The organism is Nocardia bovistercoris, assembly GCF_015674855.1.
Taxonomy (GTDB): Bacteria; Actinomycetota; Actinomycetes; order Mycobacteriales; family Mycobacteriaceae; genus Nocardia; species Nocardia bovistercoris.
Genome location: NZ_JADMLG010000002.1, coordinates 229,910 through 287,580 on the forward strand (window position 1 = coordinate 229,910; position 57,671 = coordinate 287,580).

Annotated in this window: 44 protein-coding genes and 1 tRNA gene (2 of these 45 running past the window's edge); 22 read left to right on the forward strand and 23 right to left on the reverse strand. The window is 69.0% G+C overall.

The genetic code is table 11. The features are described 5' to 3' along the window. On the forward strand, positions 1-55 hold the end of the coding sequence (locus tag IT779_RS05095; RefSeq protein WP_196148010.1) for a gamma-glutamylcyclotransferase family protein. 215 nt of this gene lie to the left of the window's left edge; the window shows 55 of its 270 coding nt (coding positions 216-270); the start codon falls outside the window, past its left edge; it ends in the stop codon at positions 53-55. Between the two features lie 108 nt (positions 56-163). On the opposite strand, the gene IT779_RS05100 is transcribed toward IT779_RS05095, so the two are convergent. Beyond that, complete coding sequence (locus IT779_RS05100) at positions 164-1,357, reverse strand: molybdopterin-binding protein (protein ID WP_332838664.1); 1,194 nt, start codon at positions 1,355-1,357, stop codon at positions 164-166. Between the two features lie 279 nt (positions 1,358-1,636). Beyond that, positions 1,637-1,710, reverse strand: a tRNA-Met gene (locus tag IT779_RS05105). Between the two features lie 594 nt (positions 1,711-2,304). Between IT779_RS05105 and IT779_RS05110 the strand changes: the two genes are divergently transcribed. Then, positions 2,305-2,844, forward strand: a complete 540-nt coding sequence (locus IT779_RS05110; protein WP_196148011.1) for a transglycosylase family protein — start codon at positions 2,305-2,307, stop codon at positions 2,842-2,844. Positions 2,845-3,026: 182 nt separating this feature from the next. Here the strand turns inward: IT779_RS05110 and IT779_RS05115 are convergent, their stop codons facing one another. Beyond that, the gene (locus tag IT779_RS05115) at positions 3,027-6,023 is read right to left on the reverse strand and encodes a UPF0182 family protein (RefSeq protein WP_196148012.1); all 2,997 of its coding nucleotides are present in this window, start codon (positions 6,021-6,023) and stop codon (positions 3,027-3,029) included. 215 nt (positions 6,024-6,238) lie between these two features. Here IT779_RS05115 and IT779_RS05120 point away from each other — a divergent pair, with 215 nt between their 5' ends. After that, positions 6,239-6,817 carry a PPA1309 family protein gene (locus IT779_RS05120; protein WP_196148013.1) on the forward strand — a complete coding sequence of 193 codons (579 nt, stop codon included), beginning with the start codon at positions 6,239-6,241 and terminating at the stop codon, positions 6,815-6,817. Between the two features lies 1 nt (position 6,818). On the opposite strand, the gene IT779_RS05125 is transcribed toward IT779_RS05120, so the two are convergent. After that, positions 6,819-7,841, reverse strand: a complete 1,023-nt coding sequence (locus tag IT779_RS05125; protein WP_196148014.1) for a YlbL family protein — start codon at positions 7,839-7,841, stop codon at positions 6,819-6,821. A 159-nt stretch (positions 7,842-8,000) separates the two neighbouring features. On the opposite strand from IT779_RS05125, the gene IT779_RS05130 reads away from it, so the two are divergent. The 3 genes from IT779_RS05130 (at position 8,001) to IT779_RS05140 (ending at position 11,748) form a co-directional block, all read left to right on the forward strand. Further along, positions 8,001-9,383, forward strand: a complete 1,383-nt coding sequence (locus tag IT779_RS05130; RefSeq protein WP_196148015.1) for a zinc-dependent metalloprotease — start codon at positions 8,001-8,003, stop codon at positions 9,381-9,383. Positions 9,384-9,467: 84 nt separating this feature from the next. Then, positions 9,468-10,328: a hypothetical protein gene (locus tag IT779_RS05135; RefSeq protein WP_196148016.1), complete on the forward strand. Its 861-nt coding sequence runs from the start codon at positions 9,468-9,470 to the stop codon at positions 10,326-10,328. A 76-nt stretch (positions 10,329-10,404) separates the two neighbouring features. Continuing rightward, complete coding sequence (locus IT779_RS05140; RefSeq protein WP_196148017.1) at positions 10,405-11,748, forward strand: ABC1 kinase family protein; 1,344 nt, start codon at positions 10,405-10,407, stop codon at positions 11,746-11,748. Between the two features lie 339 nt (positions 11,749-12,087). On the opposite strand, the gene IT779_RS05145 is transcribed toward IT779_RS05140, so the two are convergent. The 3 genes from IT779_RS05145 to IT779_RS05155 all read right to left on the reverse strand — a co-directional run bounded on the left by IT779_RS05145 (position 12,088) and on the right by IT779_RS05155 (position 15,224). Then, entirely contained in the window at positions 12,088-12,411 is a 324-nt protein-coding gene (locus IT779_RS05145; RefSeq protein ID WP_408637723.1) for a WhiB family transcriptional regulator, read from the reverse strand. A 142-nt stretch (positions 12,412-12,553) separates the two neighbouring features. Further along, a complete protein-coding gene (locus IT779_RS05150; RefSeq protein ID WP_196148018.1) occupies positions 12,554-12,964 on the reverse strand; it encodes a hypothetical protein in 411 nt (136 codons plus the stop codon). Positions 12,965-13,076: 112 nt separating this feature from the next. After that, positions 13,077-15,224 carry an ATP-dependent DNA helicase UvrD2 gene (locus IT779_RS05155; RefSeq protein ID WP_196148019.1) on the reverse strand — a complete coding sequence of 716 codons (2,148 nt, stop codon included), beginning with the start codon at positions 15,222-15,224 and terminating at the stop codon, positions 13,077-13,079. Between the two features lie 78 nt (positions 15,225-15,302). Between IT779_RS05155 and IT779_RS05160 the strand changes: the two genes are divergently transcribed. Next, positions 15,303-15,590: a mycoredoxin gene (locus tag IT779_RS05160; protein ID WP_196148020.1), complete on the forward strand. Its 288-nt coding sequence runs from the start codon at positions 15,303-15,305 to the stop codon at positions 15,588-15,590. A gap of 50 nt (positions 15,591-15,640) precedes the next feature. On the opposite strand, the gene nudC is transcribed toward IT779_RS05160, so the two are convergent. After that, a complete protein-coding gene (gene nudC, locus IT779_RS05165) occupies positions 15,641-16,537 on the reverse strand; it encodes an NAD(+) diphosphatase (RefSeq protein ID WP_196148021.1) in 897 nt (298 codons plus the stop codon). Positions 16,538-16,586: 49 nt separating this feature from the next. Beyond that, entirely contained in the window at positions 16,587-17,651 is a 1,065-nt protein-coding gene (locus IT779_RS05170) for a potassium channel family protein (RefSeq protein WP_196148513.1), read from the reverse strand. A 131-nt stretch (positions 17,652-17,782) separates the two neighbouring features. Here IT779_RS05170 and IT779_RS05175 point away from each other — a divergent pair, with 131 nt between their 5' ends. Continuing rightward, entirely contained in the window at positions 17,783-18,172 is a 390-nt protein-coding gene (locus tag IT779_RS05175) for a DoxX family protein (RefSeq protein ID WP_196148022.1), read from the forward strand. 25 nt (positions 18,173-18,197) lie between these two features. On the opposite strand, the gene IT779_RS05180 is transcribed toward IT779_RS05175, so the two are convergent. After that, positions 18,198-22,187 carry a UvrD-helicase domain-containing protein gene (locus IT779_RS05180; RefSeq protein ID WP_232541456.1) on the reverse strand — a complete coding sequence of 1,330 codons (3,990 nt, stop codon included), beginning with the start codon at positions 22,185-22,187 and terminating at the stop codon, positions 18,198-18,200. A gap of 735 nt (positions 22,188-22,922) precedes the next feature. Further along, a complete protein-coding gene (locus tag IT779_RS37465; RefSeq protein WP_232541457.1) occupies positions 22,923-27,116 on the reverse strand; it encodes an ATP-dependent DNA helicase in 4,194 nt (1,397 codons plus the stop codon). A gap of 231 nt (positions 27,117-27,347) precedes the next feature. Here IT779_RS37465 and IT779_RS05195 point away from each other — a divergent pair, with 231 nt between their 5' ends. The 8 genes from IT779_RS05195 (at position 27,348) to mtnC (ending at position 34,719) form a co-directional block, all read left to right on the forward strand. After that, a complete protein-coding gene (locus IT779_RS05195) occupies positions 27,348-28,127 on the forward strand; it encodes an alpha/beta fold hydrolase (RefSeq protein ID WP_332838666.1) in 780 nt (259 codons plus the stop codon). Next, the gene (locus tag IT779_RS05200; RefSeq protein WP_196148023.1) at positions 28,127-28,432 is read left to right on the forward strand and encodes an MGMT family protein; all 306 of its coding nucleotides are present in this window, start codon (positions 28,127-28,129) and stop codon (positions 28,430-28,432) included. The genes IT779_RS05195 and IT779_RS05200 overlap by 1 nt, the downstream gene beginning before the upstream one ends. 45 nt (positions 28,433-28,477) lie before the next feature. Further along, on the forward strand, positions 28,478-29,203 hold the full coding sequence (locus IT779_RS05205; RefSeq protein WP_332838667.1) for a VOC family protein: 726 nt from the start codon (positions 28,478-28,480) through the stop codon (positions 29,201-29,203). Positions 29,204-29,289: 86 nt separating this feature from the next. Continuing rightward, positions 29,290-31,059 carry an NTP transferase domain-containing protein gene (locus tag IT779_RS05210; protein WP_196148025.1) on the forward strand — a complete coding sequence of 590 codons (1,770 nt, stop codon included), beginning with the start codon at positions 29,290-29,292 and terminating at the stop codon, positions 31,057-31,059. Between the two features lie 110 nt (positions 31,060-31,169). Then, positions 31,170-31,340 (forward strand): hypothetical protein, encoded by a 171-nt coding sequence (locus IT779_RS05215; protein WP_196148026.1) that lies wholly within the window; start codon positions 31,170-31,172, stop codon positions 31,338-31,340. A gap of 447 nt (positions 31,341-31,787) precedes the next feature. After that, entirely contained in the window at positions 31,788-33,461 is a 1,674-nt protein-coding gene (mtnA, locus tag IT779_RS05220) for an S-methyl-5-thioribose-1-phosphate isomerase (protein WP_196148027.1), read from the forward strand. Next, entirely contained in the window at positions 33,458-34,033 is a 576-nt protein-coding gene (locus tag IT779_RS05225) for a 1,2-dihydroxy-3-keto-5-methylthiopentene dioxygenase (RefSeq protein WP_196148028.1), read from the forward strand. The genes mtnA and IT779_RS05225 overlap by 4 nt, the downstream gene beginning before the upstream one ends. Beyond that, a complete protein-coding gene (gene mtnC, locus IT779_RS05230; RefSeq protein ID WP_196148029.1) occupies positions 34,030-34,719 on the forward strand; it encodes an acireductone synthase in 690 nt (229 codons plus the stop codon). The genes IT779_RS05225 and mtnC overlap by 4 nt, the downstream gene beginning before the upstream one ends. Before the next feature lie 37 nt (positions 34,720-34,756). On the opposite strand, the gene IT779_RS05235 is transcribed toward mtnC, so the two are convergent. After that, the gene (locus IT779_RS05235; RefSeq protein ID WP_196148030.1) at positions 34,757-35,662 is read right to left on the reverse strand and encodes a hypothetical protein; all 906 of its coding nucleotides are present in this window, start codon (positions 35,660-35,662) and stop codon (positions 34,757-34,759) included. Between the two features lie 191 nt (positions 35,663-35,853). Then, positions 35,854-36,663, reverse strand: a complete 810-nt coding sequence (locus tag IT779_RS05240) for a helix-turn-helix transcriptional regulator (RefSeq protein WP_332838668.1) — start codon at positions 36,661-36,663, stop codon at positions 35,854-35,856. A 648-nt stretch (positions 36,664-37,311) separates the two neighbouring features. On the opposite strand from IT779_RS05240, the gene IT779_RS05245 reads away from it, so the two are divergent. The 4 genes from IT779_RS05245 to narI are packed head-to-tail and all read left to right on the forward strand — an operon-like array spanning position 37,312 to position 44,468. After that, positions 37,312-41,067 (forward strand): nitrate reductase subunit alpha, encoded by a 3,756-nt coding sequence (locus tag IT779_RS05245; protein ID WP_196148031.1) that lies wholly within the window; start codon positions 37,312-37,314, stop codon positions 41,065-41,067. A 10-nt stretch (positions 41,068-41,077) separates the two neighbouring features. After that, positions 41,078-43,036, forward strand: coding sequence for a nitrate reductase subunit beta (gene narH / locus IT779_RS05250; protein ID WP_408637733.1), 1,959 nt, complete (start codon positions 41,078-41,080; stop codon positions 43,034-43,036). Beyond that, positions 43,033-43,713 (forward strand): nitrate reductase molybdenum cofactor assembly chaperone, encoded by a 681-nt coding sequence (gene narJ, locus IT779_RS05255; RefSeq protein ID WP_196148032.1) that lies wholly within the window; start codon positions 43,033-43,035, stop codon positions 43,711-43,713. The genes narH and narJ overlap by 4 nt, the downstream gene beginning before the upstream one ends. Beyond that, positions 43,710-44,468 carry a respiratory nitrate reductase subunit gamma gene (narI, locus tag IT779_RS05260; RefSeq protein WP_196148033.1) on the forward strand — a complete coding sequence of 253 codons (759 nt, stop codon included), beginning with the start codon at positions 43,710-43,712 and terminating at the stop codon, positions 44,466-44,468. Before narJ ends, narI begins: the two co-directional genes overlap by 4 nt. A gap of 83 nt (positions 44,469-44,551) precedes the next feature. Here the strand turns inward: narI and IT779_RS05265 are convergent, their stop codons facing one another. The 4 genes from IT779_RS05265 to IT779_RS05280 all read right to left on the reverse strand — a co-directional run bounded on the left by IT779_RS05265 (position 44,552) and on the right by IT779_RS05280 (position 47,727). Further along, positions 44,552-44,998 carry a cupin domain-containing protein gene (locus IT779_RS05265; RefSeq protein ID WP_196148034.1) on the reverse strand — a complete coding sequence of 149 codons (447 nt, stop codon included), beginning with the start codon at positions 44,996-44,998 and terminating at the stop codon, positions 44,552-44,554. 20 nt (positions 44,999-45,018) lie between these two features. Continuing rightward, positions 45,019-45,366, reverse strand: coding sequence for a TfoX/Sxy family protein (locus tag IT779_RS05270; RefSeq protein ID WP_196148035.1), 348 nt, complete (start codon positions 45,364-45,366; stop codon positions 45,019-45,021). Between the two features lie 287 nt (positions 45,367-45,653). Further along, positions 45,654-46,628, reverse strand: coding sequence for an alpha/beta hydrolase (locus IT779_RS05275; RefSeq protein WP_196148036.1), 975 nt, complete (start codon positions 46,626-46,628; stop codon positions 45,654-45,656). Between the two features lie 187 nt (positions 46,629-46,815). Further along, the gene (locus tag IT779_RS05280; RefSeq protein ID WP_196148037.1) at positions 46,816-47,727 is read right to left on the reverse strand and encodes an NAD-dependent epimerase/dehydratase family protein; all 912 of its coding nucleotides are present in this window, start codon (positions 47,725-47,727) and stop codon (positions 46,816-46,818) included. A 123-nt stretch (positions 47,728-47,850) separates the two neighbouring features. On the opposite strand from IT779_RS05280, the gene IT779_RS05285 reads away from it, so the two are divergent. Further along, the gene (locus IT779_RS05285) at positions 47,851-48,810 is read left to right on the forward strand and encodes a GlxA family transcriptional regulator (RefSeq protein WP_196148038.1); all 960 of its coding nucleotides are present in this window, start codon (positions 47,851-47,853) and stop codon (positions 48,808-48,810) included. 176 nt (positions 48,811-48,986) lie between these two features. Here the strand turns inward: IT779_RS05285 and IT779_RS05290 are convergent, their stop codons facing one another. The 6 genes from IT779_RS05290 to IT779_RS05315 all read right to left on the reverse strand — a co-directional run bounded on the left by IT779_RS05290 (position 48,987) and on the right by IT779_RS05315 (position 57,118). Beyond that, positions 48,987-49,772 (reverse strand): sirohydrochlorin chelatase, encoded by a 786-nt coding sequence (locus IT779_RS05290; RefSeq protein WP_196148039.1) that lies wholly within the window; start codon positions 49,770-49,772, stop codon positions 48,987-48,989. A gap of 2 nt (positions 49,773-49,774) precedes the next feature. After that, positions 49,775-51,016 carry a uroporphyrinogen-III synthase gene (locus IT779_RS05295; protein ID WP_196148040.1) on the reverse strand — a complete coding sequence of 414 codons (1,242 nt, stop codon included), beginning with the start codon at positions 51,014-51,016 and terminating at the stop codon, positions 49,775-49,777. A 6-nt stretch (positions 51,017-51,022) separates the two neighbouring features. Further along, complete coding sequence (nirD, locus tag IT779_RS05300; protein ID WP_196148041.1) at positions 51,023-51,424, reverse strand: nitrite reductase small subunit NirD; 402 nt, start codon at positions 51,422-51,424, stop codon at positions 51,023-51,025. Positions 51,425-51,488: 64 nt separating this feature from the next. Then, on the reverse strand, positions 51,489-54,050 hold the full coding sequence (gene nirB, locus IT779_RS05305) for a nitrite reductase large subunit NirB (protein WP_196148042.1): 2,562 nt from the start codon (positions 54,048-54,050) through the stop codon (positions 51,489-51,491). 25 nt (positions 54,051-54,075) lie between these two features. Continuing rightward, a complete protein-coding gene (locus IT779_RS05310; protein WP_196148043.1) occupies positions 54,076-55,551 on the reverse strand; it encodes a nitrate/nitrite transporter in 1,476 nt (491 codons plus the stop codon). Between the two features lie 289 nt (positions 55,552-55,840). After that, positions 55,841-57,118, reverse strand: a complete 1,278-nt coding sequence (locus IT779_RS05315; protein WP_332838669.1) for an MFS transporter — start codon at positions 57,116-57,118, stop codon at positions 55,841-55,843. Positions 57,119-57,183: 65 nt separating this feature from the next. Between IT779_RS05315 and IT779_RS05320 the strand changes: the two genes are divergently transcribed. Further along, a protein-coding gene (locus IT779_RS05320) for a FadR/GntR family transcriptional regulator (RefSeq protein WP_196148044.1) crosses the window boundary here: on the forward strand, positions 57,184-57,671 show its 5' portion. The gene runs 187 nt beyond the window's last position; 488 of the gene's 675 nt are visible here — the first part of the coding sequence; its start codon is at positions 57,184-57,186; its stop codon lies beyond the right edge, outside the window.

Here is a 57,671-nt window from a genome sequence, read left to right on the forward strand (position 1 = left end):
GGTGTTCACCCTCGACGATGCCGAGATCGCGGCCTCCTCGACGCCCGGTTCGTAGTCGGCGAACCACCGCGAGGAGATCCGTCATCGACCCGTTCGAGGAGGAACAACCCCCGGTCCGGGACTTCTCGGACCGTCCCCCGGCCCGACGGATGTCGGCGCGGTTCTACTGCGGCAGCACCAGCAACTCGGCCAACCCGCCGTCGACGCTCGCGGGCCCGGTCAACGCCAACGCGTGCGCGGTGACGAGATCGCCCAGATGCGGGGTCTGCGGCGAGCCCATGCTCTGCCACACCCCACCCGAGACCTGCCGCACCGGAACGACCCGCGTCCGTCGAGCGTCCACGGCGAAACGCCCGACGATCCGCCCGCGTAGTCGCGCACGCGGAACGCGCGCGGTCAACGCGTCCACGATCGCCGGACCGGTGACCAACAGGGCGACGATCGCGGCGAAAGGATTACCCGGCAGACACAGAACCACGCGCCCGCCCGGCAGCACCGCCAACAGTTGCGAACCGCCGGGACGCATCGCGACACCGTCGAGCACGACCCTGGCGCCGAGTTCGGCCAACACCGCGCGCAGATGATCAGCCGCCCCACGCCCGGTCCCGCCAACCACCACCATCAACGGTGGGGTCCGCGACGCGCTGAACCAGTCACGCAGCGATTCCGGGTCGTCATCGAGGCGCAACACACTCTGACACACGATTCCGCAGGCACGCAGATACTCCGGCAGCACCGGCGAGAGCGAATCACGAGTCTGCCCCATACTCAGCGGCCCGCTCGTGCAGAGCTCGTCACCGGTCACCAGGACATCAGCCGACACCGGTCCACGCACTCCCAGCACCGGGGACTCGGCACTGGCCGCCACCGACATCACCGCCGCCGACACCGCCGTCCCCACGGCCACCAGTTCCGCACCGCCTGCCCAATGCTCACCGCGTCGGCGGGTGTCGTCCTTGACCGGCACGTCCGGAGCCACAGCGATCGCCTCGCGCCCCGCGGCCGTGGTGCGCACGACGTGTTCCTCACGCAGAACCGCGGTCGTCCCCCTCGGTGTCGTCGCACCGGTCGCGATACGGACCGCGCAATCCAGATCCAAGTCTCGTCCACCCGACCGGCCCGCGACCCGAACCTCCGACCGCAACAACCACATCGGGCCGTCACCGTTGACCGCGTAACCATCCATCGCGGCGGTATCCACACGCGGAAACGCGGTCCCCGCGACGATCGGCTCGGCCAAAGTCGCCCCCAGCACACTGCTCAGCAGAGCCAACCGCACCGGCAGCGGCGTGATCTCGGCGCGCACGACACCGTCCAGATCTCGCACCGACACCGGACCGACGACGGAGTCTCCCACGATCGCGGCACCCGTCGTCTCCACCGCACTCACACCGACCTCGCTGACCTCATATGCCGAACTTTCCAGGCTATTGATCCTCGTCCGCGGAGATTGCCGAGGATTATCGCCGCAGTTGCCCAACCGTCACAGAACGCTCACACGACCGAAACCGGACCGGTGCGTTCGGGAAGCACTCGGAGTGCCGTGTTCCGCGCCAATAGGGGAGAATAAAGATCCCCCCACCATGAAAATAGCCCAGGCCAGAGAGACCGTAATCTCTCTGGCCTGGGCCGTTTGTAGCGGGGACAGGATTTGAACCTGCGACCTCTGGGTTATGAGCCCAGCGAGCTACCGAGCTGCTCCACCCCGCGTCGGTGAATACAACATTACACATGCCTGCGCACTAAAGGCAAATCGCCGCGCCGAGGGCAAGCAGGTGCAGGTCAGGGGGCGCGAAGGGGGCGGTCGGCCGTGCGACGAGCGGACAGGTGGGCGCGGAGATGTTGTACGCGTCCGGATTCCGGAGGGCTTCGAGCGATGTGCGCGACAGGGCGAGGACAGGACTCGCCGAGCGGCGTTTTCGGCGCGATCGTGATGCGGACGTGCGCGCGTGCGCCGCCCCGAGGTGACACAAACGTGAAGCAGGTCACTATTTCGGAGTGATATCGAACACATAACCGACCAATAACATTGATGTAAGTATCCATTCCTGGAGCTTCGATTACCTGCACAGATGGGTGCATACAGGTTATTCGATTCACAGAATATCTGCGTTATCAAGATGTGATCCACCGAGATTTCTTCGTTACCGTCGATCCAAGGCCCGGAAGCAATCCGCGGATGGGCTCCGCCTCGCACCGTTGCACACCGGCGACCCTGTCCCGCGGTGTGAGGATCCCCGACCTCCTGGGGACAGGGACCGGCGAATATCCGCCGAATCGGTGGACACAGGGAGGGATCACACCATGTCTGAGAACCGGAAGTTCAGCACCCGCGCCCTCGGCTTAGCGGCCGTCACCAGCGCTCTTGTTGCCGTCCCGTTCGCACTCTCCTCCGCAACCGCCGCAGCGGCGCCCACCCACGACTGGGACGGCGTCGCGCAGTGCGAGAGCGGTGGCAACTGGGGGATCAACACCGGCAACGGCTACTACGGGGGTCTGCAGTTCTCGCAGAGCACCTGGTCGGCCAACGGCGGTCACGGTTCCGCGCACAACGCGAGCAAGGAAGAGCAGATCCGCGTCGCGGAGAACGTGCTGAACACCCAGGGTGCCGGCGCCTGGCCGGTCTGCGGCCAGTATCTGCGCGCCGCGAAGCCCGAACCGGCGCCCGAGCCGCAGCCCGAAACCGTTCCCGCGCTGCCCGCCGAGGTGCCGAGCACCGCGCGCGCCGCGGTCGAGCAGGTCACCGGCGCGGGCGCCGAACTGGCCGAACAGTACGGCTTCGGCCCGCAGTACCGCGATCTGCTCGGGCAGAACAGCGCACTACTCGACTCGCTGGGTCGCTGACGCCCCCCTCCGTCAACGACACGGCATCCCCGGACGCGTAAGTCACAGCGTCCACCGGAACGGCGCCGCTGCACTGGGTGATGCGGCGCCGTTCCGCATACCCGTGGCCGGTCGTGCGGCCGATCGGTCACGGCGAAGGCGCCGCCATCGGACTCCGATGGCGGCGCCTTCGTATGCGCGAACTACTGACCGGCCGCCTGATACGCGCGCACGGCGTTCTCCAGTTCCTCCAGCGCCTTGCCGAAGTCCTGGAAATTGCCCGTGCGCATGGCGGTGCGGACCGCCTCGATCTTGCGTTCCAGCTCCTGCGCCGCCACGTCCTTGGCGGTCGACCCGGTGGCGGGCGGCGTGGCGGTCGGCGGTTGGCCGCCGGTGGCGGGCGGTGTCGAGGTGCCCTGATCGACGGGCGGGGCAGTGCCGGGTTTCGGCCTGCTCACCGAATCGCCGCCGAACGGCGTGGCCAGTGCGCCCGCACCCGGAATCACCTGGTTCAGCGCGTCGGCGAGGGTCGACGCGTAGCCGACCTTCACGCTGCCCGCCGCGTCGCGATAGCTGACCAGCACCCGCAGCAGCTGCGGGAACGTCGCGGTGTTCGGGCCGGTGTTGCGTTCGTTGTAGAACGGTTCCACGTAGAGGATGCCGCCGTCGGCGACCGGCAAGGTCAGCAGGTTGCCGTATCTGATCTTGTTGGAATTGGACAGCAAGGTCTTCTCACGCGAGACCTCGGGCGCGGTCGTCATCCGGTTCTGCGTCTGCTGCGGACCCAATGTCTGGGTGTCGGTGGGCAATTGGAGAATCGTGAATTTGCCGTAGCCGTCCGGGTCGGAGCGCACCGAGATATAGGCCGAGAGGAACTGCCGGTTGTAGCCGACCATCGCGCTGGTGAGGTTGAAGACCGGTTTGTTGGTCTTCGGGTCGCCGATCAGCACGTAGTACGGCGGCTGATTCGCGGCGGGCACCGCGTCCGAGGTCGGATCGCTTGGCACCGACCAGAATGCGTTGTTGGTGAAGAACTCTCGCGGATCGTTGACGTGATATTTGGTGAGCATCTCGCGCTGCACCTTGAACACGTCCTCGGGGTAGCGGAAATGCGCGCGCAGGTCCGGCGAGATCTCGCTCTCGGGCTTCACGGCGTCGGGAAACACGCCGCGCCACGCCTTGAGCACCGGGTCGGTGGAATCCACCTCGTAGAGGTTCACGGTGCCGTCGTAGGCGTCGACCACGGCCTTCACCGAGTTACGGATGTAGCTGACCTCCTTGCGGGGCAGCAAACGGCCGGTCTTGCGGTCGATGCTGTCCTCGACCGCGCCCTCCAGCGAGGTGGACTGGGCGTAGGGGTAGTTGTCCAGCGTGGTGTAGGCGTCCACGATCCACACGACCCGACCGTTGACCACGGCGGGATAGGAATTGCCGTCGGTGGTCAACCAGGGCGCCACCTTCTGCACGCGGTCGCGCGGATCGCGATTGAAGATGATCTTGGAATTGTCGCCGATGGCCGAAGAGAACAGGATGTTCCGCTCGGCGTATTTGGCGGCGAACGCCAAACGGTTGAACCAATTGCTTATCGAGACGCCGCCCTTGCCCGTGTAGGTGTATTGCGCGGTGTCGGAATCGTATTCGCGCGGGCGCTGACCCTCTTCGGTGCCGACGATCGCGTAGTCGGGATCGGCGCTCGCGATCAACTCGCCGAAGTAGATGCGCGGCTGGTCCAGTTTGAACCGTTGCTTGTCGGCGGGGGTGAACAGATCGCTGACCATGAAGATCGGATAGCCGCTGTCGCTGCTGCCCGCGTCGGTGGCGTTGGGATCCTCCGACTGCGGCTTGTTCACCCGGTTCGCGGGCGCGGCGACGAAACCGTTGCCGTGGGTGTAGACGGTGTGGCGGTTGATCCAGTCGGTCTGGTTGCCGCTCAACGCCGTCGGCGACAGTTCGCGCGCGGCGACGATGTAGTCCTGCATATCGCCGTCGATGCTGTATCGGTCGATATCGAGGGACTCGGGGAAGCCGTAGAAGTTCTTCAGCTGCCGCAACTGGGTGAACGTCGGCGAGAGGATGTTCGGGTCGAGCAGGCGCGCGTTCGCGATGGTCGCCGCGTCGACGGGCACCTCGAGCGGACTCTTCGCGCTCTCGCCCTTGTAGTCCTTGTACTCGATCCTGTCCTCGGTGATGCCGAACGCCTGCCTGGTCGCGGCGATATTGCGCTGGATGTACTCGCTCTCCTTGTCCGCGGCGTTCGGACGCACCGAGAACTGCTCGACGATCAGCGGATACACCGCGCCGACCAGGATCGAGGACAGCACGAGCAGCGCGGCGGCCATCGCGGGCACCCGCAGGTCGCGCAGCACGATGCCCGCGAAGAACGCGACGGCGCAGATCACGGCGATCGCGAGCAGGATCAGTTTGCCCGGCAGCACCGCGTTGATATCGGTGAACGAACCGCCGGTGAAGGTGGGCTCTTTGCGGCTGCTCATCAGTAGGTCGTAGCGGTCGAACCAGTAGGCGACCGCCTTGAGCAGCACGAACGTGCCCGCCAGCACGGCCAGCTGGATACGCGCGGGCTTGGTGAGCGTGCCCTCGCGGCCGCTCAGGCGCACGCCGCCGAACACGTAGTGGGTGATCAGGTTCGCGAAGAACGCGATGACCACCGCGACGAAGAACCAGTTCAGGACCATGCGGTAGAACGGCAGGTCGAAGGCGTAGAAGCCGACGTCGAGGTGGAACTGCGGATCCTGCTGACCGAATTCGCCGCCGTTGAGGAACAGCTGCAACGTCACCCAGTTGGACTGGGCGACCAGGCCGGAGAGGATGCCGATCACCGCCGGGATGCCGATGCCGAACAGCCGCAGCCTGCTCATCACCGTGGTCCGGTAGCGCGCGATGGGATCGTTGGGGCCCGCCACCGGCACGAACACCGGACGGGTGCGGTAGGCGAGCAACAGCGCGAGCCACACCACGAGGCCGACGAACAGCGCGACCGCGGCGAACAGGATGAGCCGGCTGCGCACCACCGTCAGGTACACGCTGCGGTAGCCGACCTCGCCGAACCACAGCCAGTTCGTGTACGCGTCGGTCAGGCGCGGTCCGAGCAGCAGCAGCGCCGCGAGGAGGACGGCTGCCACGAGCAGCACGCGGCTGCGGCGGGACAGCGAAGGTAAGCCGGTGGGGGGCCGCATGCCCACGATGCCACTCTCCAGGGTCCGGCGGCGCCCGTGCCGTCGCCGGCGAGCACCGCAGTCCGATGATGCGTGTGGTCCTGACGGACCGTCTCGCGCCCACTCTACGGAAACGGACATCGAGGGGGGTCGGTGACCTTGTTCGCCCCTGGCGAAGGCAGGTCCCGGGCAGTCACCGAGTCCCGCCTCACGCCGCCCGGCGGTGATGCGAGGATGTCTCGGTGAACGCAGACCTGCACGCCGAACTCGTCCTTGCCCGTTCCGTCCGGGAGGTGGCGGAATTCGCCGACGCCGAGGGCTGGGGACGACCCCCGCAGATGTTCGCGCTGGTGCCGACCGCCGACCTGGTCGCCGCCGAACCCGGTCTGCTCGACCAGCTCGACGAGGGCAACGAACTCACCCCGGTCGCGCAGGAGGCGTTCCCCGACGACATCACCGGCGGTTCGATGGCGCTCGACGAATTCCTCGCGACCACAACGTGGCCGCCCGCCGTGCAGGGCTGCGTGCTCGTACAGGAGATCGTGGTGCTGCCGCCGGACGCCGAGTCCACCCTCGACGACGCGCTGGAACCGCTGCTCGCCGACCACGAGGCCGCCGACGCCGCCGCCCGCGCCGCCGCGGCCGCGCATCCCGAGCGTCGCGAGGCCAGGCTGCTCGCCGCCGTACTGCGCGACGGCGCCTCGCTGTGCCTGTTGCAGCTGCGCCCGGAGGACGACGAGGATTTCGGCGACCTCGACCTGCGCACCTACCCCAACCTCGCCCCCAACCTGGTCGAGGCCCTGCACCACACGTTCGAGTAGGTCAGTCGCACCCGACGGTCTCGCGGCCCGCCTCGATGTCCTCGAGCGCGTGCACCGCGCCGGTCAGGTTCTCGACCTTGACCAGGCGCAACCCCTCGGGGGTTCGCTGTTTGGCCTCGTTGCAGTTGGCGGCGGGCACGAGGAAGGTCTCGGCGCCCACGTCGCGCGCGGCGATCATCTTGTACTGGATGCCGCCGATCGGGCCGACCTTGCCGTCCTGGTCGATGGTTCCGGTGCCCGCGACGAATTTGCCGCCGTCGAGTTCGCCGGGTGACAGCTTGTCGACGAGCGCGAGACTGAACATCAACCCCGCCGACGGGCCGCCGATGTCGGCGAGGTTGAAGGTGACCTGCATCGGCGGGCGCGCGCCCTCGCCGGGGGTGATGCCGAGGTAGCCCTTGGTCGGATCATCCGGGCGGGCGGCGAGGACGATGTTCGCGGTCTGCTCGCTCGCGCCGCGCCGGTAGACGACGGTGAGCTGACTGCCCGGCGGCTGCGAGGAGACAGCGGTCACCACATCCTTGGGCGCGGCGACCGGCGCGCCGTTGATGCTGACCAGTTCGTCGCCCGGCTCGAGGATGCCCTTGGCCGGACCGTCACCGACCTTGCGCAGCAGCACCACCGTCGGGAGGTTGAGAAAGTGCAGGGCCGCGACCTCGGCGTTGCCCTCGGAATCCTTGAAGTCCTGTTGATTGGACTTGTCGATCTCCTCGCGCGGCACCCCGGGCGGGTAGACCTCGGCGCGCGGCACGAGTCCGTGCTCGCCGCTGACCCAGAATCCGAACGCCTCGAACAGGTTCAGACCGTCGCGCACCGACACGGTGGTCATGTTCAGATGGCCCGTCGTCGGATCCACCGCCGTGCCCTGCACGTCGACCACCTGTTTGCCGCCGACCTCGCCGAGTGTGTTGAAAGTCGGCCCCGGCCCGAGGGCGACGTAGGGCACGGTGACCACGGTGCCGATCACACCGAGCAACAGGACCGGAAGGATGGCGGCCACCAGGGTCATTATCCGACGATTCACCAGGCCCACCATAGTGACCGGGACACCGCGGGCGCGGTGCAGGCGCGATTGCGGACCCGCGCGCCCCGGCGTTCGCCGCTCGCGAACATCCGACGCGGATCGCCCGATCGTGTGCCGCCGCACATGGCGGGCGTCCGACGCGCGCGTAACGTTGGCACTATGACTGACCTCCCCTTCGGCTTCTCGGGTGACGACGACGAGGCGCGCAAGCGCCGCGATGAGCCGAGCGGCGCCGATCCGAACAACCCGTTCGGGTTCGCGATGGGCGGTGCGGGCGGATTCGATCCGTCGCAGCTGGGTCAGATGCTCACCCAACTCGGTCAGATGCTCAGCGGTTTGGGGCAGCCCGGATCGCAGAGCGGTCCGGTGAACTACGACGTTGCCAAGCGTCTCGCGCGCCAGCAGCTCGGCGCCACGATCGCGCCGGTGTCCTCGGGCACCGCCAAGGCCGTCGCCGACGCGGCGCATCTGGCCGAGCTGTGGCTCGACAGCGCGACCACGCTGCCCGCGGGCGCCAATCGGACGGTCGCCTGGACGCCGAACGACTGGATCGAGGAGACGCTGCCCACCTGGAAGCGCCTGTGCGATCCGGTGGCCGAGCAGATCTCGGGCATGTGGAGTTCGCAGCTTCCCGAGGAGGCGCGCCAGTTCGCCGGGCCGATGGTCGGGATGCTCGGGCAGATGGGCGGGCTCGCCTTCGGTTCGCAGCTCGGTCAGGCGCTCGGTCAGCTGGCCAAGGAGGTGCTGACCTCCACCGATATCGGCCTGCCGCTCGGCCCGAACGCCACCGCCGCGCTGCTGCCCGCCGCCGTCGCCGAATTCAGTCGCGGACTCGAGCAGCCCGAGAGCGAGATCATGGTGTTCCTCGCCGCCCGCGAGGCCGCTCATCAGCGGCTGTTCGCGCACGTGCCGTGGCTGCGGCATCAGGTGCTCGGCGCGGTCGAGGACTACGCGCGAGGGATCAGGATGGATTTCTCCGCGCTGGAGGAGGCGGCGCAGGGCATCGATCCGATGTCGCTGGGTGATCCGTCCAAGATCGAGGAGTTGTTGTCCAAGGGCACCTTCGAACCGCAGACCACCCCGGAGCAGAAGCAGGCGTTGGAACGTCTGGAGACGCTGTTGGCTCTGATCGAGGGCTGGGTGCAGGTCGTGGTCGCCGAGGCGGTCGGCGAACGCCTGCCTGGCGCGGGCGCGCTCGCCGAGACGCTGCGTCGCCGTCGGGCCACCGGTGGTCCGGCCGAGCAGACCTTCGCGACCCTGGTCGGACTCGAATTGCGTCCGCGCAAACTGCGCGAGGCCGCGTCGCTGTGGCAGCGGTTGACCACCGACGCGGGTGTGCAGGCACGCGACGGTGTGTGGGCGCATCCGGATCTGCTGCCCGATTCCGATGACCTCGACTCCCCCGCGGGCTTCATCGACGCGGTGATCGGCGGCGGCGCAACGGCATTCGACGATCCGTTGGCCCAGCTCGCCGAGACCGAGGCGCGCGAGGCCGCCGAACGGGCCGAGAAGGACCGCGACAAGGGCGACGATCCGTCCTGAAAAGCTTGTGAACAGGGCTTATTCCTGTGGATAACCCCGGTTTCCTCGACTCGTTCTGGTCGGCCGTTCGCCCATACTTCCGGTATGACGACCAACGGCGTGCGTGGACCGATGCTGAATCCGAGGGTGACCGTGCTGGTCCGCCCTTCCGGCGTGGTGCAACTGGGTTGGGATCCCGAGCGGGCGCTATTACTCGATCCGCCCGGGCTCGACACCGCGACGGTGCTGGCCTTCGTGCGGTCGCTGGACGGTCTGCACACCCGGCCGCAGGTGCTGTGGCAGGCCGGTGCAGCCGGAATCGGCGCCGACCAGGCGTTGTCGCTGCTCACCGAGATAGACGAGGCCGGGCTGCTCGTACATCCGCAGCGCGGCGGGCAGGTCCGCACGGTGCGATTGCACGGACTCGGGCCGCTCACCGACGCCATGGCCGTCGGGCTGCGTCGCCTCGGCATCCGGCCCGCCCGCTCGCGCGGCTACGCGCCGGATCTGGTGAACGCGCGCTGGCGCGCCGATCTCGTGGTGTTGAGCGACGACATGGTGGTCGATCCGCAGTTGGCGAACGAGCTGGTCATCCACCGCATTCCGCATCTGCTGGTCCGGCTGCGCGACGGCAAAGGCATCGTCGGGCCGCTGGTGCTGCCCGGTGAGACGAGTTGTCTGCGGTGCGCCGATCTCACCCGATCCGATTTCGACGCGGACTGGCCGCATCTGGCAGCACAACTGCTCGGGCGGGTCGGCCACGCCACGCCCGCCGCCGTCGCGGCCACGGCGGCGCTGGCATTGAACGAGGTCGAGGCCGTCATCGCCTGTTCGGCGCTGCGCACCCCGGCGACCTTGGACACCACCCTCGAACTCGATCTCGATTCGCATCTGATCGAGCAACGGCTGTGGGCGCCACACGAAGCGTGTGGCTGTCGCGCGCTCGCCGCACGGGCGGAAGCGTGATCGTACTCACACCGGGGTGCGGAAAGAGATCACCACAGGATGGCGAGCCCGCCGGGTCGTCGGCCATGATGGGTATGTGTCTGAGATTGTGCGCCGCCGCTCATCCCGCAACGCCAAACTGGCCAAGATCCCGTTGGGCATCGCGGGGCGCGCCGCCGTCGGATTCGGTCGCAAGCTCGCGGGCGGCGACAGATCCGAGATCAACGCACAACTCAATCAGAAGGCCGCCGAGCAGCTGTTCACCGTGCTCGGTGAGCTCAAGGGCGGCGCCATGAAGTTCGGGCAGGCGCTCAGCGTGATGGAGGCCGCGGTCCCGGAGGAGTTCGGCGAGCACTACCGCGAAGCACTCACGAAATTGCAGGCGGCGGCGCCGCCCATGCCCGCGGCGACCGTGCACCGGGTCCTCGATCAGCAACTCGGTACGAAATGGCGGGAGCGGTTCCGGTCCTTCGACGACGAACCCGCCGCCTCGGCCAGCATCGGTCAGGTGCACAAGGCGGTGTGGTCCGACGGCCGCACGGTCGCGGTGAAGGTCCAGTACCCCGGCGCCGACGAGGCGCTGCGCGCCGACCTCAAAACCCTCTCGCGCATGACGGGCCTGCTCTCGAGCGTGATCCCAGGCGCCGACGTGAAGCCGATCCTCGCCGAGATCACCGAACGCACCGAGGAGGAACTCGACTACCGCAACGAGGCCGCCAATCAGCGCGCCTTCGCGAAGGCGTTCGACGGGCACGCCGAGATCCGGGTGCCGAAGGTGGTGGCGGGCTCGCCCAAGGTGATCGTCACCGAATGGCTCGACGGCACCGCGGTGTCGAAGATCATCCAGCGCGGCGCGGAGGATCCCGAGGGCACTCGTGAACTGCGGAATCGGGTCGCACTGCTGATGGGGCGGTTCCACTTCTCGTCGCCGGAGACGGTCGGGTTGCTGCACGCCGACCCGCATCCCGGCAATTTCATGATGCTCGACGACGACACCCTCGCCGTCATCGACTTCGGCGCGTGCGCCCCGCTGCCCAACGGATTTCCGGAGGTGCTCGGCCGGATGCTCGCCCTCGCGGTGGCCGACCGGTTCGCCGAACTCACCGAACTGCTGCACGAGAACGGCTGGATCATCCCCGGGCGCACCATCACCGATCAGGAGATCGCCGACTACCTGCGGCCGTTCACCGATCCGATCAGGACCGAATCCTTCCACTTCACGCGCAAATGGATGCAGCGGGTGGCGGGCAAGGCCTCCGACATCTCCAGCCCGGAGATGAAGACCGCGCGCGCACTGCAACTTCCCGCCGAACACGTGATGATCTTCCGGGTGCTCGGCGGCTCGGTGGGCATCCTGGCCCAGCTCGACGCGGAGATACCGTTCATGCAGCTGGCCAATACCTGGCTGCCCGGTCTTCGCGAGGAACGCTCCGCGAGCTGAGCCGACAGCGGAAACCACCGATCGACACGAGACCTGCGTCGAGCGACCGCGAAATACCGCTCGGCACAAGACCTTTCGGCGCGCCCCCGAGCACGCCGAAAGGACCTGCGCCGTGACCGCCGCCCGCCACGACCGAAACCCTTGTCGGAGAACGCAGACCAGCCGCACACCGGATCTCGCGGTGCGCGGCTTGTCTGCTTTCTCGTTCCTGGGCCCGACGAAGGGCGAGCGGGGCCTCAGCGACCGGAGGGAGGGAAGTTCCAGCTCCGGGCCCACGATCGCGCGCCGCGTTGCCGCGCGGGATCATGAGCCCGGCCTGCCGTGCATCGTGGTCGCGGCTCATGCGGAGACCGCGACCTTGCGCGGACGTCCGCGCGGGCGCTTGCGGGCGATCACGACACCCTGGTCGAAGATCTCACCACCCCAAACACCCCAGGGCTCGGCACGATCCAGCGCCGCCGTCAGGCAGCCCTTACGGATCGGGCAGGACTCGCACAGCGCCTTGGCCTGCTCCAGTTGAGCGGGGCTCTCGGCGAACCAGAGGTCCGGGTCACCGGCCCGGCAGGGCAGGACCTTGTTGACCTCCCGAGTACGGGTCGGCCGCGCCACGGTTCGGCATGTCACGTGAGTAGTGGCCTGCGGCCAGCTCTCGGCGGTGAACACGTCGTTCTCCTTCAGCTTTGTTTGCAGCGGTTCGTTTCGTTCTCCACGAAACCGGTGGCTGTCCGGCTGAAGTGCCGTCCGAGAAATCTGGCCACGGGTTTCGCTTCGTGCGATCCGTGGCCAGGAGGTCTGGGAGAGTCCCCTACCTAGATCGACATCTGTGCCGATTCCTGATCACGATCGCTTGGTCTGCGGTGCGCGGGCGGGCCACCTGCATGGCGACCTTGTCCGTCACTGCGCCCTTATCCGTCGCAGGGCCCTCATCCGAGAGTTCGGGGAGGACGAATGCCTGCTCATATCCGGCGTCGAACGCGAAGGCGCCGGCTGCCTCGATGGCCGCCGGGTGCCAGCTACCGCTGGTCTTGTCCTGCCGCAGAACGCGATTCGACCGATGCACGCACACAGCTTTCGCAGTGCCGAGAACATCGCCGAACGCGCCGACGGGTGACAGACCGATCCCCTGCAACGCGAGGATCCCCCGGGAGGCCGACATGGATATGGCCATCGCGCCGTCATGAGCGCCGACGGTGGTGATGTTCACGATGCCGTTCATCTGTCTGCCTCCCTCCTGTACTCGTAATCTGTCGGAACTGTGCGCGCCGAGATTCCCTCCCGGTGCGTGATTCCCACCATATGCAATGCGGGCGAGGCCCACAACCTATTTTCTACCTGCGGTTTTGTGACGTAGATCGAAGCCGCGAGGCGACGATCGCGATAACGTCGGCGCCGTAGTCGACGATCTTCTTCGCCCCGATTCCGGGGATCGCGCCGAGCGCGGCGTCGTCGGCTGGCAGTTGCTCGGCGATTGCGGTGAGGGTGGTGTCGGTGAAGACCACGAATTCGCGCACCCCCATGGCCTCGGCCTTCTCGCGTCGCCACTCCTCGAGCGCCGCGAGCAGGACGGCGTCGAGTTCGGCGGGGCAGCGACGGCAGCGCCCGAGCATGGTGGCGTAGGTGCCGATGAGCGGTTTCGCGCAGACCCGGCAGGTAGGCCGGACGCCATCGGACTTCGCCTTCGGCGCGGCGATCCGGGAGGCGGGCGAGGAATCGGGCACGACGTCGTTCAGGAACCGCGACCTGCGCCTGCTTCGTCTACCGCCCTTGGCACGCGCGAGCGCCCAGGACAGGTGCAGGTGTTCGCGGGCGCGTGTGACGCCGACGTAGAGCAGCCTGCGCTCCTCCTCTAGTCCGGCGGCGTCGGCCACCGAACCGTCGTCGGCGAGCACGTGCGCGATCGGCAGGGTGCCGTCGGACACGCCGACCAGGAACACCGCGTCCCATTCGAGTCCCTTGGCCGCGTGCAGAGACGCCAGGGTGACGCCCTGCACGGTCGGCGGATGCCTGGCCTCGGCGCGCGCGGCCAGTTCGCCCAGCAGGCCGGGCAGGTCCAGATTCGCGTCGAGCGCGGTCAACTCCTCGGTCAGCCGCACGAGCGCGACCAGCGACTCCCAGCGCTGCCTCGCCTGCGCCCCCGCCGGTTCGGCGGCCGTGAGCCCCACCGGAGCCAGCGCCGCCTCGACCACGGTGACCAGCCCTTTCCCGTGCCGAGCCGCCTCGGGCAGATCCTCGCGCCCTGCGGCCTGGCGCAGCACCGAGACGGCCTGCCTGACTTCGGCGCGCTGGAAGAAACCCTCACCGCCGCGCACCTGATAGGGGATGCCGAATTCGGTGAGCGACTGCTCGTACGGCTCGGACTGCGCGTTGATGCGATACAGCACCGCGATCTCCGCCGCCGCGACCCCCGCGCGGATCAGCCGCTTGATCTCGACGGCGACGGCGGTGGCCTCGGCGGGCGTGTCGTCGTATTCGGCGAAGACAGGTTCCGGTCCGTCGCCACGCTGGCCGATCAGCTGCAGTCGGGTGCCCGCGATACGCCCGCGGGCCGCGCCGATCACCCGGTTCGCCAGCGAAACCACCTGCGGCGTCGAACGATAGTCGCGTTCCAGACGCACCACCGTGGCCTCGGGGAACCGTCGCGAGAAGTCGAGCAGGTAGCTGGGACTCGCGCCGGTGAAGGAGTAGATCGTCTGGTTGGCGTCGCCGACCACGGTCAGGTCGTCGCGGTCGCCGAGCCACGCGTCGAGGACCCGTTGCTGCAGCGGGGTGACGTCCTGGTATTCATCGACCACGAAACTGCGGTAGCGCCCGCGGAATTCGTCGGCGACGGCCGGGAAGTCCTCGAGCGCGGCGGCGGTGTGCAGCAGCAGGTCGTCGAAATCCAGCAGCAGACCCTCCGGGGAGGTCTTCAGCGATTCGTAGCCCGCGTAGACCCGCGCCACCCGGACCGCGTCGTAGGGCGGTTCGCGGCGGCGGGCTGCCGCGGCGGCCGGATAGTCCTCGGGCGCGATCAGCGACGCCTTGGCCCATTCGATCTCCGACAGCAGATCGCGCACGCTCTCGGTGGCCGAGGACAGCCCCTCGCCGTGCGCGGCCTTGGCCACGATCGGGAACTTGGCGTCGATCAGCCGCCACGGCACCTCGCCGACGACCTGTGGCCAGAAGTATTTGAGTTGCCGCAGCGCGGCGGCGTGGAAAGTGCGGGCCTGCACCTGGTTCGCCGAACCGCCGAGACCCAGATCACGCAACCTGCCGCGCAGCTCACCGGCCGCGCGCGCGGTGAAGGTGACCGCGAGCACCTGATCGGCCTTGACGTGCCCCGCCGAGACCAGGTGCGCGATGCGGTGGGTGATGGTGCGCGTCTTGCCCGTTCCCGCGCCCGCGAGCACGCAGACCGGGCCGCGCGGCGCCCGCACGGCCGCGGCCTGCTGGGGATCCAGGGCGGACGGTTCGGGTGCGGACACGGGCACCATCATGACAGTCCACCCCGACAGACTCGCGCGCTCACCCCGCGGACAGCACGCCGATCGCGCACGGGACGCCCGGTACGGAACATGATTCGCGGCCGCGGTGTTGCACCGTGCGTGACTGACGCGAATCCCACCCTGACCATGTATTCCACCACCTGGTGTGGTTACTGCCGGAGGCTGAAGAAGCAGCTGGAAGAGTCGGGCATCAGCTACGTGGAGATCGATATCGAACAGGATCCGGCCTCGGCCGAATTCGTCGGTAGCGTGAACAACGGCAACCACGTGGTGCCGACGGTCAAATTCGCCGACGGGTCGACGGCGACCAATCCGTCACTGGCGAAGGTCAAGGAAGTGCTCGCGAACCTGAACTGATCGTCCGCCCGGCCGCGTCCCCGAGCGGACGCGGCTTTTCGCATGTCCGCCTACAGCGCGGCCCAGGACTCGACCATCGTGCGCGCGATGGAGATCGCATTGGGAAGCAGCAGCCGGGCACCCTCCGCGCGGGTCGACCAGTCGCCCACGTCGAGCGCGGCACGCACCTCGGCGCGGGTGAACCAGTGCGCCTCGGCGATCTCGCCGTCGGAGAAGGCCAGCGGCTGTTCGGGATCGGCGACCGCGGCGAAACCGAGCATGAGCGAACGCGGGAACGGCCACGGCTGGCTGCCGAGATAGCGGATCTCGCGCACGTCTAGCCCGACCTCCTCCTTCATCTCGCGTTCCACGCAGCGTTCCAGCGACTCGCCCGCCTCCACGAAGCCGGCCAGGATGGAATACACGGTGGGCGGCCACGCGTGCTGGCGGGCAAGCAGCACGCGGTCGGCGCCGTCGTGGATCAGGCAGATGACGGCCGGATCGATGCGCGGGAACTCTTCGTAACCCTGTTCGGTGACCCGCGACCAACCGCCCTTCGCCGACACCGTCGCGACACCCGCGCCTGCGTCGAAACCGGCCTTGTCGTGCCAGTTCAGCAGGGCCAGTGCGGAGGTGAGCACGCCCGCGGTGAAATCGTCGAGGTCGCTGACGAGGCGGCGCAGATCGGTGAGTTCGCCGGTGAGGTCGGCGTCGCGCACCGCCCACAGGTGCCTGCCCTCGCCGATACCGAGGAAGACCGCGGCCGGACTGGGTTCCGCCGAATACTCGATCGCCTCGTCGAAGATCAACGCGCCGTCGACCATCTTGACCTGACCGCGCGCGTTCACCCGCAACAGGCCCGCGCTCGGCCACCCTTCCTTCAGAGCTCGCTCGTCGGACCGGACGAGTTCGGCCCGATCGACAGCGGAACGTGACAGCAGCGGCACGGCATTCAGATCGAAGGACACCCCCTCGACCCTAGTCGCCGCCCTCCGCACGCTCACTCGCGCCCGGCGTTCACTTCGGCACGCGACGGATGTAGAGCAGTTTGTCGCCCGCCTCGATGGCGTCCACCGCGGGCTCGCCGACCCGGTGCAACTGTCCCGAACGCACGACGCCGAGCACGATATCGCTGAGATGCCGGGGCGACCCGCCGATCTCGGACGGCTCGACATCACGTTCGGTGACCGCGAAACCCTCCTCGGGGGTCAGCAGGTCCTCCATGATCTCGACCACCGTCGGTGTCGTGGTCGCGATGCCGAGCAGCCTGCCCGCCGTCTCCGAGGACACCACCACCGAATCCGCGCCGGACTGGCGAAGCAGATGGATGTTCTCGGCCTCGCGGATCGCCACCACGATCTTCGCGGACTTGTTCAGCTCGCGGGCGGTCAACGTGACCAGCACCGCGGTGTCGTCGCGGTTGGTCGCGACGATCACCGACGCCGCGTTCTGCACACTCGCCAACCGCAGCACATCGGACTGGGTGGCCGAACCGTGCACGGTCACCAGGCCCGCGTTGCCCGCCGCCTCCAAGGCGACGGTGTCGGTGTCGACGACGACGATGTCGGCGGACTGCACGCCATCGGCCAACATGGCGTGAATCGCGGTCCGCCCCTTCGTGCCGTAGCCGACGACCACGGTGTGATTGCGCACGCTGTGCCTCCAACGCTGAATCTTGAATGCCTGCCGGGAACGCTCGGTGAGCACGCTGATGGTCGTACCGACGAGCACGATGAGGAAGAGCACGCGCAACGGCGTGATGATGACGATGTTCACCAGGCGCGCCGACGCGGACGCGGGCGCGATATCGCCGTAGCCGGTGGTCGAGAGGGAGACGGTGGCGTAGTAGAACGCGTCGAGGAACGACAATTCCCCGCCCGAGTTGTCCTTGTAGCCGTCGCGGCCGATGTAGACCACCAGCGCCGCGCCGAACAGCAGGGCGACCGCGAACAGCACCCGGCGCACCAGCGACGCCCACGGACTCGTCTGCGTCTCGGGTATCCGCAGCAGACCGACCAAGGCGAAATCGGGGCGCCCCGAGATGCCGGGCGAGCGCGACCGATCGCCGAATTCACCCAACACCGGTGTCACCACTCCCGCCGCTCATCGAACCGGCCGGCAGCGTGTACCTCCGGCACCGCACGGGAGCCTACCCGCTTGTCCGATCCCCGCCGGGTCTCGACGCGAACACCCGATGAATGTCAGGGTGAGGCATGGTTCACAACGCACCCGAATCCACCGGCCGCACCGCAAAAGGACTTGCCGTCTTCCTGTTCAGCGCGGGCGTCCTGCATTTCGTGACGCCGAAATTCTTCGACTCGATCGTGCCGAAGGCGCTGCCGGGGAAGGCGCGCGACTACACCTACGCCTCCGGGGTCGCCGAGATCGGCGTCGCCGCCGCGCTCGCCGTGCCACGCACCCGCAAGCTGGGCGGACGGCTCGCCGCGCTGCTGTTCATCGCGGTGTTCCCGGCGAACATCCAATTCACCGTCGACTCGCTGTCGAACGAGAAGGCGCCGGTCGGGCTGAAGGTGGGGTCGGTGCTGCGACTACCGCTCCAGATTCCGATGATCACCCGCGCGTTGAAGGTCGCCCGGGGATAGCCGCGTCCATCCGCTGACGCACCGCTCAGCGGCGGTCACCCCGCACGCCACGCGGCGGCGCGGACGAGCGGACGAGTTCGGCGAGTTCGTCCGGACCGGGCAGCTCGCGCGGCGCGACGGTGCGTCCCGAGCGCACATAGTGGAAAGCGGCGCCGATCCGCTCGAGCATCCGCTGCTCCGACTCGCCGGTCCGCGCCGCCATCAGCCGCGCCAAGGCGACCCGGTAGATCGCCAACTGCATGGCGACCGCCGGTTCGTCGTCCTCGCCCGGTTCGGCGCCGGTCTTCCAGTCGACCACGATCCAGCCGCCGTCCGGCTCCGCGAACACCGCGTCCATCCGGCCGCGGACCACGACGCCCGCGATCGAGGTCTCGAAGGCGATCTCCACCTCCTGCGGAGTGCGATGCGCCCACGCCGAATCCAGGAACGCGTCCTGCATTCGAACCAACTCGGTGTCGACGTGGCCGTCCACCGTCTCCCCCGGCAGTTCGTCGAGACCGAGCAGCCTCGGACCCGCGAACCACCGCTGCACCCAGGCGTGGAACGCGGTGCCGCGGCGGGCCAGCGGGTTCGGCGGGAAAGGTAGCGGGCGGCGCAGTCGCCTCGCGAGTTTCGCCGGATCGGCGCGCATCTCCACCAATGCGGTCGCCGGAATCCGACCGGGCAGTTCCACCTCGCGCGCCACCGCACTTTCCGCTTCGAATTCGGCGAGCAGGGCGTCGACGTCGGCGGCCCAGCCGTCGGGATCTTCCGGGTCGGTGGGGAATTCGGCGGGTGCGGTGTCCTCCGGGGGTGGGGCGGGCGAGAAGGTGTCGTCCGGTGGGGGTAGGTAGTCCTCCTCCGGGGGGTAGAAGTCGTCCGGTGGTGGCTCGAAATCGTCTGGTGGCGAGAGGAATTCCTCGAAGACAGGTTCGGAGAACGTGGGCTGTCCGACTGCTGGCGGCGGCGCGGGAGAGGCAGCGGAAGTCGGGGTGGGATCCGATTCGAACGAAGCCGACGTTTCTGTCCGCTCACTTTCAGCCGTCGACCGGCCTGTCGGCTCGACCCCGGAGGACGGCAAGTCCGCGCGCCCACCCGACGACGCCCGCGGATCCGTCAGGCCGCTCATCACCAACGGCGGCGGCGCGGATCCGCCCGACTGCGCAGGCTGGTCCGCGGGCTCATCACTGCCACTCGACGCGGTCGCGGCGAGATCTCGCGACGCGGGCTCGGTGGTTCGGGACGCCGAAGGGGGTGGAGGGTTGCGTAGGGCCGCCAATGCGGCGCGGACCATTGCGGCGCCCGCCTCGACGGAGGGGCGGCGTGGGCCGAGTGGGTCGCGGGGCCATTCGGCGGTTGGCGGGTTGTCGGTGAACGGGTTCGCGGCGTCGGGGGGCGGTGGGTCGTCCCAGCGGGTGATGTCGACGGCGCCGTGCACCGGGCTGTCCGGGGATTCGGCGGCGGCCTTCAGTTCTAGCAGGAAGTCGGAGGGGCCTTTGGGTTTCGCACCGGTCTCGGCCCAGTGGTGCGCCGAAAGCAGCAGTACGCGTTCGGTTCTGGTGACGGCTACGTAGAACAGCCTGCGGTCCTCGTCCATGCGCCTGCGGTCGAGCGCCTGCTTGTGCGACTTGATGGCGCGTTCGAGGTCCGAGCGGTCGGCGAGGTCGGACAGGTCGAGGACGGGCACGCCCTCGGCCGAATCCTCCTGCACGCGATCACCGCGCAGCGCGGTCGGCAGTTCGGCCAGCGCGCCGAGCCAGGAGCCGGACGCGGTCGTCGAGGGGAACACGCCATGCGCCACATGCGGCACCGCGACCACCTCCCACTCCAGTCCCTTCGCCGCGTGCACCGTGAGCACCTGCACGCGGTCGCGCGCCACCTCGACCTCGCCCGGTTCCAGGCCGTTCTCCACGGATTCGGCCGCGGCGAGGAAGGCGAGCAGACCGCTCAGCGACGCGCCGGAATCGGCGGCGTAACCCGCGACGACCTCGGCGAAAGCGTCGAGATGTTCACGACCCGCGCCGGTTCCGGCCATCGCGCGCCGCGCCTGGGTCTCCACGCCGACCCCGATGGTGCGTTCCACATCGGCGACGAGTTCGGTCAACGGTTGACCGCCGCGCTCCCGCAGCGCCGACAGTTCCTCGCCGAGCACCTCGATACGCGCGAACCCGGATTCCGAATAGTTCTGTGCCGGACCCGGATCGGCGATGGCGTCGGCGAGGCCTGCTTGTTCGGCGGGTTCCGGGGCGACCTCGCGCAGCGCCCTGGCGAGGGTGCCCGCGTCGGTGATCCGCTCCGTCTCCGGGTCCGCCGACCGGCTGATCGACAGTTCCCGCGCGCGCTTGGCCAGGGCCGCGATATCGGTGACGCCGATCCGCCAGCGCGCACCGGTGAGGATGCGCATGGCGGCGCTGCCCGCGGCGGGTTCGGCGACGAGTCGCAGGGTGGCGACGATATCGGCGACCTCCGGTGTCGCCAGTAGGCCGCCGAGTCCAACGATCTCCACCGGAAGTCCTTGTTCGCGAAGCGCTTCCGCTAGCGGCGCGGCATCGGCGTTGCGGCGCACCAGAACCGCCGAGGTGGGCGGGGCGGCGCCGTCGGCCTTGCGCGCGGCCCACTCCGCCGCGATCCGTTCGGCCAACCAATCTCGTTCCTGTACAACAGTTTCGGTCAGCGCGAAGGCGACCACCCCCGAATCGGCTCCCGGTTTGGCCCGCAAAGCGTCCACCGTCACGCCGCCGCGATCCAGCGCCCCCCGCCGCAACGGCTCTGCCACCAGGTTCGCCAACGCCAACGCCTCCGGCGGATTACGCCAACTCGTCAACAGCGGCAACGTCGGCGCGGGCACTCCGGGCGCACTCGGGAAATCGGTCGCGAACCGAGGCAGATTCGCCGCCGAGGCACCCCGCCACCCGTAGATCGACTGCATGGGATCCCCCACCGCCGTAACCGCGAGCCGCCCCGCCGCACCGACCGCATCGCGGAACGCCGCATCACGGGACGCCGCATCACGGGACGCCGCATCACGGGACGCCGCATCACGGGACGCCGCATCACGGGACGCCGCATCGACGCGCCGGGACACGGGGTGTCCGGTGGCGTCGATGCTCGAGGGTGCGGTGTCGTGGGTGGCGGCGCCGCCGAATAGGGCGGCCAGGAGGATGCGTTGGGCGTGGCCGGTGTCCTGGTATTCGTCCAGGAGGACCAGGCGGAAGCGGGTGCGTTCGGCGGCGGCGACTTCGGGGTGTTCGGCGGCGAGGCGGGCGGCCAGTGACATCTGGGCGCCGAAGTCGAGGGCGCCGCGGCGGCGCAGGGCGGCGTGTAGTTGGCGGACCAGGGGCAGCAGCGCTACACGTTCGCGCTGGACCTGGACGGGGCCGAGCAGCGCTTGACTCGGTCCGCCGCGCTGGCGTGGGCCGGGCGGCAGGGTGTGCACCAGCTTTTCCAGTTCGATGTGCGCCTCGGCGAGTTGCTCGGGTTCGACCAGGTGTTCGGCGAGCTGGCCGGACAGCGCGAGCACCGCTTCGGTGACCGAGACCGGGGTGCGGTCGGTTTCCAGGTCACCGTCCCAGGTGCGCACCACCTGGTGCGCGACCTGCCAGAGCTGGGTTTCGGTGAGCAGCACCGACGAGGGTTCGACGGGCAGCAGCAGTCCGTGTTGGGTGAGCAACCGACCGGCGTAGGAGTGGTAGGTGCTGATCTCGGGTTCGGCGCCGGACAGCCGGATCCGCAGCTCGCCCGTCGGATCGAGCTCGCGCAACAGCGCCGACCCTGACAACCGCGCCAAGCGGGTGCGAATGCGAGAAGTCAACTGCTGCGCGGCTTTCCGCGTGAACGTGAGTCCGAGCACCTGATCCGGCGCGACCAACCGATTGGCGACCATCCACACCACCCGCGCGGCCATCGTCTCGGTCTTGCCCGCCCCGGCCCCCGCCACCACCAGCGTCGGCCCCGCGGGCGCCGCGATCACCGCCGCCTGCTCCTCGGTAGGCGGCGGCAACCCCAACGCCTCCGCCACCTGATACGGCGTCACCATCGCCGAACCCGGGCCTCTCGGCCCGCCGCATCCCCACGGACATCGCCCCGGGCCCACAGTGCGTCCCGGCCGAGCCGACGCGCGGCACGGAGGAGCGGCCCCCCTGGATACACCGCACCCGTCCACCTATCGAGACCGGCCCGACTATTGCCCTCCACCCCGCGAGTGCGTCCGCGATCAACGCGCGCCGAACAGGCTCCACCGCGCCGAGCCGGATCCGACGTGGCGACCCGACGCGGTACCGCCGGAAGCCCGCGCGCCCGTTCCGGCTCCATCGCCTGCCACCGAACAACCGCCCACGCCGCTGACGAACACCCGAACGGAGTCGTGCAGTGCGCGCCTCGCCTCGCCTGCACGGAAACCGGCCCGCGCACACTACCTCGCACAACGATTCCCGGCCGATTTCCGCCAGCGGGCGTGCGGAGGACGGGGTGATACGTGGCCGTCGAGCGCAGCGGGTCGGCCGCGGGGGTCGAACACCCGAACGGAGTCGTGCAGCGTGCACCTCGCCACGCCTGCACGGAAACCGGCCCGCGCACACTTGCTCGCACAGCGATTCCCGGCCGATTCGCGGCAGCGGGCGTGCGGGGGGCGGAGCGATGCGCGGCCGTCGAGCGCAGCGGGTTGGCTGCGGGCGACGGGGTCGGCATCACTCGATTCATCACCACACTCTCGCAGATGTCCGGCGGGGGGCGGCCGGGACATCGGGAGGTGAGAGGGGGCGCGGCGGTGTGGTCATTCGTCGGTGACCTGTCGGCCGGTGTCCTGCACGGGGCAGCTGCCGGAGACCGCGCAGTGGCGGCAGCCGTCGTTGCGCATGGCGAGGTAGCTGGGGCCTCGAGTGGCGGTGGCGGCGTCGTGGATGGTGGTGCGCCAGGTGTCGAGCGCTTCGGGGTCCAGAGGGTTCTGGGTGCGTTCGGTGGCGCCGTCGCGGCTCGGTTTGGCGACGTAAACCAGGCGCGCGCCGCCCGGCTCGCCGGGGTCGGCGGGGTCGACGGCGGATTCGGGGTCGTCGAGTGCGCCGTAGGCGGCGGCGACCTGGTAGGTGGCGAGTTGCGCGTGGTCGGCGGCGGCCTGTTTGGTGACCGGTGTCTTGCCGGTCTTGACGTCCACGATGACGAAGCGGCCGAATTCGTCGCGTTCGAGCCGATCGATGCGGCCTTTGATGCGCACCGCGGGCTCGTCTTCGGTGCGTCCCGGCAGTTCGCAGTCGACGGCGACTTCGACTCCGGCCTGGGTGAGTTCGCCCCTGGTGTTGCGGACCCAGGCCATGAAGGTCTCCAACATGGTCTCGGTGCGGCGCAGTTCTTGGCGCGAGTACCAGCCCGCGCCGGGATCGATACCGCGCCAGGTGCGTTCGAGGGCGGCGCGCACCTGGGATTCCGGGACCCGCCCCGCGAGCGCCTGCACCAGGGTGTGCACGAGGTTGCCTTTGACCGCGTGCGGGTTGTCGCCGTCGGTGCCGCCGTTGCGTTCCAGCGCCCAACGCAGCGGACAGGTGCGCAGCAGTTCCACGGTCGACGGTGACAGCGCGACGGGATTCCCGTCGTTCTCCCACAGCGGGCGCGGGGAACTGAGTTCGCCTGTGCCGTACCAGTCTTCGGGGTGTGTCCCCGGGACACCGGCCTCGGCCAAGCGCGCGAGCTGGTGCGCGGCCCGCTCCCGACGCGCGGGGTCGGCATCGGAATCGCAGACCACTCCGCGCAATTCGGCGACGAGTGCGTGCATGACCAATGCGCGGCCGGGGTCGACCACGGGCAGCGCACCGGGTTCGCGGTCGTCGTCGTGGCCGAGCATCTCGGCGAGGAACCTCGAAGGCACGAGATCTCTTTCACCGGAGACGGATTCGACGGCTGTGACCAACAGTGACCAGCGTGCGCGACTGCATGCCACCAGCAGCAGCCTGCGTTCCTCCGCCAGGATCGGCGCGGCCCGGCCGACTTGTTCACCGAGCGGTTCGATGCCAGCGGTGAGGTCGACGAGATCTTCTGTGTGCAGCAGGGTTCCGCGTTGGCGCGGATTGGGCCAGATCCCCTCCTGGACCGCGGCGACGGCCACCACATCCCATTCCCGTCCGGCCGCGGCGTGCGCGCTCACCAGCGCGACCGCGTCACCGGGGGCGGTCAAGGGCCGAGAGTCTTGCGGAATCTCCTGTTGTACGAGATATTCCACGAATCCTTCGATACTCGCGCGCGGCAGCCGGTCCACATAGGCCGCGGCGGCGTCGAACAGCGCGACCGCGGCGTCGAGATCCCGATCGGCCTGCATGCCGACCGCGCCGCCGCGTTCGGACCGGTCGACCCAGCGCCGTTCCAGCCGCGAGGCCGTCCACAGCGCCCACAGCACCTCTTCGAGTCCCGCGCCGGATCGCCTGGCCTTGCGCGCCCGCTCCAGCGCGGTCAGCACCCGCCGCAGCGGCGCGGATTCGACCTCGGTGAGCCCTTCGAGCAGGACTTGTTCGCCGGAACCGACGATCAGTTCGCGCAGCAGTTCCGCCGAGGACCGATCGGACAGCGAAATCCCTTCCCCACCTGTCTCGTTCGTTTCCTCGGTCCGCTCCCGCTGCGCGAGTCGGGCGAGCCATGCCGGACGCGCGGATTCGCCACGCTGCCGCACGCTTTCGGACTCGGCGGAATCGTCGACTTCGATCCCCCAGTCGACATCGCTGTCATACCAACCGGATTCCTCTGGCTCGTAGGCAACCCATTCCTCGGACGGCGCGCCCTCCACATCACCCGGGGTGGACTCGCCGATCTCACCACGATCCACAAAGGCGGAATCGTCCACATCATCCGCGGCCCACCCACGCGACTCCCCGTGAGCGGATCGCTGGTGCGACTCCGCGGCATCCGAAGACCGCCCACGCGACGCCGCGGCATCCGAGACCAGGCCACGCTCTCCCGCGGTATCCGAGAACCGGCCATATGACTCCGCCGCATCCGAAGACCGCTCGTATATCTCCACACCATCCGAAGACCGCCCGCGCGCCCCCACACCACGAACGGACCGCCCGGACGACTCGCCGTCGACAGCGAATCCCTCGTTCGACTCCGCGTCATCGACCGACCGCTTCCGCCCACGGCTCTCCGGGCGGCCCGCCTGGATGTCCGGCGCATGGTCGTCCGGTCCCCCGGGTGGATCCTCGGCGAACCCCGAAGTCCTCGGATGCGCATCGGCCGTCGAACCCTTCGACACGTCCGCCGCATGCCCATCGTCACCCGAGTCCGGCACACCGGCACCATGCGTGAGGACCGCTTCGTTCGCACCGCACACATCGGTGGGCGATTCGACCGATGCCCCGCTCTCCCACTCGTCGATATCGGGATCGTGACCGGTCCATCCTCGCGCCCGTTCGAGCTCGAGCACACTGCGCCGGATACCGCGCCGCAGCCGTCGCAGGGTGATCTGGTCGGCGCCGCCGAGCGGACCGCCGAGCAGGTCGAGCGCGTCCTCGGCGGAGAACAGTTCGTCGTTCGCGGCGCGTTCCCCGGCGAGGAGCGCGCGCAGGGCGACCAGCATCCACGCCGCACCACGCCGCCGAGCGAGCGGCACGTCGAGCGCGGGCTGCTGCACGGGCACTCCGGCGGCGAGGAGCGCGCGACGCAAGGGTGCCAGCGACAGCGGCACCGAACGCACGATGACCGCCATTCGCGACCACGGCACCCCCGCGGTGAGGTGGGCACGCCGCAAATGGTCGGCGATCAGCGCGGCCTCCTTGGCGGGCGTGGCAAGCACGCGCACACGTACGGCCGCGCCGCGATCGACCGGTTCGGCGTCGCGCGCAGGCACGGTGAACCGATGCGGCGGCACGCCTGGCAATCGTGCGGCTATGCGAGCGACCGCCGCGCGCACCGGCGGACTCGCGCGGTGACTCTCGGCGAGCACGACACACTGCCCGTCGGGAACGTCCAGATCGGTGAGGAATCCGGAATCCGCGCCGCGGAAGGTGAACACCGCCTGGTCGGGATCGCCCGCGACCACGGCGAGGTGCGCGGCGGCGCCGATCACCCTGACCAGAAGCGCGGCCTGCGGATCGAGGTGCTGCGCGTCGTCCACCAGCAGATATCGGATGCGCGCCCGTTCGGCGGCGAGCAGTTCGGCGTCACCGGCGAGTGCGTCGAGCGCCGCGCCGACCAGTTCGGCCGCGTCCAGCGCGGGAGCTGTCGCCTCGGGCGCCTCGACGCCGACAGACCAGCGCAACAGCATGGACTGCTCGTAACGCATGGCGAACCCACCGGCGGCGACCCACTCCTCCTTGTCGTGCGCGCGCCCCAAGCGCATGAGGTCCTCGGGCCCGAGTCCACGCTCGGTGGCGCGGAGCATGAGATCGCGCAACTGTTCGGCGAAGCCGGCGAGCCCGAGCGCGGGATGCAGGCGCGGCGGCCACAGTCCGGTGGCGCCTTCGGCGATGTCGGTGAGGTCGCCGCGCAGCATTTCGCGCAGCACGGCATCCTGTTCGGCACCGGTCAGCAAACGCGGCGGCGGATTGCCGTGGGCGAGCGCGTGTCTGCGCAGGACCGAGAAGGCGTAGGAGTGCACGGTGCGCACGAGAGGCTCGCGGGTGGCGCCGGGCACGCCGCCTTCGGCGCCGTCGAGTCCGGCCAGGCGCGCGGTGATCGCGTCGCGCACGGTCTCGGCCGCCTGTTTCGAATGGGTCAGGACCAGTAGCGATTCCGGGTCGACACCTTCGGCGATGCGTTCGGCGGCCAGGTCGACCAGCAGTGCGGTCTTGCCGCTGCCCGGCCCGCCGAGCACCTGCCACGGCCGGAATCCCGGACGCACCGGCCCGATCCGGCGGTGCGCCTCGAACAGCGGACGCGCGTGGGCGCCCCAGAGTCGGACTCCGGGCGCCGCCGTGTGCCCGCGAACCAGTCGCACGGCGCTATCCGATCGCACCACGCGGGCTATTGCAACAGACGCGACCGACATCCCCGCGCGCTCCCCCGCCGCCACGTGACGTAGCGGACACCGCCGCACGCCAAGTCGCCCGCGACTCACGGCCCGGCAGCACCCGCGACTCACCACCCAACAACGCCGCAACTCACCGCCCGGCAGCGCACGCGACTCACGGCCCGGCAGCAGCCGCAACTCACCGCCCAACAACACCCGCAAATCTCCGCCGGGCAGCAGCCACAACTCACCGCCTAGCAGAATGGCATCGTGTCGACCCTTCATGTGCACCGTTTCGGCCCCGCTTCGGGACCACTCATCCTCGCCTTGCACGGACTGACCGGCCACGGCCTGCGTTGGGCCGCGCTCTCGCGCGACCATCTGCCCGAGGTCCGCATTCTCGCACCCGACCTGCGCGGACACGGTCGCTCCACCTCGTTGCCGCCGTGGGATTTCGAACGGGTAGTCGCCGATCTGACCGAACTGCTCGAGGCCGAAGCCGACGGACCGGTGCCGGTGGTCGGCCATTCCTTCGGCGGCGCGAGCGCGCTGCACCTGGCGCACCACCATCCCGAACTGGTGCGCGGACTCGTGCTGCTCGACCCGGCGATCGCGCTGGACCCGACGCGGCTCGAGGACATCGCCCGCCGCACCCTCGCCGATCCCGACTACGCGGATGTCGCGGCGGCCCGCGCGGACAAGCTGGCCAGTTCGTGGGACGAGGTGCCCGCCGACCAGCTCGAGGCCGAACTCGCCGAACATCTGGTCCCGACCGGTTCGGGCCGGGTCGGCTGGCGGGTGAGCCTGCCCGCGCTGACCTCCTACTGGGGGCAGCTGGCCCGCGATTTCGTGCTGCCGCCCGCGGATATGCCGACGGTGCTCGTCCGCGCCACCAAGGTCGACCCGCCGTTCGTGACACCGGAATTGCGCGCCGCGCTCGCCGAACGTCTCGGCGACCGGCTCACGGTGCGCGACATGGACTGCGACCACATGGTGCCGCAGGCCAGAGCCGCCGAGGTGGCCGAGCTGGTGCGGGCGGCGCTGCGCTGATGCCGACCTCGGACGCCGATATCGAACTGGTCCGCGACCTGGTCGCGCGGATTCCGCGCGGCTCGGTGAGCACCTACGGCGACATCGCCGCGGCGGCGGGCCTGTCGACCCCGCGCACGGTCGGCTGGATCATGCGCGTCGATTCCGCCGACCTGCCGTGGCACCGCGTGATCGGCGCCTCCGGCAGGCCGACGGCTCATCTCGCCGCCCGGCAACTGCGGCTGCTGGCCGAGGAGGGTGTGCCGATCCGCGACGACCGGGTGGACCTGAAGGCCGCGCGTTTCCGGTTTTCCGAACATCGGTAGCGGCGCGGGTTACCGTTGGTTATGTCCACCCGCTTGGCGTGTGTCGTGTTCGACGCAGACCGGCCCCGGTCGGTGGCGGGTTTCTGGGCGGAGCTACTCGGCTGGCAGGTGGCCGTCGACCGCCCGGACGAGGTCGACATCGCGGCCAACGATCCCGACGGACTCGAGATCGCGCTCACCTTCCTGCCCGCCGAACACGCCAAACGCGGCAAGAACCGCATCCACCTCGATCTGGCCAGCCGCTCGCTGGACCATCAGTGCGTGCAGGTGGACCGGGCGCTGGCGTTGGGCGCGCGACCGATCGACATCGGTCAGGGCGCGGTGCCGTGGGTGGTGCTCGCCGATCCCGAGGGCAACGAATTCTGCGTGCTCGAGCCGCGCGAACAATACGTCGACACCGGCGCGATCGCGGCCATCGTGGTCGACACCACCGATCCGCTGCGCCTGGCCGCGTTCTGGTCGGCGGCCTCGGGCTGGCCGCTGGGTTACGACACCGCCGAGGTCGCCGGGTTGCGGTCGGCCACCGGACTCGGCAGTTGGCTGGAGTTCGTGCGCACCGGCGAGTCGAAATCCGGCCGCAACCGCCTGCGCCTCGACCTGACCTCCTTCCCCGCCGACGATCCGGCTCTCGAGGTGGAACGCTTGCGGGCCGCGGGCGCGATACCGCTGGCCGCAGGCAGTCTCGGGGCCGCGCCTGGCCTTCCGCTCGCCGATCCGGAGACCAACGAGTTCTGTCTGTTGCGGCCCGCACCGCACTTCTCGACGGTGTGAACGCTCGTGACGAGCACCTCGGGTCGAATCCCCGCCCGACGAATTAGCATGTGGCTCATGCGGTACCCGGCCAACGGCCCAGAACTATGACCGCCGTCGACGCCATCGTGCTGGCGGGCGGGCGCGCCACTCGGATGGGCGGCATCGACAAACCCGGCTTGGTCATCGGCGGGCGTTCGCTGCTGTCGACGGCACTTGACGCGGTCGCGAGTTCCTGCGCGCGCACGGTGGTGGTCGGCCCATACCGCCAGGATCTCGACGCCGCCGTGCGCCAGGTGCGGGAGACGCCGCCGGGCGCGGGTCCGGTGGCCGCGCTCGAAGCCGGACTCGCGGCCTGCGCCGATGATCCCGCGCCGCTGGTCGTGGCGCTGGCCGCCGATATGCCGTTCCTGACCGGTTCGGTGGTCGCGGAACTCGTGCGCCATCAGGCCGAATCCGGCGCGGACGCCGTCTTCGCCGCCGACGACACGGGCAGGCCGCAATATCTGCTCGGCGTGTGGCGGCGCGAAGCGCTCACGGGCGCGCTCGCCAAACTGGACACACCGGTCAATCAGCCCATGAAGGCGCTGGTGCCGGTGGATACGGTCGTCGTAGAGATGTCCGGCATCTCGGATGTGGACACCCCCGAACAGGTGCGCGAGGCGCGGGCCGAGGCCGGTGACACCGCCGGGGCCGAGCAGGCCGAGGATCGGGCGCCACTGTCGCTGGAACAGGCCAGGGACGTGCTGCGCACGGGTCTGACGCGGCTGGCTCCCCGTCGCGCGGAGTTGCGCGGCGTGCGGGGCGCGGCGCTGGCGGAGTCACTCACCGCGCGCGGTCCGCTGCCGCGCTTCGACGTGTCCGCGATGGACGGGTACGCGGTCGCGGGCGAGGGACCGTGGCGGTTGCGGGCCGATATCGGTTTCGCGGGCGGTGAGCGCCCGTCCGGGCTGCTGCTCGGCGAGGCGGTGCGCATCGCCACCGGGGCGCACGTCCCGGATGGCGCGAGCGGGGTGCTGCGCGACGAGTTCGCCGAGATCCGACCCGATGCCGTCCTGCACCGGGTGCCGGGAACGCCGGTGCGCGACGACATCCGCCGATGCGGCGAGGATCGCGAAACCGGCGACACGGTCGCGCCGCAGGGCAGTCCGGTGACCTCGGCGCTCATCTCCGCGGCCGCGAGCGTCGAAGTCACCGATGGCATGGTCCGAGGACCCGTGCGCGCGCGAATCGTGATGACCGGCGACGAGATTCGCGGCGAAGGTCCGCTGCACGCCGGACAGACCAGGGACTCGATCGGCCCGGTGCTGCCGGATATCCTCGCCCACTACGGAATCCGCGCCGACGATCGCGTGCACCTGCGTGACACGCCGCACGGTTTCGACGAAATCCTCTCCGCCGCCGATGATGTCGACCTGCTCGTGATCGTCGGCGCGACCGGCGGCGGCGCGGCGGATCAATTGCGCGAGGCCGTAGCCCGGGCGCACGTGCGAGTACTGGTGCATCGCCTGCGATTACGGCCAGGCGGTTCGACACTCGTCGCGGAAACACTCTCCGGCGTCACAGTTCTCGGCCTGCCGGGCAACCCGTTCGCGGCGCTGGCGACGCTGATGACGCTCGCGGACGCGGTCGTCGCGGGTCGCACGGGCGCGGGGGCGCGCAGGCCGCTCACCGGGCCGCTGCACAACGCCTCGGCCGTGTCCGCCGCTGTCACCCGGATCGTGCCCGCGCGGATCGCGGCCGAAGGCGGGTGGACCGGAGATCCGCACATCCGCACCGCGCACCTCGGCGGACTCGTGGACCGCGACGGCATCGTGGTCGTCCCGAGCGAGGCCCGCGACGGCGCGATCGTGGAATTCCTGCCCCTACCGGCCTGAACGCGAGGGCCGTTTTCCAATATTCGGATTTCACTTCCGATGGTCATGTCCGCTCGCTATGGTGTGTTCGTTAGGCGAATACACATCACTTCGGAAAGGACCGAGTGGAGATGGCTGAAAAGTCGAAGAAAACGCCTAAGAAAATGCCCAAGCAGATGCCGAGGCAGCAGCAACAGCAGCGCCAGGAACAGGGCGGCGGCCGCGCGGGCGCACCCGAGAACCAGAACATGGACGGCCGTTCGTCCATGGAGCGCGACTCGGAGCGCCGTTCCGGCCACTGATCGAGCGTGCTCCGCGACCGCCGGTGTCGGTGCCGGCGGTCGCGGCATGTCCATTCATAATCTACGGGTTCCGCGCGTGTTCATACCGCGTGGAAACAATTGCGTAAAAGGCACTTCATTTCGCCCATTATTTGCCGGCAACGAATTGCGCACGACACGATTACATTTTCGATTCCCGACCACCGGGCATGACGTGTGCGGTAATTGGAACCCGACCATATCGACGGCGGAGTGGAACCGGTCGACGGTGCCTGCCTCGGCCACCACCCGCTCGAACGAGCCGAAGCGCTGCCCGCGGAAACCGACGCCGCGACCGCACGCCGGGCGGATCCACCAGTCGAGGACGAACGACCGCGGGTCCTGAAAGTCTTCGCCCGCCGCGCGGCGGAGCGCACGTATCGGATACCGTTTTCATCAGGCAACACGTGAACGGTAAGGATGCGCCTGATGGACGACAGTTCCCTGATCTGGGACGACGGTGCGCTGCTCACCATCGACCAGCGCGAACTGCCGCACCGGGTTGTCGAACTGCGCCTGAGCACCGTCGACCAGATCATCGACGCCATCGCCACCCTCGCCATCCGAGGCGCTCCCGCCATCGGCATCGCGGGCGCCTTCGCCGTGGTCATCGCCGCGCGGACACACACGCGCGACGGCGCCGTCGACACCGTCGCGCTCGCCGCCGACGCCGCACGCATCGCCGACGCCCGGCCCACCGCCGTGAATCTGGCGTGGGCGGTGCGACGGGTCACCGCGGTGGCCGCGCGCGGCGCCGACGCCGTCCTGGCCGAAACCCTCGACATGCTCGCCGAGGACGGCCGGGTCAACCGCGCCGCCGCCACCCATGCCGCCGATCTGGTCATCGACCTCCTCGGCGACCGCCCGCTGCGGGTGCTCACGCACTGCAACACCGGCCGCCTCGCCACCAGCGCCTTCGGCACCGCCATCGGCGCGCTGCGGGTGCTGTCCGAACGCGGCGCGATCGAGGAAGTGATCGTCGACGAGACCCGCCCGCTGTTGCAGGGCGCGCGCCTGACCGCCTGGGAACTGGCCGAAGCGGGCATACCGCACCGGCTCACCATCGATTCCGCGGCGGCGTGGGCCATGGCGACCGGACAGGTCGACTGCGTGCTGGTCGGCGCGGACCGCATCACCGCCAACGGCGATGTCGCCAACAAGATCGGCACCTACATGCTCGCGCTCGCCGCGCGTCACCACGGCATCCCGTTCCTCGTGGTGGCCCCGGAATCCACCCGCGACCAGGGCATGGCCACCGGCGCCGAGATCGTGGTCGAACAGCGCCGTGCCGACGAGGTCACCGGATTCGGCGGCGTCGCCACCGCACCCGAAGCCACCCCGGTCTTCAACCCCGCCTTCGACGTGACCCCCGCCGCACTGGTCACGGCGGTCGTCACCGAAGCAGGCGCGGTCTATCGCGACGGGATCGCGGCACAGACACATCTTTCCGATGCCTGCGACGCGGGCCGAGTGATCGCCGATATCGCGCGGGGGCTCTACGTGCGCGGCTGGATGCCGGGCACTGCGGGTAATATCTCGGTGCGGCAAGGGGATTCGGCGCTGGTCACCGGAAGTGGTTTGTCCAAGGGCGAACTCGGCGCCGAGGACATGGTCGCCGTGCGGATCGCGGACTCCGCTCCGCTCGCGGGGCAGCGGCGTAAACCGTCCGCCGAGACCACCATTCACACCGCGGTGTATCGCCGCACCGATGCCGCGGCGGTCGTGCACTTGCATCCGCCGTACGCGACGACGCTGTGCACGAGCGCGGGCGAGCGCGACCGGATCACCACCTTGCGGATCGGTGAATACGAGCTCATCAAGGGACTGGGCGTGGCCGATCCGGAGGCGATCGACCTGCCGGTTTTCCCCAATTGGCGCGATGTCGCGCGGATCGGCGCGGACGTCGAACGGTACCTGGCGGAATATCCGGACGCGCCACCGGTTTTCGGTATCGCGGGCCACGGCATCACCGCGTGGGGTGCGACACTGACGCAAGCGCGCGATCGCGCGGAGTGTCTCGAGGCGCTCTGCGAGCTGGTGACCCGCACCGGACGACGACAGGCGTTCACCGCCGACGACCTCACCGAGAGGGGACAGAGATGACACTGCTGCAAGTGATGGCCGCCGCCGGCCCCGGCGACATCAGGGTGCGCACCACCGACGAAGCGGCGATCACCGCCGAACTGGCCGAGCACGGCATCGCGTTCGACCGCTGGCCGGTGGTCGAGCGCGCCGAATCCGTCGACTCCGACGAATTGCTGGCCCGCTACGCCGACGAGGTCGCCGCGCTGAACGAGTCGGGCCGCTACGAGCACATCGATATCGCGCGTATCCACCCGAACGACGCCGACCCCGCGTGGGCCGAGGTCGCGGCGGGCGCACGCGCGAAATTCCTCGACGAGCACCGGCACGCCGAGGACGAGGTGCGTTTCTTCGCGGCCGGGCGCGGCTGCTTCTACCTGCACCTCGGCGAGGAGGTATTGGCCGTGGTCTGCGAGGCGGGCGACCTGCTCTCGGTTCCGGCGGGCACCCTGCACTGGTTCGACATGGGCACGCGACCCGATTTCGTCGCGATCCGCTTCTTCGAGGAGGCGGACGGCTGGGTGGGTGATTTCACCGGCGCGAAGATCAGCCGTGACTTCCCGTCGCTGGACGAGTTGCTGACCGCGCCGTGACACCGGTCGCCGTCGTCCTCGACATCGAAGGCACAACGAGTCCGACCGCTTCGGTACGGGAGGACCTGTACGGCTACACCCGTGCCAGGCTCCCGCACTGGCTGGCCGAGTACCGCGACGGCGCGGCCGCGTCGATCATCACCGCGACAAGGGAATTGGCGGACACACCCGACGCCGATGTGGACGCGGTGGCCGAAATCCTGCGCACCTGGCTCGGTTCGGATGTGAAGGCGGAACCGTTGAAGGCGGCGCAGGGCTTGATCTGCGCCGAGGGCTTCCGCGCCGGCGAGCTGCACGGCGAGTTCTTCCCCGATGTCGCGCCCGCGCTGGAGAAGTGGCACGCGGCCGGGATCCGGCTGTTCGTGTACTCGTCGGGTTCGGTTCGCAATCAACGGGACTGGTTCGAATTCGCCCGGGACCGCGAACTGGCGTCGCTGATCAACGGCCATTTCGATCTCGCCACTTCGGGTCCGAAGCGCGAACGCGACTCCTACGAGCGCATCGCCGCGGCCATCGACGTTCCCGCCGCGCAGATCCTGTTCCTGTCCGATCACCCGGACGAACTCGACGCCGCGGTCGAGGCGGGCTGGTCGGTGATCGGCGTGCATCGCCCCGGCGAACCCAATGTGCCACGGCCACCCCATCTTTGGGTCGACACCTTCGAGGCGGTCGACCCCGACCGGTGACGGACGAGCCCGCCCGGCACCGAAACACCTTCGGACGCTAGGACCCCGAGACCCGCACCGACTGACGCACCGCGCCGAGCCTGCCGTGCTGCACGCTGGCGAAGATCCGCCGCGCGTGCACCGCGACGGGACTCGTCGACCACGGCGCCAACGCGGTGGTGAACATCAGCTCGCACCACGACAGCGTCGGCACCTCGCCCGCGGCGAGCGTCGCGATCAGCGACATCTCCGAATCGTGTCCGGTCCATGCGGCCAGCAGCCAGGACGCGTCGAGCCGTCCGAGGAATTCCTCGGCGTCCTCGGGCGGGCCGTGCGGTGTGTCGACGGCCAGGTGCACGACGGCCGCGACGGCGTGGCGCATTCTGGCGTCGAATCCGATGGAGTCGTGCAACAGCAGCGCCTCCAGCGCGGCGCGCAACTCCACCGCGGGATCGATGGTCGACTGTGCGGTCATCGCGGAACTCTCCTTCGAATCGTCGTACGTGGCCACGGTTCGGAGGTGGCGGCGCTGCTCGCCCTCCGACAACTCGGCGTCGAGCAGGTTGATCAACGCACCCGGATTCCAGTCGAGCCTGCCGAAGACCTGGCACCAGTCGACGGCGGGATTGTCGTCGGACACTTCGAGATCGAGCGCGAGACCCGACAGCGACGCCGTGCACGCGAGGGTCACCGCGTCCATATCCGGTTCGGTGACGGTGAGGTGCAGCGTGGCTTCCCGGTGCCCGGAGTCGGCGCGCGCCCGCCCGGCCAGCCAGACCGCTCTGGACGCGGCGGCCATGGCGCCCGCGAAACGATCGCCGTGCGGATGGTCGCTGTCGCTGTCGAGGAAGGGGCCGTACCAGAGGGCGCGGCCCTCGTCCCCGCAGACGGCGAAGGTGCCGTTGCCGCAGTCCGCCGCCGCGGCGAGCGTGATGTGGGGTACCAATTCGAGCTGGTCAGCCATGCGCAGTCACTCCCCGCAATGTTTCCGCAATCCAAGTGCGTCCGGTTCGCGATCCTCGATGGCTTCGGCGAAAACCGAACCTGTGATAAATGGATCAAAGTCCTTCCCGCGATGGTTGTCCAGACAATCTCGGCGGTGGCGCGGACCCTGTGAAGTACGTGCCCCCACCGGGGTACCTCGAATTTCCCCGGTCAACGCGGTGATACCGCGGGCTGCGAGTTCCGTATGCCGAGGAAGAATTGTACGCGGCCCGGATGGGCGCCCGAATCCACCCGGAACATCTGGACGTCGAGACCGAATCGGGTCCCGGACTCGGGATCACGTAAGTGCATATGCGGGCTGTCGCGACCGTAGGCGGTGCCACCGGCCGCCCACACCGCGCGGAATTCCGGATAAGCGCCCAATTCGCGGAGCAATTCGGCGGACCAGGCCGTGTCGCCGGACTGGCCGATCAGTCCGCGCAGCCATTCGACGGCCAAGGCCGCCTCGCGCTCCCACTCCACCATCACCCGCTTGGCGATCTCGTTGCCGAACAGCCAGCGCAGCATGTTCCCATCCTCGACCAGTCCGGGGAAGAGCGCGGCGTAGGATCGGTTCCAGCTCAGCAGATTCCATCGAGTGTCCAGGTAGCAGGCGGCATTCGGCTCGTGCACGGCCAACCCGCGCCGCATGTCGGCGCCGATGCCAGCCCGCATTTCCGCGACGGCGGGGTACCCGCCGTCGGGAAGCCCGGCCAGGTCGAACAGATGCCTGCGTTCGGCGCCGGTCAGCGGCCGCACCCGGTCCAGATACCGAATCAGCGCGTCCACCACGGCTTTGGTCGGATGATCCCGGTCTCCGCCTTCGAGGTGGGTGATATAGCTGGCGCTGACGCCCGCCGCGAACGCCAACTTCTCCCGCGATATGCGTCGTTCGTCCCTGAGCTTGCGCAACAACCCACCGAGGGTGGGCGGCCGCAATAGCTGCTGCCCGACGCCGACTTCGCTCGTTTTGCGTGGCACAACACTCCGCTCCTATGAAAATGTAGACGTGTCAATCGATCGCGCGCCCCGACCCGATCACCGAGCCGAATACCATCGGCCCGAATCCGGCGCCGAGCGTCAGTCGAATACATGACTCCCCTCGCCCGCGATCCGGACACCTGCCCATCAACTTCGATATTAAACGAGGACTTTTCGTTACTCCGAACGGCTCAGCAATGTGTTGGCTACATCACAGCAACCGCGCGCCGCTCGAATCGGCGTCGCCGCCAGCGGCATTCGCGCCGTCGGAGCCGGTGCGCGGGCGCCGCGAGACCGATGCACCCGACGCCGCGGCGCGACGACGGAAGTGGTGAGAAAGCGGCGCGAAAGCCGCCGAAAGTGTGTTAACAAATATTAAGCGCGAGAGAAGTGGCCGTTTCCAAAGCATCACCGCCGAGGCCCCGAAACGCCCCCGCGTGCGGGCGTTCGCGCCGGTAGCGGCGAATCCGCCCAGGTGACGGCAACGGCCGCGATCACGGCGAAGCCGCGTTCGGTGACCGTCAGGTTGCGCCGACCTCACACCTCACGACCGATGTGAGCGCGGTGTGAGACATTCGTTTTGCCGCACGTCGCGACGTCCTTACAGTCGGGTACAACAGCCCGAGTCAATTGTTCCGAGGGGGCGTCGTGGTCGAATCACGCACTAGAAATACGGCAACCCCCGAGGCGACGGGCGCGTCCACCCCGGACGCGGCCGAGGTGTTGCTGCGGTTGGGGAAATACTTCCAGCGCGGCGAGGTGTCCGCGGATCATCGCAGTGTGCACAAGGTCGGCGGGCGCTCGGCCGACGAGTTCTACCGGGATCGCTGGGCCCACGACAAGGTCGTGCGCTCGACGCACGGCGTCAACTGCACCGGGTCGTGCTCGTGGAAGATCTACGTCAAGGACGGCGTGATCACCTGGGAGTCGCAGCAGACCGACTATCCCTCGGTCGGCGCGGACAAACCCGAGTACGAACCGCGCGGCTGCCCGCGCGGCGCGTCCTTCTCCTGGTACACCTACTCGCCCGCGCGCGTTCGGTACCCGTACGTGCGCGGCGTCCTGCTCGACCTCTACCGGCAGGCCAAACAGCGGTTGAAGGATCCCGTGCTGGCCTGGGAGTCCGTCGTGGAGGATCCGGAACAGGCGGCGCGCTACAAATCCGCGCGCGGCAAGGGCGGATTCGTGCGAGCCGAATGGTGGGAGGCCGCCGAGATCGCGGCCGCCGCGCACGTGCACACGATCAAGCGCTACGGGCCCGACCGGGTCGCCGGATTCTCGCCGATCCCGGCCATGTCGATGGTCAGCCACGCCGTCGGCGCGCGCTTCATCTCCCTGCTCGGCGGCTCCATGCTGTCGTTCTACGACTGGTACGCCGACCTGCCGGTGGCCTCGCCGCAGGTCTTCGGCGACCAGACCGACGTGCCGGAATCCGCGGACTGGTTCGACGCGGGCTACCTGATCATGTGGGGCTCCAACGTCCCGGTCACCCGCACGCCCGACGCGCACTACATGACCGAGGCGCGCTACCGGGGGCAGAAGGTCATCGTGGTCTCCCCCGACTACGCGGACAACACGAAGTTCGCCGACGAGTGGGTCCCCGCGCGGCCCGGAACCGACGCCGCCCTGGCCATGTCGATGGGGCACGTGATCCTCAAGGAGTTCTTCGTCGAACGTGCCACCGCGCGCTTCCTCGACTACGTCAAGCGCTACACCGACCTGCCGTATCTGGTGTGCCTCGACGATCCGCGTGGCTGGGACGCCGAGGGCAACTACCACCACGACGGCGCGCTGGCCGGGAAATTCCTCACCGCCGCCGACCTCGGCGACACCGGTGAGGGCGCGGCCCACAAACCGGTGCTGCTGGACGACGCCGGAAATCCCGTGGTGCCCAACGGCGCGCTCGGACACCGGTTCACCGAATCCGGCACCGGCAAGTGGAATCTCGACCTCGAGGGCGTCGACCCGCTGCTGAGCCTCTACGACGCGCCAGGCCGCTCCGACCTGGCCGTGCGGATGCCGCGTTACGACACCGACAAGGGTGGCGTGCTGCTGCGTGGCGTCCCCACCATCACGGTCGCGGGCAAGCGGGTGACCACGGTCTTCGACCTGCTGCTCGCGCAGTACGGCGTCGGGCGCGACGGACTGCCCGGCGACTGGCCCACCGGCTACGACGACGCCGCCGAGCCCTACACCCCCGCCTGGCAGGAGACCGTCACCGGCGTGCCCGCCGTGCAGGCCGCCCGCATCGCCCGCGAATTCGCCGACAACGCCGACCGTTCCGGAGGCCGGTCGATGATCCTGATGGGCGCGGGCACCAACCACTGGTTCCACTCCGACCAGATCTACCGCGCCTTCTTCACCCTCACCCTGCTCACCGGCTGCCAGGGCGTGAACGGCGGCGGCTGGGCGCACTACGTCGGCCAGGAGAAGTGCAGGCCCGTGACCGGCTGGTCCACACTGGCTTTCGGTCTGGACTGGCAGCGCCCGCCGCGCCAGATGCAGGGCACCGTCTTCTGGTATCTGACCAACGACCAGTGGCGCTACGACCCGTTCACCTCGCAGTCCTTCGCCTCCCCGCTCGGCAAGGGCGCCTTCCGAGGGCGCACCGCCGCCGACAACATCGCGCTGGCGAGCCGATTGGGTTGGATGCCGAGCTATCCCACCTTCGACCGCAACCCGCTCGACCTGGCCGACGAGGCCGAGGCCGCGGGCGTGCCCGCCGCCGACTACGTGGTGGAGAAGCTGAAGGCCGACGAATTGCGTTTCGCCTGTGAGGATCCCGACGCGCCGGAGAACTTCCCGCGCTGCCTCACGGTGTGGCGGGCGAACCTGCTCGGCTCGTCGGGCAAGGGCAACGAGTACTTCCACAAACACCTGCTCGGCGCGGACTCCAACGTGCAGACCACCGACGCCACCGGGGTGCGCCCGCAGGAACTGGTCTGGCGGGACACCGCGGCGACCGGAAAGCTGGATCTGCTGCTGTCGCTGGACTTCCGGATGACCAGCACCACCCTGTTCTCCGACATCGTGCTGCCCGCGGCCACCTGGTACGAGAAGCACGACCTTTCCTCCACCGACATGCACCCGTTCGTGCACGCCTTCTCCCCCGCCATCTCACCGCCGTGGGAGGCCAAGACCGATTTCGACGCGTTCCACCGCATCGCGCGCGGCGTGGCGTGGATGTCGGAGAAGCATCTCGGCGTGCGCAAGGACATCGTCGCCGTTCCGCTGCAACACGATTCGCCGGACGCGCTGGCGCAGGCGGGCGGTCGGGTGCTGGACTGGAAAGCCGGGGAGTGCGAACCCATCCCGGGCAAGACGATGCCGAAACTGGTTGTCGTCGAACGGGATTACCCGAATCTGGCGGAGAAGATGGCGGCGCTCGGCCCGCTGGTCGACACACTGGGGCTCACCACCAAGGGCGTCACCACCCACCCCGAGCCGGAAGTCGCCCACCTCGCGGGCGTCAACGGCACGGTGGTGTCCGGCATCGCCAAGGGCAGGCCGTCTCTGGCGCGCGACACGCACGCCGCCGAAGCCATCCTCGCGCTGTCGGGCACCACCAACGGCCGCCTCGCCGTCGAGGGATTCCACGCGCTGGAACGGCGCACCGGCACCAAGCTCGCCGACCTGGCCGCCGAACACGAGGGCAAACGCATCAGTTTCGCCGATACCCAGGCCAGGCCGGTGCCGGTGATCACCTCACCGGAATGGTCGGGCAGCGAGACCGGCGGACGACGCTACTCCCCGTTCACCATCAACACCGAACGCCTCAAGCCGTGGCATACGCTCACCGGTCGCCAGCACTTCTACCTCGACCACGACTGGATGATCGAACTCGGCGAACAGCTGCCGATCTTCCGGCCGCCGCTGGACATGACGGCCCTGTTCAGCGAGCCCGGCGTCGGCGAGGTCGGCGAGAACGGCGTCACCGTGCGGTATCTCACCCCGCACTCCAAATGGTCGATCCACTCCGCGTACCAGGACAACCTGCACATGCTGACGCTCTCACGCGGCGGGCAGTCGATCTGGATGTCGGACAAGGACGCCGCCAAGATCGGGGTCGCCGACAACGACTGGATCGAGGCCATCAACCGCAACGGCATCGTGGTCGCGCGCGCCATCGTCTCGCACCGCATGCCCGAGGGCACGGTGTTCATGTACCACGCGCAGGACCGGGCCGTCGACGTGCCGCGCATCGAGGGCACCCCGAAGGTCAACGGCGCACGCGGCAAACGCGGCGGCATCCACAACGCGCTGACCCGCATCATGATCAAACCGTCCCACCTCATCGGCGGCTACGCGCAGCAGTCCTTCGCGCTGAACTACCACGGGCCGACCGGGAATCAGCGTGACGAAGTAACGACCATCCGCCGCCGCTCGCAGAAAGTCGAGTACTGATATGCGTGTCATGGCCCAGCTCGCCATGGTGATGAACCTGGACAAATGCATCGGATGCCACACCTGCAGCGTCACCTGCAAACAGGCGTGGACCAACCGCGGCGGCACCGAATACGTGTGGTTCAACAATGTGGAGACCCGGCCCGGTCAGGGTTATCCGCGCCAGTACCAGGACCAGGAGAAATGGAAGGGCGGGTGGACGCTGACCAAACGCGGGAAGCTCACCCTCAAATCCGGCTCCCGACTCAAGCGCCTGCTCAATATCTTCGCCAACCCGGAACTGCCGACGGTCTCGGACTACTACGAGCCGTGGAGTTACGACTACGACAATCTGCTGTCGTCCCCGCCCATCGACACCACGCCGGTCGCGCGGCCGAAATCGCTCATCACCGGTGAGGACACCCAGGTCACCTGGGGTGCGAACTGGGACGACGACCTCGGTTCCGGACCCGAACAGGTCGGCCGCGACCCGCTGCTGGCGCGACTGTCCGACCAGGTCAAACTCGAATTCGAGCAGACCTTCATGTTCTATCTGCCACGCATCTGCGAACACTGCCTGAATCCGTCCTGCGCGGCGTCGTGCCCATCGGGTGCGATCTACAAGCGGGCCGAGGACGGCATCGTGCTGGTCGACCAGGACAAATGCCGCGGGTGGCGGCAGTGCGTCACCGGGTGCCCGTACAAGAAGATCTACTTCAACCACAAGACCGGCAAAGCCGAGAAATGCACGTTCTGCTATCCGCGCGTCGAGGTCGGCATTCCGACGGTGTGCTCGGAAACCTGCGTCGGGCGGCTGCGCTATATCGGCGTGATGCTCTACGACGCCGACAAAGTGCAGGAAGCGGCCTCGGTCACCGCGACCGAGGATCTGTATCCCTCCCAGCTCGGCGTCTTCCTCAACCCGCACGACCCGAGGGTGATCACCGAGGCCGAGCGGGCGGGCATCTCCCCGGAATGGATTCAGGCGGCCCAGGATTCGCCGGTCTACAAGCTGATCGTCGACTATCAGATCGCGCTGCCGCTGCATCCGGAATACCGCACCATGCCGATGGTCTGGTACGTGCCGCCGCTGTCGCCGGTGGTCGACGTGCTGTCGGAGACCGGACATGACGGCGAGAACGCATCCAACCTGTTCGGCGCCATCGACGCGCTGCGCATCCCGGTGGAATACCTCGCCGAACTGTTCACCGCCGGTGACGTCGGCCCGGTGCGCGCCGCCCTGCAACGCCTCGCCGGGATGCGCTCGTTCATGCGCTCGGTGAACCTCGGCGTCGAACCCGATCCGTCGATCGCGCCGTCGGTGCGGCTGGAACCGGAGGAGATCGAGGCCATGTACCGGTTGCTCGCGATCGCCAAATACGAACACCGGTATGTGATTCCGAACGGCGCCGGTTCCGAGGCGCATCAGCTCGACGCCCTCGCCACCGGATGCAGTCTGGACAACGACGGTGGACCCGGCATGACCGCGTTCGACCAGATGGTGGAGAAGTTCCACCTCACCGACACCAATGGTGCTGCGCCGCAGGAGAAGTCGAATCGGATCAATCTGCTCAACTGGGACGGGCAGAACACCGAAGGATTGGTGCCGACCGCCAACGGAAGCGAAAGTCCCTCTCGTGAGTCGGTACTCGCCTCGGTAGCCAACGGTTCGGCGGCCGCGTCGAACGGTGCGGCAGGCAATGGAGCCGTCGTCTCGAACAGCGTCGTCGGCGACAACGGCAACGGCAACGGCACCAACGGCAACGGCAACGGCTCGAACGGCAATGGCTCGAACGGCGGGTCGAACGGCCAGGCCACCGGCGGCGGCCGAAGCAATGGCACCGCCGCGGACAGCATCAACGGCGCTGCTGGAAACGGGTCGGCGGACCATGCGGGCAACGGCGCCGCGCACAGTCCGTCGACCCGGCCCGGCGCCACGCGGACCGACGGCGAGGCGGGCACCACATCCACCAATGGAGCGGCGCAATGAGCCTGTTGAAGATTCGCCGACGCCCCGAGCCCGCGGTGCAGGTCTGCGAACGTGACCGCCGCCTGGTCTGGCGTCTGGCCGCACTGCTGCTCGACTATCCGGGCGCCGACACCTTGGCCATGCTGGACGACCTGTCCGCCGCCGCCGCGCAACTGCCCGACCACCTGCGCACCGGTTTCGAGGACCTGCTGGCCCACCTGCGCGCCACGCCGCCCATCGACCTCGCCGCGGCCTACGTGGAGACCTTCGACATGCGCAGGCGTGCCAGCCTGCACCTGACCTTCTACGCCTACGGCGACACCCGCAAGCGCGGAATGGCGCTGCTGCGGTTCAAACACGCCTACCGGCACGCCGGGGTCGAACTCGGCGATCAGGAACTGCCCGATCACCTTCCCGTACTGCTCGAATTCGCGGCCACCGTCGACCCCGTCGGCGGCGAACGGCTGCTCGGCGAACACCTGCCGGTGCTCGAGCTGCTGCGGCTCTCCTTGTCCGACAGCGGTTCTCCCTACGCGAGCCTGCTCGGCGCTGTGGTCGCGACCATGCCGCCGCTGACCACCGCCGACCGCCGCCGGATCGCCGAACTCGCGGCGCAGGGTCCGCCCGAGGAAGAAGTCGGGCTCGAACCGTTCGCGATGGACCCGACGATGTTCACCCAGTCGGAAGGCCGCCGATGAACTACGCCCCGCACCTGCCCACCGAACTGTGGCTGATCCTGCCCTACGTGGCGTTCACCTCGTTCGTGCTCGGACACGTCTGGCGCTACCGCAACGACCAGTTCGGTTGGACCACCCGGTCTTCGCAGATCTACGAGAGCCGCCTGCTTCGCCTCGGCAGTCCGCTGTTCCACTTCGGCATGCTCGGAGTGTTCGGCGGACATGTGCTCGGCGTGCTGATCCCGGAATCGTGGACGGCAGCGGTCGGCATCTCCGAACACACCTACCACCTGATCGCCGTCAGCGCGGGCTCTGTCGCCGGACTCGCGGTGCTCGCGGGCGTCGCGATCCTGCTGTACCGGCGCTGGACGGTGACCGCGGTGCGCAAGGCAACCACCACCAACGACAAGGTGATGTACGCGCTGCTCGCGGCGGCGCTGGTCACCGGGCTGCTCAACACGTGGGGCAGCAACCTGGCGTGGGGCACCTACAACTACCGCGAGACCGTTTCCCCGTGGTTCCGCAGCCTGTTCAGCCTGAATCCGGAACCGGAACTGATGGTCGACACCCCGTGGACCTTCCAGCTGCACGGCCTGGTGGTGCTGACCCTGATCGGAATCTGGCCCTACACCCGACTCGTGCACATGTTCAGCGCCCCGATCGGCTACCTGACCAGGCCCTACATCGTCTACCGCCACAAGCAGTCCAACGCGCCCGACACCCGCCGGTACGCGCGCGCCTGGGATTCCCCGGTCACGCCGGAACGCTGGCGCTGATCTCTACCGGTCGTAGGCGGGCGCGCCGCCCGCCGCCGAAAGGGCGCGGCGCTGACTGCCGATCCACGCAAGCGGCGCGGAGGTCAGTCGCACTCCGGCGCCGGGGCGTCCTGGAAAAGCGGGAAGCCGAGCGGTGGGGCGTATACGACGTCAAGGATCAGCGGTTCGGCGCCGAGGTTGCGGCCGATGTGGACGTTCCACGTGCCCGCCGGTTCGTAGATGAACTCACCCGCGTGTAAGACAGGGCCGACGCAGTCCGGACCCGGATGGGTGAGGGTGCCGGACCGGACGAATCCGAAGACCGGGCCGTCGTGGTAGTGCCAGCCGGTGGATCCGCCGGGCGCAATCGTGATCTCCCTGACCACCAGATCGGTGCCTGCGACGAAGGGCGATAGCCCGGCCGGAATCTGGGTTCGGCCGAGAGTGACGGCGGTGATGTCCACTCCGGGTGTGGCCGTGGCACCACCGGCTCCGAGGACACCCGCACCGACCAGTGTTCCCGCGACGGCGGCGCGCACGAAATGCCTCATCGCGGCAGTCTAGCCGGCGGTCAGGACTTCGGCGGCAACGATCGCGCATACCCGACGCCGCGCTCGACCCATGCGCGCAACGCGGGCTGTTCACGTACCGCTTCACCGCGCACGCGAAGCCATCCGCGCAGGTCACGGCCGCGCATGACCATGGGACGCGCGTCGGTGGACGCGAGCAGTTCGTCGCCTTCGGCGGGATCGACGCGTACCAGCAGACCGCCCTCCCGACTCGCTGCCACCGCCATATGCCCGCCGACCAGGAAGGCGAGGCCGCCGAACATGCGCTTCTCCACCGCCTCGGGCGCGGCGGCGAGCAGTTCGTCGACCAGGTCACGGACGCGCTCTGCGAGTTCTTCGTCGTAAGCCATGCGCCCAGTGTCGCGCGAGGCACCGACACCCGCGCCCGGTCGGGGCCTACAGACCTGTGTCGTCAAACGCCACAGCCGCGTCACGGTCGGAGGTCACACGGAACATACTCGGCGCACACGCATCACCGGAGATCAGTGATGGGCGAGGTCGCACGCCACTTCGGACCGGTGCACGGACAGGCGCCGAAACCATCGCCTACGCCGTCACAGCACAACAGTCGCACGTCACACCGCGGAACCGACGCGGTCGCAGGCGGCGGCCTCGATATTCGCGAATTCCGCCCGGTTCAGACGCCGAGTGCGGTGGCGAATACCGGCCACGACCGGTGCACGTCATCCTGCCAGTACGGCCAGGCGTGGGTGCCGCCGCGCAATTCGACGGTCGCCGGGATCGCGAGGCGCGCGAGTTGGTCGACCAGCGGGCGGGTGCAGTTCGAGATCACCGTCTCCATGACGCCGCCAACCGCCACCCGGTCGAGCAACGCCCCGGGATTCGCGCCGATGCCTTGTGCGCCGAAGTTGTCGTGCGGTCCGGGCAGTCCGTTGCCCGCCGACACGTAGAGCGCCAGTCCGCGCAGGCGTTCGGCGTTCAGCACCGGATCGTTGGCGGTCCACGCCGGATTGTTCGGCGCGCCCCACATATTGGCGGCGTTCGCGCCGAAGACGGCCAACTCCGTGTTGATGAGCAGCTGGCCGAGCGGGTCGCTGGTGCGCGCGCAACCGCTGTACGCCCCGACCGCCCGGTACAGGCCGGGTGCGGCGATGGCGAGGTTCAGCGCCGAGGTCGCCGACATGGAGAGCCCCGCGACCGCGTTGCGGCCGGTCATGGCGAAACGCTCGTCGAGCAGCGGCGGGAGTTCGGCGGTCAGGAACGTGGTCCACTTGTTGCGGCCGAGTACCGGATCGTCGGCGATCCAGTCGGTGTAGTAGCTGGCCCGACCGCCCATCGGCACGATCACGTTCACCGGTTTGTCGGCGAAGAACTCCTCGACATCGGTCCGGCGCGGCCACGGCCCGCCGCTCTCACCGCCGTCCACCGCGTTCAGCAGGTACAGCGCGGGCGCACCGGGACCGGGATGCGACATCCACAGTGTGATCGGGCGGTTCATCGCGGCCGAATACACCACGACCTCGAGCTGCCGCCCGCCCAGCGGACGCACATCGAGAATCCGCGATTCGGAATCCGCCGCGGCGACCGGTGCGAACGCGAAGGCGGCCACAACGGTGAGGGCGGCGATCAGACAGCTCACGAACCGATGCATGACACCAGTCTCCCCCAGTCCGTCGCGCACCCGCGTGTCCGGCACGTTTCACGTTCTCACCGGGCGTGTTCCAGATCGTCCGACACAGACCGACCGGACGAATCGCGAACCCCGCCAACCGGCGATCCCGACGATGCCATCGACCCGGCCCTCGCGATGGCAGTACCGGGCCGTACCCCGCCAACGCTCAGATGTGCGGAATCACCGTTCGCAGTACGTCGTCGAGGGACGACGCCTCGATTCCGAAGGTCTCCCGCACGGCGCTCGCGTCCGCGACGAATTCGCGGTGCGAGAGATGGTAGGTCTCGAACACCTCGCCCCAGAACGGTTCGGTGAGCGCGAGCAGCGCGACCTCACGGTCGGTCATGACCTCGAGGCGCGGCGGCGCGACGCCCGCGAGTTCGGCCAGCCGGGTGGCGACCTCGCGCAGCGTGACATTCATGACCGGCGCGTGCCACGCCCGGCCCCAGGCGCGATCGTCGCGGGACACCGCGACCAGGGTGGCGGCGGCGTCGGTGATCGCGGTATAGGAATGGCGCGGGTCGAGGGCCTGCGGGACGAGCGCGGGGCGGCCGGTCAGCACCTGCCCCTGCACCATGAGCGTGAACGCCGATATCGCGCCCGCGCCGAGGAACTCCCCGGCCCTGACCTCGGTGACCCGCAGGCGTCCCGCGTGGTGCGCCGCCGCCGCGTCCCGCCACATGGCCGCGCGCACCGCCCCTTTCGGTCCCGTCGCGGCCTGCGGGGTGTCCTCGGTGACCGGGATGTCGGCGGGGCCGTAGCCGTACAGGTTGCCGAGCATCACCAGATCGGCGCCCACCTTCGCCGCCGACTCGAGGATGGCCCCGAACAATCGCGGAATCTCCTGCGGCCAAGTGTGATACGCGGGCGCGGCGGTGTTGAACACGGTGCGTGCGCCCGCGAGGAGCGGGACGAGCGCGTCCGTCTCGGCGGCGTCGGCGGCCACCGGTTCGATGTTCGGGTGGTGCGGCCCGATTCCGCTGCGGCTGATCACGCGAACCCGCGCACCGGCTTCGGCGAGCAGCAGCGCGGTGGCCGACGCGGTCGCGCCCCGGCCGATGACGACATGCGTTGGCATGCGAATTCCCTTCGGAGAAAGTCATTTTCAGAAGGTCGAAGCGATTTCCGACACCCTCGACTCTGCCCGTCGCGCAGTCGGTAGACTAGTGGCCGAACTGCCGGCTATCCCAAGGATTCGGCCATGAAATCGGTCGCGGTGATCGCGGTGCCCCCGGTCAAGACCTTCGATCTGTCCATGCCGCAGATGCTGCTCGGCGCCGTGCGCGTGGACGGACGGCCCGGCTACCGGGTAACGGTGTGCACCGCCGCACCGGGCATCGTCACCGCCGACACCGGTGGATTCGACGCGGTGATCCGCGCCGGACTGGCGGCAGTGACCACGGCCGACACCGTGATCGTGCCGAGTACCGGAGCTCGCGAACAGGTCGACCCGCCCACCATCGAGGCACTGCGCGCCGCCGCCGAGCGCGGGGCGCGGATCACCTCGATCTGCAGTGGCGCGTTCGTGCTCGCCGCGGCCGGACTGCTCGACGGCCGCACCGCGACCACCCACTGGGGACTCGCCGACGACCTGCGGCGCCTGCATCCGTCGGTCACCGTGCGCACCGACGCGCTGTTCATCGAGGACGGCCCGGTCACCACCGCCGCGGGCGCGGCCGCCGGAATAGACCTGTGCCTGCATCTGATTCGTACCGACTACGGCGCGACGGTCGCCAACGCGAGCGCGCGCCTGGCCGTGGTCACACCGGTCCGCCCCGGCGGCCAAGCGCAATTCGTGGAGACCGCGCTGCCGCCGGACGGCGGACAGTCCCTCGCGGGCACCCGCGAATGGGCCATGGCGAATCTCGACATCCCGCTGTCGCTCGACGATCTGGCCGCGCACGCGCGCACGAGCGTGCGCACCCTCAGCCGCCGCTTCCACGAGGAGACCGGTATGAGTCCGAGCAAATGGCTACTGCACCAACGCATTCACCGCGCCCGAGAACTGCTGGAATCCACCTCGCTGCCCATGGACCAGGTCGCGAGGCACAGCGGCATGGGCTCGGCGGAATCCCTGCGCCAGCACATGATCCGCCACGTCGGCCTCCCTCCGACCGCCTATCGCGCCGCCTTCACCCGCGATCCCGCCCGCCCGGCCTGATCACCCCGCGCGAATCCAGAAGCACACACGGAATTCGAACGCGAGACACCGCAACTTCGGTGTCGGGCAGCATGCCGAGCTCGCCTCGCGGGACGCCGTCGCTTCGACATTGGGCGGTCTCGCCGGACACCCTCGGGTGCGGGGCCTGGTCGCACCGGAAAGGGGCCGAGCGGAATTCAGATCGCGCGTGGGGTGAGGGTGCGGGTGGCGGCCGTGCGGTAGCGGTCGGCGATGAGGCGGACCACCGCGGGGTGGACGCCGATGGGGTCGGCGACGCCGTCGGCGCCCGCCTCGTGCAGGCGCTGCTGGAAAAGACCGTGTGCCAGCAGATATGACGCGATGAAGACGCGGCGGGCGCCGGAGGCACGCAGGTCGGCGACGACCTCGGCGACCTTGGGGGCGCCCGTGGCGACGTAACCGATGCGTACGGGTCCGCCGAGGCGTTCGGCGAGCAGGGCGGCCGCGCGGCGGACGTCCTTGCGTGCCCGCGCGTCGGAGGAGCCCGCCGCCGCGAAGACCACCGCGTCACCGGGGGTCCAGCCCGCGGCGCGCAGACGCACACCCATGATTCTGGCCAGCGCCGGATCCGGTCCCATGGCCGGGGTGACGGTGACGGCGGGATGGCCGCTGTCGGCTACTTCGCGCGGAACATCCTGGTAGACATGGTATCCGGAGGCCAGGAAGGCGGGCACCACGACCGCGGCGTCGCTGGAGCCCAGATCACGCAGCACCTCCGACGGCGACGGCCCGAGCACGTCGACGAAGGCGGTGCGAACGACGGGCACAGCCGTTGGACCCGCGTCCGGGGACACTCCGTTGCGGAGTTCCCGAGTGACCGCCTCGGCGAGCGCGGCGATCATCTCCACACCTCTTGTGCTCCGCGTACCGTGCGCCACGAGTACGAGAGCGGGGGCGCTCGCGCCCCCTTCGGTACCCCCGAAATACGATTGTGCCGCCGTCATATTCACCAACTCCCCAGCGGCTGGGCGTAGCGCGGGGCGCGTACCGGCGCGCCGATGCCCGGCTGCGGCGGGCGCGGCAGGTCGGGCGAACCGACGAAGTTGTCGGTGCAGTCGACCGCGTCCATCGCGAGTCGATACCCGCGCTTGACGACCGTCTGAATGGCCTTCGGCGTGCCGAGTCCGGCGCGCAGCCTGGCGATGGCGGTCTCAACGGCGTGGGTGTCGTCACCGCCGCCGGGCAGCGCGGACAGCAGATCCTCGCGGGACACCACCCGGCCAGGCTGCCGGGCCAGCGAGCGCATCAACGCCATCGGCGCGGGCGCGAGCTGACGGACTTCACCGTCGACCACGACGCAACCGCCACGCACACTGATCTGATGACCCGCCGCCTGAATCCGGTTGGCGCGCCGCGGCAATTCCTCGGCCACATGCCGCGCGAGCGCACCGAGCCTGGCCCGCCCCGGCATCGAGGTCGGCACGCCGAGTTCTTCGAGCGGCGCCGCGGTGATCGGGCCGACACAGGCGGGCAGCACCCGCCCGCGCAGCGCGTGCAACACCCCTTCGAGCAGTCCGGTTTCCTTGGCGCGCATCAACATCGACGCCACGGCGGGCGCGCTGGTGAAGGTGACGCAGTCGAGGTTCGCGGTGACGACGGCCTCGATCAACTGATCCATCGGCCCACGGTCGGCGGGCGGAATCCAGCGATACACCGGGACAGCGACCACGTCGGCGCCCGCGCAGCGCAGCACCTCGCAGAAATCCGGAACCGGCTCCCACTCGGTGGTCGCGCCGTGCAACTGCACCGCGATGCGCACACCTTCCACACCTTCGGCGAGCAGGTGGTCGAGCACCTCGGCGGAGGACTCCGACGCGGGCGACCACTCCTCGCGCAGTTCGGCCGCGCGGATCGCGCCCTTGGCCTTCGGCCCGCGCGCCAGCATCCGGTTCCCGGCCAGCGTGATGCGAAGATCCTCGGCCAGCCCCCAGCCCTCGGCCGCCTCCATCCAGCCGCGGAACCCGATGCCGGTGGTCGCGACGGTGATCTGCGGCGGTTCGGCGACGAGTTTGCGCGTCACCCGCTCCAGTTCGGTGTCATCGGCCAGCGGAATGATGCGGATGGCAGGCGCCGAAACCACGGTGGCGCCGCGACGCGTGAGCAGGGTGGCGAACTCCTCGGCGCGCCGCGCCGCGGTGATGCCCACGGTGAATCCCGCGAGACTGGCGCTCGCGTCGGTTGTCGTCATAGGGGTTCATCCGTCCGAGGAATCGAGCGCGGACGTCACCGGCTCGTTGGATACCGAAACGATGCCGTCGTCCACACGCACCGCATATACCGGCAGCGCTGCCGACTCGTCGTCCAGGCAGCGCCCGTCGAGCAAGGAGAACGCCTGCTTCAGCAGCGGTGACGCGACGACGGGAACCCCGCCGCGGTCGCCGACGATCCCGCGCGACATGACCGCCGCCCGGCCGAACGGATCGATATTACCGACGGCGTAGACGGTGCCGTCGGCGAGCAGGAACAGGGCGGCCTGGCGGCCGCCTTTCAGTAGCACCGCGACACCGCGGCCGGGGATCAGATAGTCGAGTCGGCACGCCTGTGTCCAACCCGTGGCCGTGGCCTTGGCGATGCCGGGTGTGTCGATAACGGTCATCGGGTTCCTCCTCCGAACGCCTTAGTCATTGGTACCGGCGTCCTGTTTCCACGCGGTTAAGCGCTCATTTCTCGTGCGTGGCTGTGGTGGAGCCCACGCCTGCGGTGACCGGGATCTCGGGCAGTCCGAGCAGCACCGGAACCTTGCGCTCGCCGCTGTCGTCGAAGGAGATGGTCGGGTCGCTCTGCTCGGGGGCATTGACGAACGACACGAACCGCGACAACTTCTCCTCGTCGTCGAGCACCGCCGCCCATTCATCGCGGTAACCGTCGACATGCTTGGCCATCGCCGCCTCGAGTTCGTCGGCGATGCCGAGGCTGTCCTCGCAGACGACCGCCTTGAGGTAGTCCAAGCCGCCTTCCAGCGCCTCCTGCCACGGCGCGGTGCGCTGCAACCGGTCGGCGGTGCGGATGTAGAACATCAGGTAGCGGTCGATGTACTTGATCAGCGTCTCGTCGTCGAGTTCGCCCGCGAGCAGCACGGCGTGCTTGGGGGTGAGTCCGCCGTTGCCGCCGACATAGAGGTTCCAGCCGTTCTCGGTGGCGATGACGCCGACGTCCTTGCCGCGCGCCTCGGCGCATTCACGCGCGCACCCGGACACGGCCAGCTTCAGCTTGTGCGGGGAACGCAGTCCGCGGTAGCGCTTCTCCAGCAGCACGGCCATGCCGACCGAATCCTGCTGACCGTAGCGGCACCAGGTCGACCCGACGCAGCTCTTCACGGTGCGCAGCGACTTGCCGTAGGCGTGGCCGGACTCCATGCCCGCGTCGACGAGCCGCTTCCAGATCAACGGCAGCTGCTCCACACGCGCGCCGAACAGGTCGATGCGCTGACCGCCGGTCACCTTGACGTAGAGGCCGAACTCCTTGGCGACCTCGCCGATGGTGATGAGCTGCTCGGCGGTGACCTCGCCGCCCGGCATCCGGGGCACCACCGAATAGGTGCCGTTCTTCTGCAGGTTCGCCAGGAAGTGGTCGTTGGTGTCCTGGAGCGCGGCCTGTTCGCCGTCGAGGATGTGATCGCTCGAGGTCGAGGCGAGGATCGAGGCGACCGTCGGCTTGCAGATATCGCAGCCCGAGCCCTTGCCGTACTTGGCGAGCAGCCCCGAGAACGTGCGGATACCGGTAACCTGCACGATCTGGAACAGCTCGGCGCGCGACTGCTCGAAGTGCTCGCACAGCGCCTTCGACATCTCGACGCCGGACTGCTCGAGCAGCTTCTTGAGCATCGGGACGCAACCGCCGCACGAGGTGCCCGCGCTGGTGCAGCTCTTGATGGCGGGCACATCGCAGGCGCCCTCGCCGATGGCGCCGCAGATCGCGCCCTTGCTGACGTTGTTGCACGAGCAGATCTGCGCGTCGTCGGGCAGCGAGTCGGCGCCGAGTTCGGCGCCAGCGGGCGAGATCAGCGCGGCCGGTTCGGCGGGCAGCGGACGCCCGACCAGCGGACGCAGCGCCGAATACGCGGTGGCGTCGCCGACCAGGATGCCGCCGAGCAGGGTCTTGGCGTCGTCGGAGACGACCAGTTTGGCGTAGGTGCCCGCGGCGGCGTCGTGCAGCACCACCGAAAGCGCGCCCTCGGTGACGCCGTGCGCGTCGCCGAAGCTGGCCACGTCGACCCCGAGCAGCTTCAGCTTGGTCGACATGTCCGCGCCGGGGAATTCGCCCGCGCCGCCGAGCAGGCGGTCGGCGACGATCTCGGCGGTGGTGTAGCCCGGCGCGACGAGTCCGTAGCAGACCCCTTCGACCGCCGCGCATTCGCCGATCGCCCAGATGTTCTCGTCGGAGGTCTGCAAGCCGAGGTCGGTGATGATGCCGCCGCGCGGCCCCACCTCCAGACCCGCTTCCCTGGCGACCTCGTCGCGCGGGCGGATACCCGCGGAGAACACCACGAGCGAGGCGTCGATGCGTGACTCGTCGGACAGGGTCAGCGTCAGACCTTCGGCCGTGGTCTCGATCGATGAGGTGCCGACCCCGGTGTGCACGTTCAGGCCGAGGTCGGTGACCAGCCGCTCCAGGATCGCGCCGCCGCCCGCGTCGACCTGGGCGGGCATCAGCCGGTCGTTGTACTCGACCACGTGCGGGGTCATGCCGAGCAGACGCAGCGCGTTGGCGGCCTCGAGGCCGAGTAGACCGCCGCCGACCACGACGCCGTGCGCACCGGGTCCGGCGGCTTCGGCGGTCGCCCTGATCCCGTCGAGGTCGTCGATGGTGCGATAGACGAAGCAGCCGGGCAGGTCGTGACCGGGCACCGGCGGCACGAAGGCGTAGGAACCGGTGGCGAGGACCAGCGCGTCGTAGGCGATGGCGGCGCCGTCGGAGGTCACGACCTTGCGCGCCGCGCGGTCGATGGAGACGCCGCGCTGTCCGAGGCGCAGCTCGACCAGGTCGTCGCCCGCGTACTCGTTGCCGGGCAGCGCGAGCGCGGACGCGTCCCACGCGCCGACGTAGGCGGAGAGGCCGACGCGGTCGTAGGCGGCCCGGCTCTCCTCGCTGAGGACGATGACCTGCCACTTTCCGGCCTCGTCGCGGGAGCGCAGCGCCTCGACGAAGCGGTGCCCGACCATGCCGTGGCCGACTACCACCACGGTCTTGCGCTGTGTCGTCGGTTCGACGCTGGGGTTCATGGATGACCTCCGGTAGATGCGAGTGTCAGGCGCGAGCCGACGAATTGGTGGACGATGCGTTGCCGCCGCGGCCCGAGCGGGCGGCCTCGGCGGCGAGGACGACGTTCTCCGCCTCGAACACGACCTCGGAGTTCGAGGACGGACGCGGACGGCGCAGGAACACCACCCATGTCACGAGGGCACAGGCGACATAGAAGGCCATGAACACCCAGAACGCGGTGGTGGCGGATTTGGTGGAGGCGTAGGAGGAGCGCAGCACCAGATTGATGCCGACGCCGCCGAGGGCGCCGATCGCACCGACGAAGCCGATGAGCGCGCCCGAGGTGTTCTGCGACCAGGCGGCGCGGGCAGACGGGCCGGCGTCCAGGCTCTTGCTCTTGGCCTCGAAGACCGAAGGAATGATCTTGGTGACCGACCCGTTGCCGATGCCCGACAGCACGAACAGCGCGATGAACCCGATCACGAGCGCCGTCATCACGCCGCCGGTCGGCACGCCCTTGTTGTTGTCGCCGAGCGTGCTCGCCACCGCGACCAGCACCGCCGCGGCCATCATGGCGCCGAAAACGAAGAGGCTGACCCGGCCGCCGCCGATGCGGTCGGCGAGCTTGCCGCCGTAGGGGCGGGCCAGCGAGCCGAGCAGCGGGCCGATGAACGCGATCTGCGCGGCGTGCAGCGCGGCCTGAGCGGCGGTGTCGCCACCGGCCTTGAAGCTGATCTGGAGCACCTGGCCGAAGGCGAAGCTGTAGCCGATGAACGAACCGAAAGTGCCGATGTAGAGGAACGCGATGGCCCAGGACTGCGGCACCTTCAGCGCGGTGAGCATGTAGGACAGGTCGGCCTTCTGATTGCGCAGGTTGTCCATGTACAGCGCGGCGCCGACGCCGGCGAGCGCGACGAGCACCAGGTAGACCGCGCAGATGATCGAGGCGTGGTCGTTGCCGAGGGTCGCGATGACGAGCAGGCCGATCAGCTGGATCACCGGCACGCCGATATTGCCGCCGCCCGCGTTCAGGCCGAGGGCCCAGCCCTTGAGCCGCTGCGGGTAGAAGGCGTTGATATTGGTCATCGACGAGGCGAAGTTGCCGCCGCCGAGGCCCGCGAAGGCCGCCACGACCAGGAAGGTCGTGTACGAGGTGCCGGGCTGGTTGATGAAATACAGCGTCAGCAGGGTCGGCACGAGCAGCAGCAGGGCGCTGAAAATCGTCCAGTTGCGCCCGCCGAAGCGCGCGGTGGCCACGGTGTAGGGGATCCGCAGGATCGCCCCGACCAGGGTCGGCACCGCGACCAGGAAGAACTTGCCCGCCGGGTCGATGCCGTATTTGTCGGTCGGCATGAACAGCACCATCACCGACCAGATCGACCACACCGAGAATCCGACGTGCTCGGCGAAGACCGACCAGATCAGATTTCGCCTGGCGACATCCTTACCGCCCGCCTCCCAGGCTTCGACATCCTCGGCGTCCCAGTGCTCTATGTCGCGGTTCCGCGTCAGCGTGCTCAAGAAGGGCCTCCCAAAATCGGTTAGGCCCAACGGTAGGAAACAGGTATTGCCGAAATGCTGCGCGAAATGTCGCCCGAATCAACGGTTGCTCACGATTCCCGCGACACCGAGGTGAGTTCCGGGCGAATGTTTCGCCGATGTGACGCAACGGTTTCCACGAGTGACAAAGGCCCACTTCCAGGCAGATTCCCGCGGTGAGATGTGACGTGCACAACCGTTGCGAACACAATGGCGCGATCCGCACGACGCCGCAACTCGAAGTGTGAGGAGCTGTCGCCGAATTGTCGTATTACGCCGTATACGCCCGTCGCGGGGTATCGGTTCGCGCATTCCAGCCATCCTCGAGCACACGCGGCTTGCACGCCTGCCACGCGCCGATCAACAGCACCACCTCGGCCGCGCCGAGCAGCGCGAACGGCGCGAGCCAGCCGCCCGTAGCGGTGTGCAGCACGCCGAACAGCAGCGGCCCCGCGCAGGCCACCGCGTAGCCGACGCCCTGGGTGAATCCGGACAGCGCCGCCGAACCCGCCGAGCTGCGCGTGCGCAGATTGATCAGCGTGAGCGCCATGGGGAAGGTGCTCGGCCCGAGCCCGAGGATCACCACCCACAGCACCGGCGCGCTCATCGGCGCGAACAGCAGTCCGGCGAAGGCGACGAAGAAGCAGACGCCGAACAGCGCCACCAGCGGGAACGGATTGCGCACCCGCGCGACCATGGTCGGCGCGCTCAGCGCGGACACCAGTCCGACCAGGGCGAACAGGCCGACCATCGTGCCGCCGAAGGCATCGCTCGCGCCCGCCTCGGCGAGGATCTTCGGCAGCCAGGCGAACATCGCGTACGTGATGAGGGAGGTCATGCCGAACATGGCCGCCATACCCCACGCCACCGGCGAGCGGCTGATCCGTCCGCCCGCGGGCACGGGCGTTTCGGTGACATCGAGCCTGCCGCGCCCCCGCAGCACACCGAACCACGGCAGCGCCGCGGCGAAGCCGAGCAGCGCCCACAGCCCCACCGAGACCCGCCAGCCGTGCGCCTGCGCGACCGGGACCGCGATCAGCGCGGGCACAACGGTGCCGAGTTGGACCATGGTGATGTAAAGCGAACTCAGCACCGCGACACGATCCGGAAAATAGCGCTTGACCAGCGGCGGAATCACCACGTTGCCGATTCCCATGCCCGCGAGGGCCAGCGCCGACAGCGTGAGCAGACCCGCCGTCGCACCGACCATGGCACGCGCGAGCATGCCCGCGCCCGCCATCAGCATGGCGATCAACGCGGTGCGTTCGAGGCCCGCGCGCCGGACCAGAGCCGGGGTCAGCAGACCCGACAGCGCGAACATCGCGGTGGGGATCATGCCGAAGACACCGACGATCGCGGTGGAATAGCCGATCTCCGCCCCGATGCGCTCGGCCAGCGGACTGAAGGCCGTGACAGCGACCCGGAGGGTGAGCGCCGACATCACGATCGCCGCGAGCACCAGCGCGCGCCCTTCGAACAGGGTGCGCGCACGCGGCTCGGCGGCGACGCCGGAAGGGCCGGTCGCGATGTCGGGGAGAGTAGCTGTCACCGAGAAATCATAGGATGACCGGATGATAGGCTGCAATACTTTGTGATCGGCGGTACTCTGATGCGGTGCAACCAGTCCGGCGCACCAGCCTCATCGCTCAGGTCACCGAGCAGCTGCGTGCCGAAATCCGTTCGGGCCGTTGGTCCATCGGCTCCCGCATCCCCACCGAACCCGAGCTGACCGAACTCACCGGGACCGGCCGCAACACCGTGCGCGAAGCCGTCCAGGCGCTCGTGCACGCGGGCATGCTCGAACGCCGCCAAGGATCGGGCACCTACGTGATCGCGGCCTCCGAAGTGGGCGGCACCCTCGCCAAATACTTCGCCGACGCCGAAGAACGCGATGTGCTCGAACTTCGCCAAGCCCTCGACACCACCGCCGCCGCACTCGCCGCCCGCCGCCGCGATGACACCGACATCGCCACCCTGCGGCGCCTGCTCACCGAACGCGGCGAGAACGCCGTCGGCGCGGGCGACATCGCGGCCATCACCGCCGATGTGCAACTACACCGCGCCATCGTGGTCGCCAGTCACAACGCGGTCTACCTCGAGTT

Excerpts from the sequence above, each read along its gene's own strand:
- IT779_RS37465 (WP_232541457.1), bottom strand. The coding sequence starts at position 27,116 with ATGTCGGTCGCGTCTGTTGCAATAGCCCGCGTGGTGCGATCGGATAGC.
- nirD (WP_196148041.1), bottom strand. The coding sequence starts at position 51,424 with ATGACCGTTATCGACACACCCGGCATCGCCAAGGCCACGGCCACGGGT.
- IT779_RS05235 (WP_196148030.1), bottom strand. The coding sequence starts at position 35,662 with ATGGCTGACCAGCTCGAATTGGTACCCCACATCACGCTCGCCGCGGCG.
- IT779_RS05150 (WP_196148018.1), bottom strand. The coding sequence starts at position 12,964 with ATGAACGGCATCGTGAACATCACCACCGTCGGCGCTCATGACGGCGCG.
- IT779_RS05180 (WP_232541456.1), bottom strand. The coding sequence starts at position 22,187 with ATGGTGACGCCGTATCAGGTGGCGGAGGCGTTGGGGTTGCCGCCGCCT.
- IT779_RS05210 (WP_196148025.1), top strand. The coding sequence starts at position 29,290 with ATGACCGCCGTCGACGCCATCGTGCTGGCGGGCGGGCGCGCCACTCGG.
- IT779_RS05280 (WP_196148037.1), bottom strand. The coding sequence starts at position 47,727 with ATGCCAACGCATGTCGTCATCGGCCGGGGCGCGACCGCGTCGGCCACC.
- IT779_RS05175 (WP_196148022.1), top strand. The coding sequence starts at position 17,783 with ATGGTTCACAACGCACCCGAATCCACCGGCCGCACCGCAAAAGGACTT.
- IT779_RS05270 (WP_196148035.1), bottom strand. The coding sequence starts at position 45,366 with ATGGCTTACGACGAAGAACTCGCAGAGCGCGTCCGTGACCTGGTCGAC.
- IT779_RS05225 (WP_196148028.1), top strand. The coding sequence starts at position 33,458 with ATGACACTGCTGCAAGTGATGGCCGCCGCCGGCCCCGGCGACATCAGG.
- mtnA (WP_196148027.1), top strand. The coding sequence starts at position 31,788 with ATGGACGACAGTTCCCTGATCTGGGACGACGGTGCGCTGCTCACCATC.
- IT779_RS05155 (WP_196148019.1), bottom strand. The coding sequence starts at position 15,224 with ATGATGGTGCCCGTGTCCGCACCCGAACCGTCCGCCCTGGATCCCCAG.
- narJ (WP_196148032.1), top strand. The coding sequence starts at position 43,033 with ATGAGCCTGTTGAAGATTCGCCGACGCCCCGAGCCCGCGGTGCAGGTC.
- IT779_RS05110 (WP_196148011.1), top strand. The coding sequence starts at position 2,305 with ATGTCTGAGAACCGGAAGTTCAGCACCCGCGCCCTCGGCTTAGCGGCC.
- narI (WP_196148033.1), top strand. The coding sequence starts at position 43,710 with ATGAACTACGCCCCGCACCTGCCCACCGAACTGTGGCTGATCCTGCCC.
- IT779_RS05135 (WP_196148016.1), top strand. The coding sequence starts at position 9,468 with ATGACGACCAACGGCGTGCGTGGACCGATGCTGAATCCGAGGGTGACC.
- IT779_RS05290 (WP_196148039.1), bottom strand. The coding sequence starts at position 49,772 with ATGACGGCGGCACAATCGTATTTCGGGGGTACCGAAGGGGGCGCGAGC.
- IT779_RS05295 (WP_196148040.1), bottom strand. The coding sequence starts at position 51,016 with ATGACGACAACCGACGCGAGCGCCAGTCTCGCGGGATTCACCGTGGGC.
- IT779_RS05200 (WP_196148023.1), top strand. The coding sequence starts at position 28,127 with ATGCCGACCTCGGACGCCGATATCGAACTGGTCCGCGACCTGGTCGCG.
- IT779_RS05130 (WP_196148015.1), top strand. The coding sequence starts at position 8,001 with ATGACTGACCTCCCCTTCGGCTTCTCGGGTGACGACGACGAGGCGCGC.
- IT779_RS05275 (WP_196148036.1), bottom strand. The coding sequence starts at position 46,628 with ATGCATCGGTTCGTGAGCTGTCTGATCGCCGCCCTCACCGTTGTGGCC.
- IT779_RS05160 (WP_196148020.1), top strand. The coding sequence starts at position 15,303 with ATGATTCGCGGCCGCGGTGTTGCACCGTGCGTGACTGACGCGAATCCC.
- IT779_RS05265 (WP_196148034.1), bottom strand. The coding sequence starts at position 44,998 with ATGAGGCATTTCGTGCGCGCCGCCGTCGCGGGAACACTGGTCGGTGCG.
- nirB (WP_196148042.1), bottom strand. The coding sequence starts at position 54,050 with ATGAACCCCAGCGTCGAACCGACGACACAGCGCAAGACCGTGGTGGTA.
- narH (WP_408637733.1), top strand. The coding sequence starts at position 41,078 with ATGGCCCAGCTCGCCATGGTGATGAACCTGGACAAATGCATCGGATGC.
- IT779_RS05215 (WP_196148026.1), top strand. The coding sequence starts at position 31,170 with ATGGCTGAAAAGTCGAAGAAAACGCCTAAGAAAATGCCCAAGCAGATG.
- IT779_RS05285 (WP_196148038.1), top strand. The coding sequence starts at position 47,851 with ATGAAATCGGTCGCGGTGATCGCGGTGCCCCCGGTCAAGACCTTCGAT.